Here is a 57,045-nt window from a genome sequence, read left to right as displayed (position 1 = left end):
CCGCCGTGCTGGACCGCGGTCCCCCAGGTCCCCACCCACGAGGCCGGCGCGGCCGACGGGACCGGAGCCGCTGACGGCGGCTCCGGCATGGGCACGGGCGGCGCCGAACACCCCGCGGCGAGACTCAGCGCGAACGCCACCGCGCACCGCCGCATCGACTTGTTGATCACCGGCACACATTCTGCCGGTCGACGGTCACCGATGGCGCGAGGGGCGGGGAGGACCGGACCGCTCAGCGGGGCAGGTCGTGCCGCCGGTGGACGATCTTCTCGACGACGCCGCCGGGCAGCAACCGCCGCAGCGCGAAGACGAACGGCGCGTTGCTGCCCACCGCGTACCGGGCCTTCGGCCGCTCCGCCTCGATCGCCGTGAGGATCGTGGCGGCGACCCGCTCGGCGGTGATCCCGGCCCGCTCGTTGCGGTCCAGCGCGGCCAGCATCCGCTCGAAGTCGGCCCGGTACGGCGACCCGTCGCCGATGTACTTCGTCCGCCGCTCGCTGATGCCGGTCGCGATGGATCCGGGCTCCACCGTGGTCAGCCACACCCCGAACGGCGACAGCTCGTGCCGCGCCCCGTTGCTGAACCCCTTGATCGCGGCTTTCGAGGCGACGTAGGACGAGCGGTACGCCAGCGGGAACGACGCCAGCATCGACCCGACCATCACCACCCGGCCGTGGCCGCGGTCCCGCATCCCGGGCAGCGCGAGCTGGGTGAGCCGGACCGGGCCGAGCACGTTCACCTGAAAGATCCGCCGCAGCGCCTCGGCCGGCAGCTCCTCGATCGGTCCCGACTGGCTCTCGCCCGCGTTGTTGACCAGCACGTCCACACCGCTCAGCGTCCCGGCGAGGCTCTCGATCGAGGCGTCGTCGGCGAGGTCGAGCGCGACGTACTCGACGCCGGGCGCCTTCTGGTCCGGCTGCAGCGAGGACGGGTCACGGCTGGTGCCCAGCACGCGATATCCGCGGGCGGCGAGTGCCGCCGCGGTCGCCTTCCCGATACCGGACGAGGCGCCGGTGACCAACGCGGTGCGATTCACGTGAGCAACTTAGCCGCACTTGACCGGCCGGTCACGCCGGGAGATCGTCACGCCCATGATCTCCGACGTGTGGCTGTCCGATTTCACGCCCGGAGCGGAGTTGTTCCGCAGCGAACGGGAGTTCCGCTTCCACGGCTACGGCATCACCCACAGCCCGCTGATGTTCGCCTCCTTCCCCGGTCCGGGCGGCCACGCCCACGAGACCGCGATCCAGCTCCAGTTCCGCCCGGTCGACGTGCTGCGCATCCAGCGGGTCTACCCGGGTCTCGTGGTGCGCTGCGCCACCGCCGGGGAGGCCGCCGAGATCACCGCGACGCTGACCCGTCCGATGGACGACGGCGCCCACGTCCTGCTGCTGGAGTCCGGCCCGGCCCGCGACTTCGTCGTGTGCCGGGGTTTCGGCTGGCGGGAGGGTGTGCTGCCGCGCATGCAGGCGGGCTTCTACAACGCGCCGTCCCGGCACGACCCGATGTGGCCCACCGGTCCCTTCTCCGGAACCGTCGACGACCTCGACGTCGCCTCCCCCGCCGAGGTGGCCGCCACCGTGGCCGAGGGCTTGCCCGACCGGACGTCGCGCCGGGACCGCCGCGGCTGGGCCTGGGTGCTGAGCGCCCGCGACGGTTCGTCCCGGACCACGGTGGGTGTGTTCCTCTCCGAGGCCGACGCCCTCGAGGCCGCCGACCTGCTCCGGCCCACGGTCGGCTCCTGCCGGATAGATCAGGTCCCGGTCGCGTTCTGACCCGGTCGCGCCGGTGTGGTTGCCGGGGTGGCGCCGCCGCCCCGCATAGGGTGGAGCCGCTATGACTGTGCAGGATTCCGAAGCCGAGACCCGTCCCTGCGCCCACTGCGGGCGCCCCGTGCCGCAGCGCGCCTCCGCCGGGCGCCCGTTCCGCTACTGCCGCGACAACGACGGCGAGTGCCAGCGGGCTTCGCGGAACGTGCGGATGCGGCACCGTTCGTCGCCGGGGCTGGCCGGGCAGGTGGCGCGCACCTGGGAGGTCGTCGACCGGCTCGATCAACTGGTCGGCACGCTGACCGAGGCGCTGCACTCGGAAATGTCCCCGGCCGGGGTGGAGCGGCAGCTCGCCGAGGTGCGGGCGGAGACGTCCGGGCAGGTGGCGGCGGCGCACGCGGAACGCGACGACGCCCGCCGTGACGCCGAGCAGGCGGCCGACGCGGCGATCGCGGCACAGCAGATCGCGGCGGCGGCCACCGCCGAACGGGACGAGGCCCGGCGTCGGGCCGATGACGCGCGGCGCGCCGCCGAGGAGGCCGGGAAGCGGGCGCAGGAGGCGGTCACGGCCCGCGACGAGGCGGTCCGGGCGGCGACGGCGGCCGCCGCGCTGCGCGAGCGGGCCGAGGCCGAGCGGGACGCCGCGGCCGAGGAGCTGGGCACGGCCAAACAGGACCTCCAAGGGGTACGCGCGCAGCGTGACGCCGCGGAACGGGACCTGAAGGCCGCGCTTCAGGACGCCAGGGAGTTCCGCGACCGGGCCGAGGAGGAGCAGCGCCGCTCCCAGGAACGGCTCACCACGGTGCGGTCGGAGGCGGACCGCTTCCTGGCCGAGGCGGAGCAGGCCCGGCAGGCGGCGGCCACCGCCGAACGGGACCGGGACGACGCGGCCGCCCGGGCACGGCAGGCCCACGCCGAGGCCGCGGCGACGCGGGACGAGCTGGCGGCGGCCGTCGCGGAACGGGACGGCCTCCGGCGTACCGGGGAGGATCTCGAACGTGCCGCCGAGCGCGCCGCGCGGGAACGCGCCGATCTGGAACGCCGACTCGCGTCCGCCCGCGCCGACGCCGACGCCGCTCACGAGCGGGTGGCCCAGTTGACCTCGCAGGTGAGCGACCTGGCGTCCGCGCTGGCCGCCCTGGGCGCCGCCCGCCCGGTCCCGCCGCCCCAGCCCAAGCCGTCCGGCACCAGTTGATCCGCGTGCCGAGTGTTTCGCCGGATTTTCCTGCTCCGGCCGTAAACTGGTGAAGTTTCTCACGTCCCACCGGCCTGTAAGCGGTGGAGCGGGAGCCGATCACTACCGTGGGCGAGCCGGGGGATGACCTACGGTTCCGTGATCGACGAGTGAATTCCACCGAGTGACCGACATCGCACCACCCGCAGATCTCTCAAACCGCCACAAGGTGGACCAAGGTCCACTCGGCCATGGGTTCGGTTTGCCGGGTGGGGTGAGTGGCCGGTTACGCTCATAGCGTTAACACCGCCGATACAGGCGGCCGATAGGGACTTTGGCGGTGCCGGAATTCCGGTGGAGGAATCCGGCGGCCGCTCCTTTCGTTACACCAACGAGAGCAGCACCACTAAGCGAGGGGAAAGCCGATCATGGGCGAACGCATGCTGCGCGGCAGCCGTCTTGGCGCGGTCAGCTACGAGTCCGACCGTAACACCGAGCTGGCGCCCCGGCAGTCCCGCGAGTACCTGTGCGTCAAGGGTCACCAGTTCGAGGTGCCGTTCGCCGTCGACGCCGAGGTGCCCACCACCTGGGAGTGCAAGTTCGACGGCAGCGTCGCCCGCTTGGTGGACGGCACCGAGCCGGAGCAGAAGAAGGCGAAGCCGCCGCGCACCCACTGGGACATGCTGCTCGAGCGGCGGTCGATCGCCGAGCTGGAGGACATCCTCAACGAGCGGCTGCAGGAGGTTCGCACCCGCCGCGGTCGCTGAGGTCAGCAAACGAGAAGGCCGCCCCCTCCGTCGGGAGGGGGCGGCCTTTCCGTGTGTCCATGGGCCTAGCGGACGATCTCGCCCTCGATGGCGGCGGCCGGCGGGCGCGGCTGGTCGTCGTCGACGACCACGACGGTGACCGGGTCGCTCTGGTGCACCCGGACGCGGCGCGGCCCGAACAGGTCGCCGGTGGCGGCGCCGCCGAGGTTGCGCTGGGCGAACCGCTCCACCCCGCGGCGGGCCAGGATCCGGCCCGGTGGCAGCAGCAGGAGCAGACCGGCGGCGCTGCTGAGGAAGCCGGGCACGGCCAGCAGCAGTGCCCCGAGAAGGCCGATCAGGGAATTGCTGACCTCCCCGCCGGGCGGGCGCCCCGCCCGGACCGCCTCCTGGAAGGCACGGAAGCCGCGGATGCCCTCGCGGCGCAGCAGCGCGACGCCGACGACGCAGGACGCGGCGAGCAGCAGAACCGCCCAGCCCGCGCCGATGGCCTGCGCCACCGCCAGGAAGACCACGATCTCCGCCACCGCCAGCAGCGGGAACGCGATCGGTAGGTAGGCCAGCCTGCTACGCCGCATGTCGAACTCCACTCACCGATGGGTGCCGCGGGCCCGGTCTCACGACCGGCCCCATCCAGCATGACACCTCACGGCCAGGTGGTGCTCTGCCGTTGCTTGCGGTTGAGGAGGTTGAGCAGGTCCTCCTTGCGGGCCTGCGCGCCCCACAGGGTGACCCTCAGCAGCTGTTCCTTGAAGATGTTGCCGCTCATCTTGCTGACGCCGTGTTCGCGTTCGGTGAACGTGATCGGCACCTCGATCATCCGGAATCCCTGCCGGTACGCCCGCCAGGCCATCTCCACCTGGAACGAATACCCGGTGGAGGCGATGGTGCTGACCTCGATCTTGTCGAGGACCGACAGACGGTACGCCCGGTAGCCGCCGGTCGCGTCCTTGAACGGCATGCCCAGCGCCATCCGGATGTAGATGTTGCCGCACCGCGACAGCAGCAGGCGCCGCAGCGGCCAGTTGTGCACGCTGCCGCCCGGGATGTAGCGGGTGCCGAGGACCGCGTCGTGGTCGCCCAGCGCGTCGAGGAGGCTGGGCAGCTCCTCCGGGGCGTGCGAGCCGTCCGCGTCCAGCTCGACGACCGCGTCGTACCCCTTGTCCTTGGCCCACTGGAAGCCGGCCTTGTAGGCGGCGCCCAGGCCCTCCTTGCCGGCCCGGTGCAGGACGAAGATGTGATCGTCGGCCTCGGCCAGCTCGTCGGCGATGGCGCCGGTCCCGTCCGGCGAGTTGTCGTCCGCGATCAGGATGTCGACGGCCGGGACCGCTTTACGGACCCGATCGGTGATCACCCGGACGTTGTCCGCCTCGTTGTAGGTGGGGATGATCACGAGGACCCGTCCCACTCCCGGGTAACCTTCCGCCTCGCTCACCGTTCCTCCGAAACCTGTACGCCGTCACTTGTGATAGTCCCCCGTCGGCGGCGCAACGGCAGCACACCCACGAGGGCGACGACCGTACCAAAGACGAGGACCGCCTCCGGCCGAGCGCCCGAACGAGTCGCCAGCGTACGCGGTCCGTCCAGATTCATGTCACGCACCACCACCGCAGCCGTGTTGAACCCGGTCGAATCGTGCACATCACCCGTCGCGTCAACGAATCCGGACACTCCCACGGTGGACACCATGAGGGCCTCCCGGCCGTGCTCGACGGCCCGCAGGCGCACCATGGCCAGTTGCTGACGGGCCTCGGCCTCGTTGAAGGTGGCGTTGTTGGTCTGCACCGCGAGGATCTGGGCGCCGCCGGTCACCACGTCGCGCACGATCCCGTCGTAGGCGACCTCGAAGCAGATGACGTCACCGAGGACCGCGGCGCCGGTGTCGACGACCCCGGGCTCGTCGCCGCCGAGCATGTTGCGAACCAGGTCTACCTTGTCGCTGACCAGGCGGGCGATCGAGCGCAGCGGCATGTACTCGGCGAACGGCACCGGGTGCCGCTTCTCATACTGCTGGGCGTGGTCGGGGCCGCTGCCGGGCCGCCACAGGATGCCCACGTTGTAGATGTCGCCGGGCACCTCGGTGCGCTGGAGGGTGCCGACCAGGATGGGCGCCTTGATCGCGTCGGCGGCGGACTGGATGAGGGCGGCCGCGTCGGCGTTCTGGAGCGGGTCGATGTCGCTGGAGTTCTCCGGCCACACCACCAGGCCGGGCTGCTTCTGCCGGCCGGCGGCGACCTCGGCGGCCAGCGCGCGGGTGGCGTTGACGTGGTTGTCGAGCACGGCGCGCCGCTGGGCGTTGAAGTCGAGCCCGAGCCGTGGCACGTTGCCCTGCACGATCGCGACCGTGGTGGCGTCGCCGCCCGGCACGGTCAGCGGCAGGGCGGCCGGGGCGGCCAGCAGCAGCCCGGTCACGGCCGCGAACCCGGCGGCGGGCAGCAGGGCGCGGGGACTCCACCGGCGCCAGGCCAGCGCCACGAGTGCGCCGCCGGCGGCCGCCACGGCGAAGGTGACCAGGGGGGCGCCGCCGTACGCCGCCAGCCGCAGCGTCGGCGCGTCACCCTGGCTGAACGCGAGCCGCCCCCAGGGGAAACCGCCGAACGGGGTGCGGTCGCGCAGGAACTCGCTCGTGGTCCAGATCAGCCCGGCCAGCAGCGGCCACAGCGCCCGCCAGCGGTCCACCAGCGGGGACAGCCAGGATCCGGCCAGCCCGGCGAAGCCGACATACAGCGCCTGGAGGCCGGCCAGCAGCGTCCAGGGCAGCCAGCCGGCGGCGATCCGCGTCCACTCCAGCATGGGGAAGAACAGCACCACCCCGGCCAGCACGCCGAGACCGAAGCCGGCCCGCAGGCGGCGCCGGTGCACGGCCGCGGCCAGCAGCGCCACGCCGACCGGGGAGAGCCACCACAGGTCGTACGGGGGCAGGGCCAGCAGCAGGGCCGCGCCCGCGGCGACCGCCAGGGCCACCGCCACCGGCAGGCGCAGCGGGCGCGCCGCGGGCTCCGAGCCGGCGCTCGGGCCGACGAGCGCCCGCGGGGGGAGAGTCATTTCCACGCGTGGCAGGCTACCCGCCCGCGACCTGCGACGACGGAGGGGCGCGGTCACGGTTCGACCACGCCCCTCGGGTGCTCCTGTCCTCTCCACGGCCGGTGAAATCCGCGGGATCTCGCCGTGACCTTCGGACCGACCCGCCGCGTACCGGCTGCCCGCGTCGTGCCGTTGTCTACTGGCCATGGACCGATCCCCGGAAGAGCCACCTGAACGCGGCCCGGTCCGCACCGCTCCGCGCGCCCCCGCCCCCTGGACCTGGCTGTACGCGCGACCCCTGCGAGGACTGCGGCCAGTGGGTGGAGGAGCGGAGCGGATCATGACCGCTCGCCGTGGAACAGGACCAGGAGACGGTACGTCGTCCACCCGCCGCTCTGTCAACCGGGGCCCCCGCGTCGCGGCGTGTCGTATTCACCGGCGTGTCACATCTCGTACCTGATCGAGTTACCCAGGAGTTCGCCGGCGACCGCCGGATGGTCCCCGGACAGCAGACCGGCCGCGGCCAACACGTACTGCTCGTCGATCACGGCGCGGGCCCGGTCCGGCACCGCCCAGCCACCGGCCACATCGGACAGCACGGCGCCGAGGACCCGTTCTCCCCCACCGTGACGGAGCACACCACCGGAGCCGACCACGAGACGTACGTCACACATCCCCGGACGGCCGCGCGCGTGCCGGCGCAGGGCGACCACCGCCGCGGTCGCCGCCAGATCCCGGTCGCCGCCCGGTTCCGGCAGTTTCTCCGCCACGGCCGCGGCGCGGGTGCCGTCCGCACCGGCGGCCACCCCCAGATCGCCCTCGACGGTGCGCGCCCGCCACAGGGTGCCGGCCACGTCCCGCCGTGGCCCGGTCTCGCTCTCCGGGTCGGGAACGAGCGCCGAGTAGACGTCGGTGGTGGCGCCGCCCACGTCGACGACCAGGATGCCGAACCCGGTCCGGTCGGCCAGCACCTCGACCCCGGCGAGCACCGCGTCCGGGGTGGCGGCACGCACCAGCGAGGCGAACCGGCGGCCCCGGGAGAGACGTTTGCCACCGATCACGTGACGCAGGAAGACGTCCCGGATCGCGGCGCGGGCCGGCAGCGGGTCCAGCACGCCGATGCGCGGCAGCACGTTGGCGGCCGGGGTCACCGGCACACCGCGGGCGGTCAGCAGGGCCAGCGCCTCGTCGCGGACCTCCGCGTTGCCGGCCAGGACCACCGGGAGCCGGATCCGGGCCGCGGCCAGGCGGCGGGCGTTGTGCAGCAGCACCTCGCCGTCGCCGCCGTCGGTGCCGCCCACCAGCAGCAGCACGTCCGGGCGGGCGGCGCGCAGCCGGGTGAGATCGGGCCCGCTCATCGGCCCGGACGCCACGTGCACCACCTGCGCTCCGGCGGACAGGCCGACCCGGTGCCCGGCCTCGGCGGTGACCAGCGCCTCGTACCCGATCACGGCGAGCCGCAGCCCGCCGCCCGCGGAGGAGCAGACGCGCAGCTCGTCGCCGCCGCCCACGGCGGCGACGGCGGCGTCCAGGCCGTGCAGCACGTCGGTCGCGGCGGTGGTCGGCACCTCGGCGCGGCGGATCAGTCGCGCGCCGTCCAGATCGATCTTGGCGGCTTTGGTGTACGTGGACCCGACGTCCACGCAGACCACGGTCGTCACTTCGGTGGCACGACGACGGTGCCGGTCGCCGTGGTGGCGACGATCGGCTCGCCGAGCACCGCCGCGGCGGAGCCCTCGGTGCCGCGGCAGACCACCCGCACCTCGAAGTCGATCTTCCGGGAGCGGGTGCCCATCTTCACCACGGTCCCGCTGATCTCCAGCATGTCGCCGGCCCGCACCGGGGCCTTGAACTGCACGTCGTCGTAGGAGGCGAAGAGCCCCTCGTCGCCGTCCAGCCGGATGCAGATCTCGGTGGCCACGTCGCCGAACAGGCCGAGCGAGTAGGCGCCGTCGACCAGGTTCCCGGCGTAGTGGGCGTGGGCGTAGGGCACGTAGCGGCGGTGCGTCACGGTGATCATGCGGGGCTCCCGGCGAGGGCGTGGACGAGGTAGGAGGCGACCTCACGGGGTGTGGTGCCGCGGCTGAAGATCCGGTCGACGCCGAGCTCACCGGCCATCAGCTCGTCGAAGCGGGGCCCGCCGACGATCAGCAGCGGCCGTCGCCCGGCCGGCAGCGCCTCCCGGAAGGCGGCCGACATGGCCCGGGTGTTCTGGAGGTGGGCGTCGCGCTGGGTGACGACCTGGGAGACGAGCACGGCGTCGGCCTTCTTCTCCCGGGCGGTCTCCACCAGGTCGGGCACCGACACCTGGGCGCCCATGTTGGTGACCGACAGCTCGGAGTAGTACTCCAGGCCCTTCTCGCCGGCGATGCCCTTGAGGTTGAGGATGGCGTCGATGCCGACGGTGTGCGCGTCGGTGCCGATGCAGGCGCCGACCACGTTGAGCCGCCGCCGCAGCCGCCGTTTGATCGCGGCGTTGACCTCCTTGGCGCTCAGCAGCGGGAAGTCGCGCTCGACGACGTGGACCTTGTCGGTGTCGACGAGGTGGTTCACCTTGCCGTACACGACGAAGAAGGTGTAGCCGTCGCCCATCTGTTTGGCGTGCACCAGCATGGCCGGGTCCATGCCCATCTTGCCGGCCAGCTGGAGGGCGGCGCCCTCGGCGCGTTTGTCGTGCGGGATCGGCAGGGTGAAGGAGAGCTGCACCATGCCGTCGCCGGTGGTGTCCCCGTAGGGCCGGATGATCACAGGTCCTCCACGACCGGGTTGTAGTAGTCCTCGTCCTGCTTCTCGACGCCGTCCAGGCCCTTGCCCCGGTCCGCGGGGCGTTTCATGATGCCGAAGGTGCCGTCCGCGATGGCGTTGAGCATGCCGTCGTCGACGATGCGTTCGAGCAGGTCGATGGCCTCGCTCAGGACCTGGTTGGCGCGGCCCCGGATGAACGGGCCGGGCGTGAAGTCCTCGTGCAGATTGCCGGCGCCGTTGAGGACGTAGCGAACGTTCTGCAGGGCGATGTCGCGATCGGAGAGCCACGGGGTGACGACCGCCTCGGTCATCATGCCGACCAGCAGGATGCCCTGGCCGGTCAGCGCCCCGGCCAGGTTGAAGAAGCCGTCCAGCAGGTTGCCGCGGAAGACGTCCCCGGTCATGTGCTTGGTCGGTGGCATCCACTTCAGCGGAGCGTCGGGGAACAGCTCGCGGGCGAGCAGCGCGTGCGCCAGCTCCAGCCGGAACGAGTCCGGCAGGTCCGGGTTGATCTCGAAGGCGTGCCCCAGGCCGAGCTGCCAGTCCGCCAGCCCCGCCTCGTGCGCGAAGTACTCGTTCATCAGCTGCGACACCGTCACCGTGTGCGCGGCCTCGACCGCGTCCGCGGTGGTGAGGTAGTTGTCCTCGCCGGTGTTGATGACGATCCCGGCGCGGGCGTGGATCTGCCGGGAGAACCGCTGGTCGACGAAGGTGCGGATGGGGTTGATGTCGCGGAACAGGATGCCGTACATCGAGTCGTTGAGCATCATGTCCAGGCGCTCCAGCCCGGCCAGCGTGGCGATCTCCGGCATGCACAGGCCGGAGGCGTAGTTGGTCAGCCGCACGTACCGGCCGACCTCCTTCGACGTCTCGTCCAGGGCGGCCCGCATCAGCCGGAAGTTCTCCTGCGTGGCGTAGGTGCCGGCGAACCCCTCGCGGGTGGCCCCCTCCGGCACGTAGTCCAGCAGCGACTGGCCGGTGGACCGGATCACCGCGATCACGTCCGCGCCGGCCCGCGCCGCCGCCTGGGCCTGCGGGATGTCCTCGTAGATGTCGCCGGTGGCCACGATCAGGTAGATCCACGGGCGCTGTTTCGGGTCCCCGTGCCGTTTGATCAGCCGGTCCCGCTCGGCCCGCCGCCGGTCGATCCTCTTGAGGCCGGCCGCGGTGGCGCGCCTGGCCCGCTGCCGGGCCCTGCCGGGAGCGGCCGGCACGGTGAACCGCACCGACCCCGCCGCGGCCTTCTGCGCCAGGACCGTCACGTCCTCCACACCGGTCGTCTCCATCGCGTGGAACACCGGCACGGCCACCCCGTGACCGAGCCCGACGTCCGCACGCACCGCGTCGACCAGCCGGTTCACCCACGGGATGCCGTCCGGGTCGGCGCCGGTCACCCCGGCCAGCCGCAGCACGGCACGCTCCACCGACACGGTCGTGTGCGACCGTGCCAGGTCGACCACCGGCTGCCCCGCCCGCGCGGCGAGCGCCCTTGCCCGCGCGACCACGGTCGCATCCAGATCCAGCTTCCCGGCCAACGAAACGCCTCCTGTTACCTCTCGAAAATCGTGTCGCCGTGCAGCACCGTGCGACGGCATACCGGACGGGCCGGCTCGGCGCCGTCGACGTCCGGCAGCAGGGCCGGAAGGCCGTCGGCCAGCCCGGCCGGGGTGTCCCAGGCCGCGAACGTCGCCGTCGCGCCCGGCTTGAGCACGCCCGCGTTCTGCACACCGGCGGCCCGCCAGCCGCCCGCGCTGCTCGCCGCGAACGCCGACCGGACGCTCATCCGGAACCGCGGGTTGCGCGGGGCCGCGGCGGCCAGCACCACGGCCCACGGGTCGAGGGCCGTCACCGGCGAGTCCGAGCCGAACGCCAGCGCCACCCCGGTCGCGTGCATCGCCCCGATCGGGTTGCTGGCCAGCGCCCGGTCGGTGCCGAGGCGCTGCGCGTACATCCGGTCCGGGCCGCCCCACAGCGCGTCGAAGACCGGCTGGACCGAGGCGATCACGCCGAACTCGACCATCCGGGCGATCATCGCCTTGTCGATCAGTTCGACGTGCTCGATCCGGTGGTGCCCCTCGCGGACCTTGTCGACGCCGACGCTCTTCGCGGCGATCGCGAAACCCTCCAGGACCGTCTCGATGGCGGCGTCGCCGATCGCGTGGAACCCGCCCTGGAAACCGATCCGGATGCAGTCCAGCAGGTGGTCGGCGGCCTGCTCGGCGGTCAGGAACGCCTCGCCGCAGCCGTGGTCGCCGTCGTGGTAGGGCGAGCGCACCGACGCCGTCCGGGAACCGAGCGCGCCGTCCGCGTACAGGTCGCCGGCCGCGCCGTGCGCGCCCAGGTCCCGTGCCCGCTCGGCGCCGCCCAGCTCGCCCCAGTAGCCGAACACCCGCGGCAGGCCCTGCCCGGATAGCGCGAGCACCGACGCGAAGTCCGCCTCGCTGGAGGTCCCCGGGCCGCCGCACTCGTGCACCACCGCGATGCCCATCGACGCGGCGCGGGCCAGCGCGGTGCGCTGCGCCGCCGCGCGCTGCTCCGGCGTCAGCGAGCCGAGCGCCACGGCACGCACCGCGTGGTGCGCGGCCTCCCGCACCCAGCCGGACTCGTGGTAGCCGTGCACCCCGGCCGCGACCGGCAACAGCGACGACGACGCGAGGGCCGAGTGCACCGACGCCTGCGACAGGTACACCTTGCGGCCGTCGGCGGCGCGGTCCAGCTGCTCCGCGGTCGGCGGCGTCTGGTCGGACCAGGTCGACTCGTCCCAGCCGTGCCCGTGCACCACCCCACCGGCCGGGCGGGTCGCCGCGAACGCCGCCACCTTCTCCAGCAGCTCGCCCGGCGACCGCACCGCCGACAGATCCAGGCCGTCGAACGCCAGACCGGTGTCGGTGGCGTGCAGGTGCGCGTCCACGAACGCCGGGGTGACCAGCGCGCCGTCGAGGTCGACGGTGACGTCGGCGGCCGGCGCGTCGCCGGAGTCGCCCAGCCAGGCGATCGTGCCGCCGCGGGTGACCATGGCGGTGGCCTTGGGATCCGCGGCCGAGTAGAAGCGGCCGTTGACGTAGCGAACCGAGGGTGTGTCAGTCATGCGCGTCAGTCTGCCGCGATCCGAGCCTCGAAGAGGGCGCGCACCGCGGGAACCTGGCGGAGCAGGTCCACCGCGAAATCGGCGTGACCCGGCACGTAACCGTTCCCGACCAGCATCGTCACGTCCGCGGCCAGGCCCTCGGCACCCAGCGCGGCGGCCGGGAAGCTGGTCGCCATGGAGAAGAAGATCACGGTCCCGCCGGCGGCGGTGGCCAGGATCGCGCCGTGCTCACAGCCGGGCACGTCCACGCAGACCACGGTGACGTCGGCGGGCTCCCCGACCGCCCGGCTCACCGCGACCGGGTCCCGAGCGTCGGCGATCGCGATCTCGTCGGCGAGTCCGGCTTCGGCCAGCGCGTCCCGCTCGGCCTCGTTCACCACCACGGCTTTGGTACGGGCGCCCGCGCGCCGGGCGGCGGCGAGAGTGAGGGAACCGCTCTTGCCGGCGCCGCCGAGAACCGCCACGGTGGCCGCCCGGTTCGCCCGGACGACACGGTCGGTCAGCGCCGGGGCGCCGCAGACGTCGTAGACGGCGAGGGCCAGCTCCGGCGCCAGGTCGTCGGGCAGCACCCCGACCACCGAACGGCCGAACAGAATGGCCGTGCCCTCGGCCGGGACCTGCTCGCTCAGCCCGTCCCACCCGGTCAGCCCGTCGGTGATCCGCAGCGGGGTCAGGGTCAGCGACACCAGCGTGGCGACCCGGTCACCCGGCTTGACCGACAGCGGCGACTCCGGGCCGACCTCCTCGACCACGCCGATCAGCATGCCGCCCGAGCCGGTCACCGGGTTGTGCATCTTGCCACGCGTCTCGACGATCTCCAGCACCTCGGCGCGGATGGCGGCGCCGTCGCCCGCGTGCTTCTCCGCGAGCTGCCGGTAGCTGGCGGCGTCCAGGTTGAGCCGCTGGACCCGGATGCGCACCTCGTCCGGCGCGATCCGCGGGTCCGCGTCCAGCTTCCACGCGGCCTGCGGCAGCACGCCGGCCGGCTCGATCACTCGCGGCAACCCGATGCTCATGCTTCCCACGCCTCTCTCACGTCAAAAACACTGTCATATCGCGGCCCCACCGTAAATCCTTCGCGCACCCGCTTTCTAGACCGGAGATTCTCCAGTACGTTGATCAGCAGTCCAAATATCGGGAGGGATCGGCGTGGCAGAGACCGTGGCGGGACAGCCGTACGAGTACCAGCGGCGCGAGCTGGTCGAGCCGGACTGGACCCGGTTCCCCGGCTGGCGCGACGTGACCGCGGCCCAGTGGCAGTCGGCCCAGTGGCAGCGGGTCAACTGTGTCAAGAACATCAAGCAGCTGCGGGCCGTGCTCGGCGATCTCGTCGACGAGTCGTTCTACGCCGACCTCGAGGACGACCATCAGCGGCTGGCGACCATGTCGATGCTGCTGCCGCCGCAGATGCTCAACACCATGGTCCCGGACCGGGCACCGGACACCGCGTCGTTCTACGCCGACCCGGTCCGGCGGTACATGCTGCCCGTCGCCACCGACCGGCACCTCGACTGGCCGTCACACCCGCACGCCACCCGTGACTCCCTGCACGAACACGACATGTGGGTCGCCGAGGGCCTCACCCACCGCTATCCGACCAAGGTGCTGGCCGAACTGCTGTCCACCTGCCCGCAGTACTGCGGCCACTGCACCCGGATGGACCTGGTCGGCAACAGCACCCCCACCGTCGACAAGCTGCGGCTCACGCTCAAGCCGGTCGACCGGTACACGCTGCACCTCGACTACCTCAAGGCCCACCCCGGGGTCCGCGACGTGGTGGTGTCCGGCGGCGACGTGGCCAACGTGCCGTGGAAGCAGCTCGAGGCGTACCTCATGGGCTTGCTGTCGGTGCCGACCGTGCGCGACATCCGGCTGGCCACCAAGGCGCTGATGGGGCTGCCGCAGCACTGGCTCCAGGACGACGTGGTCGAGGGCATGCACCGGGTCGCCGTGACGGCCGAGCGGCGCGGCGTCAACCTGGCCGTGCACACCCACGTCAACCACGTGAACTCGCTGACGCCGCTGGTCGCGCGCGCCGTGCGTACGCTGCTCGAAGTCGGCGTGCGTGACGTGCGCAACCAGGGTGTGCTGATGCGGGGTGTCAATGCCACCGTGGGTGACCTGCTCGACCTCTGCTTCGCGCTCCAGGGCGAGGCCGGGATCCTGCCCTACTACTTCTACATGTGCGACATGATCCCCAACGCGGAGCACTGGCGGGTGCCGGTGTGGCACGCCCAGCAGCTCCAGCACGACCTGATGGGCTACCTGCCGGGCTACGCCACCCCGCGGATCGTCTGCGACGTGCCGTTCGTGGGCAAGCGCTGGGTGCACATGGTCGCCGACTACGACCGGGAGCACGGCATCTCCTACTGGACGAAGAACTACCGCACCTCGATCGAGGCCGACGACAGCGAGGCCCTCTCCAAGCTGTACGCCTACTACGACCCGATCGACACGCTGCCCGAGTCGGGCCAGGACTGGTGGCGCAAGCAGCAGCAGGCATGAGAAAAGGGAGGCACCGCGGTGCCTCCCTTTTCTTTGTCGTGCGCCCTAGCTGAGGGCGTCCCGGACGTCGCGGCCGGCGTCCTTGACGTGCTCGCCGGCCTGCTTGGCCTGCGCGGCAGTCTCCTGCGCCTCGCCCTCGGCGTAGAGGCGCTCGTTGTCGGTCGCCTCGCCGATGCCCTGCTTGGCCTTGCCGACCATTTCCTCAGCCTTGTTCTTGGCCTTGTCGGCGATGCTCATCGTCAGCCTCCTTGATCGGTTGCCCTCTCCCGACCAATGCCCGACCGGCCCCCGCCCGAAACGCCCCGGTCCTCCCGCACCCGTCAGGGAACGTCTCCCTCCTCCCGCCGGGCCGTCTCCTCCAGCAGTTCCGCGATCCGGGCGGCACTCTGCGCGTCGCCGATCGCCCGAACCCGGCCGAGCGCCTCCCGGAGCACCTCACCGGCCGCTCGAAGGTGCCCGTCGGCGATCAGAGCGGCGCCCAGGACCGGCCCGGCGACCGCCACCCCATCGGCGCGTTCCAGCCGCACCAGCGACCAGAAGGCGACGGTCATGTGGTGGATCGCCAACGACCGCTCGCCCATCCCCAGCAGGATCTGCCCCAGTCCCCAATGGGTGGCGGCGATCCCGTCGGCGTCGCGGTTCCGCTCGCAGAGCGGCATCACGATGTCACGCCTGATCTCCAAGGCCCGCTCCTGGTCACCTGTCAGAAAGGCGATGTCGGACAACCGGCCCCAGACGGACGACATCTCGACGGTGTCGCCGATCCGTTCGAGAACGGGCAGCACCTCCACCCGCCAGATGCGTGTGGCCTCCCCGAACTCGGCTCTCCGGACCATGACATCGGCGATCTTCCCTCGGACGATCGCGGCCGCCTTGAGATCCCCGAGCCGCTCGAGCACCGGCAACGCCTCGTCGCGCCAGATGTGCACCGCCTCGTCGTACCGCTCGCGCCGGTACACGACATCGGCGATCTTGATCAGCGTGACCGCCGCCTCCCGCCACTCCCCCAGACGCTGGTAGATCGGCAGCACCTCATCGCGCCAGATGCCCTCCGCCTCGTCATGCTCGCCGCGCCGGAACAGCACGTCAGCGACACGACCCGACAGATTCGCCACCGCGGCGACGTTGTCGGCCCGCCTGAATCTCGGCAGCATGACCTCGCGCCAGATGCGCAGCGCCGCGGGGTACTCGCCGCGCCGGAAGTGGATCCGGGCGATGTCGTCCTCGATGACGAACGCCTCGTCGGCGCACCCGACCGCCTCCAGGGCGTCCTGCGCCTGCCGGAGGACATCGTGGGCGCGCTGGAGATCCCCGGTGATGATCAGGCGCCGCCCCTGCTCCACCATCACGCGCGCGCGATCGGCCCGGAGCGCCTCGGACTCCGCGCCGCCCTGCGTGGCCGCCACGGCGCGCTGCAGATAGCCGTCAGCGCGGCTGCCGTCACCGTGGATTCCGGCCGCGACCGCGGCGAATCGCAACAGGGTCACGGGGATCTCGACAGCATGACGGTCCAGGAGATCAATGGCTTCGCGAGCGACCCGGGCGGCCTCGTCGGCGGATCTCTGGCGCAGCAGATACACGGCCTGGGGCGCACTGTTCGCGACGACCGCCGGATTCCGGGCGCGCAGCGCGAGCCGAGTCAGTTCCACATCCAACAGCAGGTTCTGGGACAGGCTGGCCACGGACGGCCGGCCCCACGCCTGCTGCAACGGTTCCACGACGACGGCGGCGTACTCCTCCATCTCCGCCTCGGTGAGGGCGGAGAGGCGGCCGCCGGCCAGGACGTTGCAGGCGATCGCCGAACGGTCGGAGTCGAACGGATCCGCGAAGGCGTCAGTGAGGCCGAGGCCGCTGAGGCGCCCCGTCGACCCGCCGACCCGGTCGGCCAGCAACTCGGCGACCGGAAGCGGCACGGGCAGGTCGAAGAGGGTCAGCCCACGCAGCAGAGCGACGTTCGACCGACCGGCCAGGTCGATCAGCGAGTCCAGGGCCAGGGCCTCCAGGAAGCCGCGGACCTCCGCGTCGGACGGGAGGTCACCCTGGGACAGGTAGGACTCCATGCCGGCCACGACGGACTCGGCACGTGACTCGTCAACCTGGTCGCTGTAGACCAGGCGCAGGGCGATCAGGTCCTGGAGGCCCGGGTTGCCGTGACTCACCGCCACCGCGCGGCGGGCCAGATCCTTGCGCGAGGTGCGGAGATCCTCCGTGGTCAGGGCCTTCTGCCGGGTGGAGAGTTTGCGCTGGGAGGCCTCCGACAGGGGTTCCAGCTGGATCGGCTCCAGGCGGTTCTCCAGGCCGTTCAGGGCGAAACGGAAGCGGCTGGTGAAAAGCAGGCGGCTGTCGGTCTCGTCCGGGTCGAAGGCACGCAGGATCGCGGCGACGACCGGGGCGTGCGCGGCGGACACCCGGTGATCGCCGGCCGGGTCCGCCTCCAGGATCTGCTCCAGGTCGTCGACGATCAGCAGCAGCGGGCGCCGGCCCGGGCCGGACTGCGCGCACGGGCCGCTGACCAGGTCGATCAGCAGGGCCTCCAGGGTTTCGGGGCGGTCCCGGACCTCGGGCATGCGGCGTTCGACCAGCTCACGGGCCTCGCGGTTGGTGGTGACCGCGGCGGCGACCGCGTCGAGGACGCCCAGGGCCGTGTAGTCGCCGAAGACCACGGCCACGGCGCGGTCGTTGAAGCGGTCGGCGATGCGGGCGGCCAGGCTCGACTTGCCCAGGCGGCCCTGGCCGTGCAGCAGGACGCCGGCGCGGTCGGCGTTGCGCAGGGTCAGCAGGGAGCGCCGCAACTCACGGCGGCGGCCCACGAACATGCCCGGCGCGGCGACCGGGACGTGCTGGTTCTTCTTGTCCAGGAACGTCTTCGTGCCGTGAACCGCCGACACCAGGGTACGTTTGCGCTTCCCGGCGACGACCGGGCCACCGCCGGTGGGGCCCAGCCAGATGCGGGCCAGGTGCCAGTCCGCCCGTACCTCCGCATGGGTTTGGGCGAGAAGCGCGCGGCGCGCGTCGCCGACGGCGACCGCCAGATCGGCGCGGGCGCCCAGACGGCGGTAGAGCTCCTCGGCGAACCGGGTGGCGGCCACATCGGTCACCGAACCGTCCCAGCCGATCACCGCGGGAATGCCGGCGGTGACCAGACCGGTCGACATCGAATGGGCGATCACCGCGGTCGCGTCGTCCGGCTCGGGAACCAGATCACGGCGGCCCTGCCCGGCGGGCAGGTGGCCGCGGGCATCGGCGCCGGTCGCGGTGAGGCAGGCGGAGACGAAGACCAGGCGCGGCGGCGTCGAGAAGAGGCGGACCAGCTCCGGGGCCGAGGTGGGACGGCCGTCGCCGACCTCGTCCTCCATCATCAGCACCGGTACGCCGGGAGCGTCCACACTCGCACGCCAGTTGTTGACGCCGTGGCAGGAGAGGTGGACCACCGGCATGCCGCCCAGGTCGGCCAGCCGGTGACCCAGCTGCTCGGGATCGCCGGTGTCCTCGACGACCAGGTCGACGCGGGTGTCACCGACCGCGTCCAGGATGGCCGTCTCCTCGGCCTCGAAGTCCAGTTCGAACTGGCCGCGCGGCGACGACGCCATGAACATCAGGCCCAGACGGAGATCGTCCGAAGCGGGCGGGGTCTCGGCACGGCCCAGGCGGCGCACCACCTCGAAACGGAGCAGCGCGTCCTCGGCCAGGAAGCCGCCCTGCGGCCGGGCCAGCACCTCGAACGGCGCCCGCAACACCGCCCAGACCTGGTCGCCCGGGTCCTTCGGCGCGCGAACCTCGAAGGTGGCCGGCGCCCGCACCCGGGTGAGCAGATCGCTGAGCTGGGCCTGATCGCCGTCCAGCCACGCGTAGAGCTCACGGCCCAGCTCGACGAAGGTCGCGTCGCCGGCGTGCGCGTGGACCGCCTGCACGTAGCGGTCGGCGAGAGCACGCAGCAGCGCCCCGTCGTCAGCCGTGATCCTCCGGCGGGGGCCGATCCGCCGGCCTTCGGCCAGGATCTCGAAACCCGCGTCGTCCAGCACCAGCCCGGTGACCATCGCTCAGCCCTCCATCGACGCCGTTCACCGGGTCCTGACGGACAGGCTCAGGAACGCAGCGTCGCCTTCGCCGCGGTGAGCGCGCGATGCAGGCTGTCGCCGGACGGGTCGGTGTCCAGCAGTTCGGTGGTGATCTCGCGAAAGGTGGCGGTGTCCTCCCGGTCGGTGAGCAGGAAGTCGCTGGCCGGGGTCTCGATGAAGACCACGTCCAGGTCGTCGTCCTCGGTGAAGGTGAGCAGCTCGAACGTGCCGCCCAGGCCCGGATGGACGCCGAGCCGCAACGGCAGGACGACGATCCGGATGCCGGGCCGCTTCGCCATCTCCGCCAGATGGTCGAGCTGCGCGGTCATCACGTCACCGCCGCCGACCGGGCGCAGCAGGACGGCCTCGTCGATCACCTGGCTGAGGCTCGGCGGGAAGTCGCCGTCGAGCCGCTCGCGCAGCGACTCCTGCCGTTTGAGCCGGACGTCGACGATGGTGCGGACCTCGCGGTCGCGGGCCGGGCGGCGCAGCACCGAGGAGGTGACGGCCAGCGCGTACTCCGGGATCTGCAGCAGGGGCGGGATGAAGGTGGCCTGGTAGCCGTACAGATGAGAGGCGTCGTGCTCGAAGGCGATGAAATTGGTGAAGTCCTCGCCGAAGTGTTCGTCGCGCCACCACATCCGCTGCCGGGAGGCGACCGAGAGCCTCACCAGGCGCCGCAGCTCCCCGGCGCCGTCCACGCCGTAGTGCCGGGCCAGGGCCTCGACCTCCACCGGGCCGATGGTGACCTTGCCGTTCTCGATCCGGTTCAGCTTGGACAGTGACCAGTGCATGGCACGGGCGACATCGGCCGCGGGGCGGTCGTCACGCAGTGTGCGCAAGTCCTTGGACAGGAGGGCCCGGGCGATCGCCGGGCCGGGCGTCGGCCCACCCATGGCTCCTCCCCTCTGGACACCACATCCCACCTTAGACCAGGTGCAAAGTGCACGCAGAGTCAGAATTGTGGCAGTTTGCGCTATAAGCTGATCTTGGCGTGGGTAAAGGGGCCCACGCCCGGTCACGTTAGATGGGGTGGGTAGACCATGGACGGTCTTTCCGGGGCGCCACGCTGGCGCAAGAGCTCGTACAGCAGCAGTGGAGCCTGCGTCGAGGTCGCGCCGCTGCCCGAACGGATCCTGGTGCGGGACTCCAAGAATCCGGAGGGCACGGTGCTGAGCTTCGACCGGGAGTCGTTCGCCGCCTTCATCGCGGGCGTGGCAGGCGGGGAATTCGACCGCCCCCGCTGATCGGGCTCCGGCCGGATCGGCCCCTTCCGGGTGGTCGATCCGGTCACACGATCGGGGACGGTTTCCACCGCCCTCCCCACCGGATCCTCCTCCGCATTTGCCAGCCTTCCGATGCCCCTCGAGCGCCGTCCAGCACTTCCCGCGCCTTCCCTCTCCCGCACCGCCCCGCGCCGCCCCGCGCCTTCCCTTTCCCGCACCGCCCAGCGCCATCTCACGGGGCCCCGCGTCGTCCCGCGCCATCTCACTCGGCCCGCGCCATCCCGCGCCATCCGTGCCATCCCACGCCGCCTCGCGCGGTCCCACGCCGCCTCGCGCCATCTCGCGCCGCGCCACCTCACGCGGCCCCGCGCCACCTCACGCGGCCCCGCGCCACCTCACGCGGCCCCGCGCCATCCCGCGCCATCTCACGCAGCCTCGCGCAGCCTCACGCGGCCCGCCATCCCGCGCCGTCCGCTGCTGCATGACCCCGTTCAGCTCTGGACGGGCTCAGCCCTTCAGCGCGCGGCGGTCAGTTCAGAGCCGCGCGCAGCTTCCAGGACGATGGTCGGCGTGGACGGTCCGGCAGGTCCGTGCGGCCGGTGCACCACAGCAGCGCCTGAACCGGATCACCGGGCGGCGCCTCCGGGAAGAGGCGCGCGAGCACGCCGGAGCACATCGCCGGCGGCGGTGTCCAGTCGAGACCGAGGCCGCGGGCGATGTCCCAGGTGTGCACCAGCGTCTCGTTGACCCCGAGGGCCGCGAACCCGGTCGTATCAGTCGGCCCCCAATGCCAGCCGCGCGCGTCCGGCCCGGCGACGCGAAGCGCCGCACTGAGCATGGCGCCGCACGCGACCACCACGCTCAAGACCTCAGCGGCCCCGGCCTCCGGCCTGACGACCAGGTCGAACGGCAGGTAGGCCGCCGACTCCTGGCCGGAGATCTGACCCGCATAAGCCGTCAGGTCGTGAGCCACGTGCGCCGCCGTCTTGCGGCAGCTCCACTCCAGAGGGCCGGCCCGCACCTCCCAGTCACGCTCCTGAACCGGCCGCAGGACCCGCATCATCTCCGCAACCGCGTCGTCGACGTCCCCGTGATCCATGACCGTCACCATGCCCTTCGTTTTCCGTTGCGATCGTATCGCAAACCCGGGTAAGGTCAATGGCAATACAGTCGTATCGCATCGGGGGCTCGTCATGCTCGTCGTCCCGCTCACCCAGGTGTCCGCCGTCGACATCGCTCTCGCCGGAGGCAAGGCGGCCGGGCTCGGCGAGCTGATCCGGCTCGGCGAGCGGGTGCCCGATGGCTTCTGCGTCACCACCGAGGCTCACCGGCGCGGCATGGTTCCCGAGACCGAGGTGCGCGCCGCCTACGATGCGCTCGGCGGCGGTCCGGTGGCGGTCCGGTCCAGCGCGACGGCCGAGGATCTGGCCGGCGCGAGCTTCGCCGGCCAGCATCTCACCGTCCTCGACGTCACCGGGCCCGAGGCGGTGCTGGCCGCCATCGCCCAGTGCTGGGAGTCGCTGCACGGCGAGCGGGCGAGGGCCTACCGCGACGCCCGGGGCATGGGGCACGACACCGTGCGGATGGCGGTCGTGGTGCAACGGATGGTTCAGGCGCAGGCGGCCGGCGTCCTCTTCACGGCGAATCCGGTCACCGGCCGCCGCACCGAGATGATGGTGGAGTCCGCCGCCGGCCCAGGCACGTCGGTGGTCGATGGGTGCGGCCCGGTGAGCCGCCGGATCCTGGGCGACGGCACCGCGATGCCCGAGCTGTGGGCCCTCGGCGAGCGACTGCAGCGACACCGGGGTTCCCCACAGGACGTGGAATGGGCGATCGATCCCGCCGGCTCCCTGTGGGTGCTCCAGTCCCGGCCGATCACGGCCCTCTTCCCCGCACCGCCGGTGAGTGATGATCCGCGCGTCTATGTGGAGTTCGGTCACGTGCAGGGGATGTTGCGGCCGGTCACCCCGATGGGGATGGCGACGCTGAAGGACGTGATCAGCGCGATGCTCGCGTCGCTCGGCGTCCGGGCGGAGATCGTGGACATCGGCGGCCGCCTCTACGGCGATCTCACCGACCTGGCCCGCCACCCGGCAGCCCGCAAGCGCCTGGTCAAGCTCATGGCGGTGGACTTCGGCCCACGAGCCCAGGCAGCCATGGAACACGTGCTGGCCGATCCCCGGTTCGCACCCACCAAGGGCGGGTCGACCAGGCCCGCCGGCTCCCCGGCCACCGCATTCCGGGCGCTCACCGGCATCATCCGCGCGCTCGCCCGCCCTGCCGCGGCCCGTGCCCGCGTGGAGGACGCCGTGGCCCGCCTCGCCGGTGCGGGCGGCCCGCCCGAGGACGAGGGCCGCCTCAAACCTGCCGCAGCGAGCATCGACGAAACGGCGAAATCCGAGACGCCGACTTCATCCCATTCGCCGACGACTTCAACCACGTCCCCTTCATCAGGCTCATCGGCATCACCAACGCCTTCAACCTGGCCACCTGCATCGAGGCCATCAATGACGCCTTCAAGCCCGATGCCTCCATCAAGCCCGTCGGTAACTCCTTCAAGCCCGACACCTCCACCAAACCCGCTGGCAACGCCTTCAAGCCCGACACCTCCACCAAACCCGCTGGCAACGCCTTCGACCTCGGCGTCTCCATCGAGCCCATCGGCGTCACCACCGCCTTCGAGTTCGGCGCCTGCACGGAATTCGTCAGCATCATCGGCGTCAGCTGGGTTATCAGAGGTCTCCCGGGCGTCGGATTCCGATGATCTGACGTGGCCGATCGTCGCCGGGATGCTGGCGTCCGCGCTGCCTGGACGGTTGCTCGACGGCCTCGTCACCGAGGATGAGATCCATACGGTGCTCGGCGGGCTGCCGCACAACGTGACCATCGAGATGGACCTGGCGTTGTGGCGGCTCGCCGATGCCGCCCGCGATCACGCTGATCTCCTGCTCGGCACCCCGCCTGCCGACCTCGCCGCGCTCTACCTGAGCGGCGGGCTGCCAGACATCGGGTTGGGAGCCTTCCTTAACCGTTACGGTCATCGGGCCGCCGCGGAGGCTGATCTCGGTGTTCCACGCTGGTCCGAGGATCCGGCTCCGGTGTTCGCCGCGATCGCCAACTACCTGCGCCTCACTGACCTCGATCAGGCACCCGATCGCCGTTTCGCGCGCGCTGCCGAGCGCGCCGAGACCGCGCTGGCCGACCTGGCCGCCCGCACTCGGCGACGGCGCCCGGTCCGCGGATCGCTCGCGGTGTTCCTGCTGCGGCGGGCACGTCAGTTGGCCGGTCTGCGGGAGTCCGGCAAGTTCGCCGGCCTGTACCGTCTTGCCGCCGACCGCCGCCGCCTCCTGGAGACCGGAGCGCGACTCGTCGCGGCGGGCCGCCTCGCCGAACCCGACGACATCATGTTCCTGACGCCCGGCGAAGCGGCGGCCGCAGAGTCGGCCGCAGCCGGTTCGGTGCCGGATCCAGCGGGCCGACGCACCGGTTCCCCACCCGGTCTTCGGGGTGAACCGAGCCTGACAAGCGACGCCGGCCTCGCGGACCTCCGGGCGGTCGTCGCCGCGCGGAAAGCCTGGTACCAAGCCGAGTGCCTGCGGCGGCACGTGCCACCGGTTCTGCTGTCCGACGGCACGGATGTCGAGGCAGCGCTCGCCGCAAATCAGCACATTCCAGACAGCGATCCACGGTCCGAGCAGGAGCACGATACCGACAAAACCATGCCAACCAGGCTGAAAGGTGACTCGATCGGGGGCACGCTGACCAGGCTGGAAGGCGACACGGATGGAAGCAGGCTGCCCAGGCTGGAAGGCGACACGAACGGAGGCACGCCAACCAGGCTGGAAAGCGGCACGGACGGAGGCACGCCAACCAGGCTGGAAAGCGACACGGACAGAGGCACGCCGACCAGGCTGGAACACGGATCGGATCGGGAGGTGCCGTTTGGGCGGGGATACGGATCGGGTGGAGTTGGGGCTTTGGGCGTACTCCGTGGGGTTGGGGCCTCGGCAGGGAGGGTGACCGGCCGCGCCCGGATCGTCCATGATCCTGGGCAGGCGCGGGTCGAGCCTGGGGAGATCCTGGTGGTGGCCACCACCGATCCCGGGTGGACGCCACTGTTCCTGACCGCGGCCGCCCTGGTCACCGAAACGGGGGCGATCATGGCGCATGGGCCCACCGTCGCCCGGGAGTACGGGTTGCCGGCTGTCATCAGCGTTCCCGGTGCGACCCGGCTGATCACGGATGGCCAGTTGGTCACCGTGGACGGTGCGGCCGGGACCGTGACCACGGCATTGTGACAGCATCGACGCCATGCCCAAGAAGGTCGACCGTCAGAAGCGCCGTACCCAGATCGCCGACGCGCTCATGCGGGTCGCCGCCGAGCAGGGCCTCGAAGCGGTCAGCCTGCGTCATGTCGCGGCCGAGGCGGGTGTCTCCGCCGGGATGGTGCAGCACTACTTCCGCACCAAGGACGAGATGATGACCTTCGCGCTGGATGTGGTTCGGGAGCGTAACCAGATCCGGGTCACCGACGCTGTCACTCACCTGGGCGCCGCGCCGTCGCCGCGTGACCTGCTGCAAACGATCATCCGAACGCTGCTTCCCCTGGACGAGGTGACTCGCGCCGACGGGCGGGTCGCCTTGGCGTTCCTGGCGTACACGGCCGTGCGACCACCGGCGTCCGCGGCGCTACGGGAGGAGACCGAGCAGATGGTCGGGTTCATCGCCGGACTGCTGCCGTGCCCCGACCCCGAGAACGCGGCGGCCGGACTGCTCGCCCTCATGGAGGGCCTGGGCGTCTACCTGCTGGGCGGGCAGTACACGCCGGAGCAGGCGCGCCGCATCCTCGACTCCCACCTGGACCGCCTCTTCGCCGCGGCGCCCGACCGCAGCGGCGAGACCGTGACCATCCGACCAGCGTGACCGGGAGCCGGCCGGCGAGCCGCTCACCGGCGGCGGAGGGCGGGGCCACGGAGCAGGCCCGCCCGCACAACGAGTTCCGCGACCAGCGGCAGACGAGGCGAGAACGGCAAGGCCCGGCGCCGGTTACGTACTAATCTGCGGGACCGGCGGCAGACAGGGAAGATCGCGGCGACCGACCGGGCCCGCCCGCACAACGATCTCCCCGACCGGCGGCAAATGGGGCGGTGGCAACAGAGCCCGTCCCATTCGTGCGCCGATCTCCGCGACCGGCGGCAGAGGGGGTGGGGGCGATGTGGCCGGCCTGCCCGTGTGTCGATCTGCGCCCGGCGGGCGCGGCACAGGCTGGAGTGGGCAGCGGATCGCGTCGAGCGGACGGGACGGTCGTGATGCGGTGGGGACGATGTCACGCGTACCGGAAAAAAGGGGTGAAGCGGAACGCGTGGCTTGACCACGAATGGTCTTTGGTGGGCTGTGGGTAAGGTTCAGCCGACGACGTCGTCGGCGACGGACGTGAGGACGCCGCGGACCGCGGTGAGGACCTCGTCGTCGACGCCCAGGCCGGCCAGGATGCCGAGCAGGTAGGCGCCGACCAGGTCGTAGTCCGCCGGGGTGATGCCCAGGCCGAAGTGCGCGCCGCGCAGGTCGCGCCCGCTGTATTCCTGTGGGCCGCCGAGCACCTGGCTGAGCAGCGCGACCATGTGTTCCTTGAGGCGCGGCACGTCGGTCGCGGCGAAATAGCCGGACAGCCGGGTGTCGCCGAGAATCACCCGGTAGAGCGCGTCGACGGCGGCCGTGACCGCGGGCGCCTCACCGATCCGTGTGTAGAGGTCCACACCGAGAAGATAGAGCACCGGCGATGGAAAGTCCGCCCGTCGCTGGTTGGACCGCGACACCGCCACCGCCGGGTGGGAGAGTTACCTGGTGAAACAAGCGCAGAGGCTCAAGGCGGTCCGTTACGACATTCGCGGCCCGGTGCTGCGGAGAGCTCAGGAGCTGGAGGACGCCGGGCACCAGATCCTCAAGCTGAATCTGGGCAATCCGGCGCCGTGGGGGCTGGCCACGCCGGATCCGATCGTCGCCGACGTGGTGCACAATCTGGCCGCCGCGCAGGGGTACAGCGACGCCCGCGGCATCTATTCGGCGCGGGTCGCGGTGGCGCAGTACTACCAGACCCAGGGTGTCACCTCCGTGCAGCCGGAGGATGTGATGCTCGGCAACGGCGTCTCCGAGCTGATCGTGATGGCGTTGCAGGCGCTGCTGGACACCGGCGACGAGGTGCTGGTGCCGAGCCCCGACTACCCGCTGTGGACCGGGGCGGTCTCGCTGTGCGGGGGCCGGGCGGTGCACTACCGCTGTGACGAGAGCGCCGGCTGGCAGCCCGATCTGGAGCATCTGGCGTCGCGGATCACGCCCGCCACCCGGGCTCTGGTGATCATCAACCCGAACAACCCGACCGGTGCCGTCTACTCGCGTGAGGTCCTCGCGGGGATGCTCGACCTGGCCCGGCGGCACGGGCTGCTGGTGTTCACCGACGAGATCTACGACCGCATCGTGTACGACGGCGCGCTGCACCACACGGCCGCCGCGCTGGCCCCGGACGTGCCGATGATCAGCATGGGCGGGTTGTCGAAGACGTACCGGGCGGCCGGGTTCCGTTCCGGCTGGCTGGCGATCAGCGGTTTCAGCGGCCGGGACACCGATTACCTGGAGGGCCTGCAACTGCTGGCCAACATGCGGTTGTGCCCGAACGTGCCGGCGCAGCACGCGATCCAGACGGCGCTCGGCGGCTATCAGAGCATCAACGCGCTGATCCGTCCCGGCGGCCGCCTCTACGAGCAGCGCAACCACGCCTGGGAGCGGCTGGTGGCGATCCCCGGCGTCGAGTGTGTCAAGCCGGAGGGCGCGCTCTACCTGTTCGCCCGCCTCGACCCGGCGGTCCACAAGATCCACGACGACGAGCGGATGATCATCGACCTGCTGGAGGAGCGGCACCTGCTGCTCTCGCACGGCACCGGCTTCAACATCGACACGCCGGACCACCTGCGCGTGGTCTTCCTGGCCCCGGTCGACGTGCTGGACGACGCGATCAGCCGGCTCGGCGCGTTCCTGGCGGACTACCGGCAGTGAGCAAACCTCAGCTCTCGGGGGCGGCGATCCGGGGCGGCCGGTTCTCGTACGGCGTGGACAGCACCACCGTCGTACGGGTGGTGACGTTCGCCGCCGTGCGGATGTCCTGCAACAGCCGCTCCAGGTCGGCCGGGCTCTTCACCCGCACGAGCAGCAGGTAGAAGTCCTCGCCGGCGACCGAGTAGCAGGAGTCGATCTCGGCGAGGTGGGCGAGCCGGTCGGGGGCGTCGTCGGGCTGTGACGGGTCGAACGGGCGGATCGCGACGAACGCCGTGAGGGGCAGGTCGAGCGCCTCGTACGAGACACGGGCGGTGTATCCGTTGATGACGCCGCGCTGCTCGAGCCGGCGGACACGCTGGTGCACGGCGGACACGCTGAGGCCCACCCGCTCGGCCAGGTCGGTGTACGACAACCTGCCGTCCGCGGTCAGTGCCGACACGATCGCCTGGTCGATCTCTTCCACGGCGCCACACTACTGGTCGGTGAACCGTCGGTCAGCAGGTGTCCGTGATGTCCAACGGGTGGTCGGCCCGCGGGACCGCCCCCGGTTCCTCACTGGTGGCCGGTGCCGGCGCCAACGTGGCGGTGCCCGGCCGCAGCAGGCCCTTCTCGGAGGCGGCACAGTCCATCCACGCCATGGAGGACTCCGTTTCCCCGATCCACATGCCCGGGACGCGGAAACTCCCACTGGATCTCGTCGTGCGATGCGGCGATCGGGGTGTCCCCGCCGCCCTCGAACGTGTACACCCCGATGACGTTGGTGGTGATCCGCAGCGTACGCAGGCCGTCGATCTTCTCGGAGGAGTAGGTGACCCGGCCGCTGACCCGGCGCTGTTCCTTGCCGTCGAGCCGCACCGCCGGGTCGATCCAGGTGGCCACCGAGGCGGCCGATCCATAGGCGTGGATGCCATGCCTATGTTCAGCGGCCGGTCATCGACCGAGCGATCACCATCCGCTGAATCTGGTTGGTTCCCTCGACGATCTGGAGGACCTTCGCCTCCCGGAACCAGCGCTCGACCGGGTGGTCGGCGGAGTAGCCGTAGCCGCCGAGGATCTGGACGGCGTCGGTGGTGACGCGCATGGCCATGTCGGTGGCGAACAGTTTCGCCTTGGCCGCCTCGATCGAGAACGGACGGCCGGCGTCCTTGAGGCGGGCCGCGGACAGCAGCAGCGCCCGGGCCGCGGAGACCTGGGTGGCCATGTCGGCGAGCATGAAGCCGAGACCCTGGAACGAGGCGATCGGCTTGCCGAACTGCTCGCGCTCCTTCGCATACCCGGTCGCGTAGTCGACGGCGGCCTGGGCGAGCCCGACCGCGCAGGCGGCGATGCCGAGCCGGCCGGCGTCGAGCGCCTTCATGGCGATCGCGAAGCCCTCGTTCTCGGCGCCGACCAGGCGATCGCGCGGGATGCGGGCGCCCTCCAGCACGATCTGGGCGGGCGCCGACGAGCGCAGCCCCATCAGGCGTTCCTGCGCCTGCGGCAGCAGACCGGGGGTGGTGGCGTCGGCGAGCAGGCAGGAGATGCCGCGGGCGCCGGGGCCGCCGGTGCGGCAGAAGATGTTGTAGAAGTCGGCGCGGCCACCGTGGGTGATCCAGGCTTTCGTGCCGGTCACGACATAGTCGTCGCCTTCGGCGACCGCGCGGGTGGTCAGGGCCGCGGCGTCGCTTCCGCCTTGCGGTTCGGAGAGGGCGTACGCGCCGAGCAGTTCCCCGCCGAGCATGTCCGGCAGCATCTTGCGCTGGTCCGGGGTGCCGAAGGCGGCGACCGGGAAGCATGACAGGGTGTGCACACTGACCGCCTCGGCGATGCCCAGCCACGTGCCGGCCAGGATCTCGAGGACCTGCAGGTACACCTCGTACGGCTGGCCGGCCCCGCCGTCGGCCTCGGGATAGGGCAGGCCGAGCAGGCCGGATCGGCCGAGGGTGCGCAGCACGTCTCGGGGGAATTCGCCGCGCGCCTCGAAGTCGTCGACCTTGCCGGCGAGCTCGCGGGTGGCGAGTTCGGCGGTCAGGTCGAGCAGGTCGTGCGCTTCAGGGGTGGGAAGCATGCGATCCACGGTCATGGCCACAGCTTAACGAGCGTTCAACCGGATGGTGTGACGAGTCCGGTCTCATACGCCAGAACCACCGCCTGGGCGCGGTCGCGCAGCTCCAGTTTCGCGAAGATCCGGGCGACGTGGGTCTTCACGGTCGCCTCGCTGAGCGTCAGCGTCTCGGCCAGCTCGGTGTTGGACAGGCCCCGCCCCAGCAGGGTGAGCACCTCCCGCTCGCGCGGGGTGAGATGGGCCAGGTCACGGTGCACCGCCGGGGGCTGCTCCTCGCCCGCGAACCGCTCCACCAGCCGCCGGGTGATCGACGGGGCGAGCAGGGCGTCGCCGGTGCCGACCAGGCGCACCGCCGCCGCCAGGTGGTCGGCCGTCACGTCCTTGAGCAGGAAGCCGCTGGCTCCCGCCGCCAGGGCGGTGTAGACGTAACGGTCCAGGTCGAAGGTGGTCAGCATGAGAATGCGGCAGCGCGGGTTGCGGGCCAGGATGCGGCGGGTGGCCTCGATCCCGTCCACCCCGGGCATCCGGATGTCCATCAGGACGACGTCCGGCTGGAGGCGGCGCTCGGCGTCGACGGCGGCGGCCCCGTCGGCTGCCTCACCCACCACCTCGATGCCGCGGGCGGTGAGGATCAGCCGGAACCCGGTCCGGATCAGCTCCTGATCGTCGACGATCAGCACCCGGGGCACCCGCTCCCCGCCCGGTTCTTCCCCGATGTCGGTCATACGGCCCTCCACGGCCGGGTCGGTGCGGTGATCACCGGGCGTCCAGCGGCAGGCGCGCCCGGACCCGGTAACCGCCGCCGAGACGGCGCCGGGCGTCGAGGTCGCCGCCGTAGACGGCGACCCGCTCGCGGAGGCCGGCGAGACCACGGCCCGCGCCGTCGCCGTCGCGGGCCGGTGGTGGGCCGCCGGTCAGCACGCTCGGGCCGGTGGTGAGCACCTCGACCCGCAGGGCGTGCTCCGCGTAACGGATGGTGACCTCGGCCTTCCCGCCGGCGCCGTGCTTCAGGGCATTGGTCAGCGCCTCTTGAACGATCCGATACGCCGTCACGTCGATGCCGGTCGGCAGCGGGCGCGGCTCGCCGGAGACCCGGACGTCGACCGGCAGGCCGGCGAACGCGATCCGGTCCACCAGCGGGGTGAGCCGGGCCAGGCTGGGCTGCGGCGCGAGATCCTCCGGCTCGGTCTCGCCGGACCCGTCCGGCGCGGGCGCCAGCAGGCCCAGCAGGTGACGCAGCTCGGTCATCGTGTCGCGCCCGGCCCGCTCGACCGCGGCCAGCGCCGCCGCCGCCTCCTCCGGCATGCTCGCCAGCACCTCCCGCGCCGCGCCCGCCTGCACGATCATGACGCTGACGTTGTGGCTGACGATGTCGTGCAGCTCCCGCGCGATCCGCGCGCGCTCCGCACCGACCGCCGCCAGCGCCGCCGCCTCCCGCTCGCGCTCCAGCAGCCAGCCCCGCTCCCCCAGCGCCCGCTCGTGCCGCTGCCGGGCCCGGCGCAGCGCGAACCCGAGCGCCGCGACGGCCAGACAGGCCACCACGAGCGCCACGGCCAGCATCAGCGTCCTCACGCCGAACACCTTGGCATGCCCGCGCGGTCGGCACATCAACCCGTGGTCGGCCCCGCCTACATCCCCGGTATGACAGACCCTGGGTGGTTGCATCCGGAAGCCGATGACGCCACTCTCGGTCGTCCGTAGCGTTCCCGGCATGACGACAGAGACGGTGGTGCGGCTCGATGGAGTGCGCAAGGAGTTCGGCGAGACGGCCGCCCTGGACGGCGTCTCGCTGGAGATCCGCCGCGGCGAGGCGGTGGCCGTGATGGGCCCCTCCGGCTGTGGCAAGTCCACCCTGCTCAACATGGTCGCCGGCCTGGACCGGCCGACCGCGGGCGAGGTGACCGTGCACGGCGAGCGCCTGGACCGGATGAACGAGACGGGGCTGGCGCTGTTCCGCCGCCACCACCTCGGCATGATCTTCCAGTTCTTCAACCTGCTCGACGACCTGTCGGCGCTGGACAACGTGGCCCTGGCCGCCCAGTTGACCGGGTCCTCGGCGGCCGCCGCCCGGCGCCGCGCGCTGGAGCTCTTCGACGAGCTGGGGATCGCCGGCCGCCGCGACGTCTACCCGGCGGCGCTGTCCGGCGGCGAGCGGCAGCGGGTGGCGGTGGCCCGCGCGCTGATGAACCGGCCGGCGCTGCTGCTCGCCGACGAACCCACCGGCGCCCTCGACAGCCGGGCCGGTGAGCAGGTGATGGACCTGCTGATCGACCTCAACCAGATCGGTCAGACGCTGCTGATCGTCACCCACGACGAGCGGCTCGCGCACCGCTGCGCCAGCCGGCTGGTCGAGCTGGCCGACGGCCGGATCGCCCGCGAGTCCGCCCTGGACCGGGTGTGAGCGCCGTGTGGGCGGCCGCGAAGGCCGCGATTCGCCGCCGCCGGCTCCAGACCTTCGTGATCGGCCTGGTCGCGCTCTTCTGCACGGCCACCGTGGTCGTGTCGCTAGCCCTGCTGGACGCGATGTCGGCGCCGTTCGACCGGGCCCTGGCGCAGCAGCGCGGAGCCCATGCGGTCGCCGCGTTCGACCCGGCCAAGGTCACCGGCGCGCAGCTCACCGCCGCGCGTGACGGCGTGGAGGCGGCCGCCGGCCCGTTCGGGCAGGTGATGTTCGAGCCGGACGGCGGGTCCGGCCCGGTCCTGCGCGGCCCGGTGACGCTGGTCGGGCGGCCCGGCCCCGGTGGCGACGTGGACCGCCTCGACCTCTGGCGGGGGCGGTGGGCGTCGGCGCCGGGCGAGGTCGTGCTGAACGCGCCACCCGAGGACGAGACGAATTTCGCGATGGGCCCGTTCAGCCGGATCCCGTCGCTCACCGCGGACGGGACGACGCTGACCGTGGTCGGCTGGGCGTTCAGCGTCGGCGGCTCGGCGGACGGCTGGGTGACGCCGGAGCAGATGACGGCGCTGCGGCCCACCGGGACGCAGATGCTGTACCGGTTCTCCGGTGACGTGTCCACGAGGGAGGCGGTTCAGCAGCGGCTCACCGGGGTGACCACGGGGCTTCCCGGAGGCGCGCTGATCGCGGCCCAGCCGTACCAGGTCGTCAAGGAGGAGGCCGCCGAGGGGTCCGGGGTGTACCTGCCCTTCCTGGGCACCTTCGGCGTGCTCGGCCTGATCATCGCGGTGATCATCGTGGCGAATGTGGTGAGTGGAGCGGTCATCTCCGGGTTCCGGCACATCGGGATGCTGAAGGCGCTCGGCTTCACCCCACGCCAGGTGGTCGCGGTCTATCTGACCATGGTGACGGTCCCGGCGACGGTCGGCGCCATCCTCGGCACCGCGCTCGGCGATCTCGGCGCGCGGCCGCTGCTGGAGGACACCTTCCGCGGGATGGGGTTCGGGCAGGACACCGGCGTCCCGGCCTGGGTGTGGGCGGCCGGACTGGTCGGCATACCGATGCTGGTCCTGCTGACCGCGCTGGTGCCCGCCTCGCGTGCGCACCGGCTCTCCGCCGCCGAGGCGATCAGCGCGGGCAGCGCTCCACGGCGCGGTCACGGTCTGCGCGTGCAGAGAGCCCTCGGGGGTACGCGTCTGCCACGCTCGGTCAGCCTCGGGCTGGGACACCTGTTCGCCCGTCCGGCCCGGACCGCGCTGACCATGGCGTCGCTGTTGCTCGGCGTGACCACGGTGACGTTCGCGACCGGCCTCTCCGACACCCTGATCCGGTACTCGGCCCTCGACGCGGCGGCCGGCGGTGACGTCAGCATCCGCCCGGAGCCACCGGACGGGCCCACCGGGGTGACCAGCAGCCGCACCGACAAGGAGGTGGAGGCGCTGCTGCGCGGGCTTCCCGGCACCGAGCGGATCGGGATCGCGCTGAGCCGTCCGGTGTCGGTCCTCGGCCAGAGCGAGCCGGTCCACGTCAACTTCATCCGGGGTGACGTCGCCGCGATGGGGTATGAGGACCAGCTTCTCGAAGGCCGCTGGACGGCCGCGCCGGACGAGATGGTGGCGACCTCGGAGCTGCTCAACAAGCGGGGGCTGGAGGTCGGCGACACGATCACCATGGAGTTGCAGGGCGTCCGGACCACCGTGACCCTCGTCGGCGAGACGCTGCAGAACCTGCCCGGCCCCGGGGACGGCCTGTTCGCCCCGTGGCGGGAGTTCGACGACATGGAGCCGTCCGACTACTTCTACCAGGTCGATCTCGCCGAGGGCACCGACCTGGAGGCCTACATGCGGGCGATCCGCGCGGCCGATCCGGGGCTGTCTCCGTGGAGCCGTGGCGGCACCAGCGAACTCCAGGTGATCGTGACCGGCTTCTCCAGTGTGCTGGCGGTGCTGCTGGCCACGGTGGCGGCGCTGGGCGTGCTGAACACGGTGGCGCTCAACGTGCTGGACCGGCGCCGTGACCTGGGCATGCTGAAATCCATCGGGATGACGCCACGCCAGGTGATCACCATGCTGGTCACCTCGATGGCGGCGCTCGGCGTGGCCGGTGGCCTGCTCGGCATCCCGTTCGGCGTGGCCGCGCACCGGCTGGTGGTGCCGCTCTCCGCGGGCGCCGCGAAGGTGACGCTGCCGGATTCGGTCCTGCGGGTGTGGGACCCGGTGCAACTGGCCCTTCTGGTGCTCAGCGGTGTCCTGATCGCGGTGGTTGGCGCGCTGCTGCCGGCCCGTTCGGCGGCCCGCCTCACGATCGCCCGGGTCCTGCACAACGAGTGAACCCCGCGAGGGGCCGGGTCGCGCGCGAGGGGCCGGGTCGCGCGCGACGGGCCGGGTCACGCGCGACGGGCCGGGTCGCGCGCGAGGGGCCGGGTCGCGCGCGAGGGGCCGGGTCGCGCCCGACGGGGTGAGCGCTCGACGGGGCTGTGAGCCCTCACCACGCCCGACGGTCGCGGCACGGGCTGGGCGCCGGGTGAGCTCGCGGGGAAGCGGACGGGACGGGGCCGTTGCGGTTGGCGACGGCCCCGTCCCGTACGAGATGCGGCTTTAAGCGGCGGTGGGCAGCTCGGTCTCGAGCGACTCCTGCCAGATCGCCCAGCGGGTGTCGGGGCCGAGCGACTTCGCCCGGCGCATCGCCAGGCCGGCGCGGTGCACGAGTTCGTCGTGGGTGAGTTCGCCGGGCTCGGTGACCGCCACGCCGATGCTCGCCGCCAGGGTGATCAGGCGGCCGTCGACGGCGATCGTGCCCAGGGCCGCGGCGATCCGGCCGGCCACCTCGTAGGCGTCCTCGGGCCGGGCCACGTCCGGCAGCACCACCGCGAACTCGTCGCCGTCGAGGCGGACCGGCGGATTCGGGCGCGGGACGCAGCGGCGCAGCACGTCGGCGAACGCGACCAGCACCCGGTCGCCGGCCTCGTGGCCGAGGGTGTCGTTGATCTTCTGGAAGCCGTTGACGTCGATCATCAGGACGCCGGTCCGCCGGCCGTGGGCCCGGTACAGCGTCTGCCGGAACATGCCGCGGTCGCCGAGCCCGGTCAGGCCGTCGGTGAGCGAGCGCTCGCCGCTCGCCGTCCGCCGGTACAGCACGAACCCGCTCAGCACCGCCCCGGCGAGGGCGAGGCCACCCCACGGGAAGAACGCGTGATCGTTCCAGGCCCGCGCCAGCATCAGCATCTGGATCAGCGTCCCGGCGATGAACAGCCGCAGCGCGCCCGCGGTGAGCAGCCGCAACGGCCGCCCCGCGGTCTCGCCGGCGTCGCGCGGCCGGATCCGGGCCCCACTGAGCGATGGCCGCGCTCGTCGACTCCGCGTCTGCATTACCCCTCCTCCGTCCCGGCTGGACGCCGTGGTGATCGGTCCCGCGCGAGCCGACTTGAGGAGGCGGACCCATAGGATCTGCTGATGGTCGTACCCCAGACACACGATGAGGCGATCACCGCCGCTCACCGGCTCGCCGCGGTCCTGGAACCCGGCGCGATCCAGCGCGACCGCGACGGCGCGGAGGTCGTGCCGCACGAGGCCCTGGCCGCCCTGGACGCCTCCGGGCTGCTCGGCATCACCGTCCCGGTGGCCGACGGCGGCCCGGGGCTGGGCCCGCGGACCCTGGGCGAGGTGGCGCGGATCGTCGCGGCCGCCGACCCGGCGATCGCCCAGGTCCCGCAGAGCCACTTCCTGCTGGTGGACGTGCTCGCGGTGCACGCCGGACCGGAGGCCCGCAAACGCGCCTTCGGTGACGTGCTGGCCGGCCGGCGGCTGGGGAACGCGTTCGCCGAGCGCGGCGGGCAGCACGCCCAGGATCTGCGCACCCGGATCACCGACGGCCTGCTGGACGGGGTGAAGTACTACACCACCGGGGCGCTGACCAGCGCGTGGATCGCGGTGAGCGCCCTCGACGAGTCGGGGCGGCTGGTGCTGGCCCTGGTGCCGCGGGCCGCCGAGGGGGTGTCGGTCGACACCGACTGGGACATGCTGGGGCAGCGGGCGACGATCAGTGGGACGGCCACGTTCCGGCGGGTGCCGGTGGAGGCCGGGCTGCGTGTCGACTACGCGGGCGCGTACGAGGTTCCGCAGCAGATCGGGGCCCGGGCGCAGCTGGTGCACGCGGCCATCGAGGTGGGCATCGCGGGCGCGGCTCTGCGCGACGCCCGGTCCTACCTGCGGGAGAAGGCGCGGCCGTCGACCGAGGCGGTGCGGGCGGGTGCGGCGGCGGCCGTCGACGACCCGCACGTGCGGCACCGTTACGGACGGCTGGCGACCAGGGTACGAGCGGCGGAGGCGCTGCTGGACTCGGCTGCCCGTACCCTCGAGGAGGTGGGGTTGGTCCCCGCGGACGCCGAGGCCGCGGCACGTGGCTCGCTCGCCGTCGCGGCCGCGAAGGCGTTCGGCAGCGAGGTGGCGCTGGAGGCCGGCTCCGAGCTGTTCACCCTGTGCGGGACGAGTTCGGCGGCGGCGAAGTACGACCTGGACCGGCACTGGCGCAACGCGCGCACGCACAGCGTCCACGACCCGATGGACTGGAAGTACGCGCACATCGCGGCCTTCGAGCTGGCGGACCGGCTTCCGCCGAATCACGGCCAGCTCTGAGGCGGCTTCCGGCTAGAGGACCGGTCCGGTGTACCGGTACGAGGTGAACACCACGTCGGCGCTGTGTGTGAACCCGAGGCGGCCGTAGAGCCGGATCGCGTTCTCGTTGTCGTGGACCGCGTGCAGGAACGGCAGCTCGCCGCGGGCGAGGATGCCGGCCGCCACGGCGAGGGTGAGCCGTGCGCCGAGGCCCTTGCCGCGGTACGCGGGGTCGGTGCAGACCGCGCTCACCTCGGTCCAGCCGGGCATCCGGAACCGCTCGCCGGCCATCGCGACGAGGCGGCCGCCGGAGTCCCGGATGCCGAGGTAGCGGCCCAGGTCGACGGTGCGTTTGAGGAACGGGCCGGGTTCGGCGCGGGCGACCAGCTCGAGCATCTCGGGGACGTCCTTCTCGGTGAGCAGGACGGCCTCCGGATCCTCGACGCCGGACATGCTCTGGCCGATCATCTGCACTCCCGGGGTCACCTCGACCTGTTCCCACCCCGCGCGTGGGGTGAGGGACGGGCCGGTGAGGAGTGCGTAGTCGGTGATCGTCGCCAGATCACGCCAGGCGGCCGGGTCGGCTGGGTCGCTCAGCGCGGCGAACGGGGCGATCTCGGGCAGGTATCGGGCGGCGTTGCCCGCGGCCTCGGCGAAACACGCCTGCGGCCCGGTGAGGGCGGCCCACACGGGGTTGTTCAGCACACCCCCGACCCTGCCCCTTACCGGCGGCTCGCGCCAGTAGATATCCGTCTAACCACCCGCACGCTCATCTGTCGGGTTCCGTCATACGGTTGCCTCCTGGCGCGCGGACGGCGCCACGGCGAGCGCCGGGATGTCGGCCGGCCAGAGCGGCTTGGCGAAGTGGTAGCCCTGGCCGTACCGGCAGCCCATGGCGTCCAGGGCGGCCCGCTGACCGACCTCCTCGATGCCTTCGGCGACGACCGCGAGGTCGAGGTTGTGCGACAGGGTGACGATGGCGTCGACTAGCGCGTGCTGCTGCCGGCTCGTCAGAATGTCGTCGATGAACGATTTGTCCAGCTTTAGCACGTCCACCGGCATCTGCCGAAGGTAGCTGAGCGACGAGTAGCCGGTGCCGAAGTCGTCGATCGCGATCCGTACGCCCATGGCCCGCAACGCCTTGAGATCCGCCAGCACCTTCTCGGCGTCCCGCAGCACCAGGCTCTCGGTGATCTCCAGGAGCAGCCACTGCGGCCGGGCCCCGCTCTCGTCCAGCGCCCGGCGTATCTGGTCGACGAAGTCCACGGTCCGGAACTGCCGCGCCGACACGTTGACGCTCACGTAGCGCAGCGTGGTCTGCGGGTTCCCCACCCGCCACCGCGCGAACTGCCGCAGCGCCTCACGGATGACCCACGAGCCGATCCCGACGATCGCGCCGCTCTCCTCGGCCGCCTCCACGAAGAAGAACGGGCTGAGCAGGCCACGGGACGGGTGCTGCCACCGGACCAGCGCCTCGACGCCGGTGACCCGCTGGTCGGCGAGCTCGACGATGGGCTGGTACTGCAGGACGAACTGCTCCCGCTCGATCGCCTCGTGCAGGGCGGTACGCATCTCCAGCCGCTGCACCATGGCGGTGTGCAGGTCGCTCTGGTAACGCCGCCAGCCGCTCTTGCCGCTGCCCTTGGCCAGGTAGAGCGCCAGGTCGGCGTGGCGCAGCAGCTCGGTGGCCGATCCGGCCTCCCGGTTCGTGGCCACGCCGATGCTGGCCGCGCCGCTGACCACGTGCGTGCCGCCGTCGGCGTCGAACACCTCGATCGGCGCCTCCAGGGCCTCCACCAGCCGCGCCGCCACCGTCTCCGCGGCGTCCACGGTGTCGCTCTGCTCGACCAGTACGGCGAACTCGTCGCCACCCATCCGGGCCGCCGTGCTGCCGGCCCCGATGATCGCCGAGATCCGCCGTGCCACGGCGAGCAGCAGCTGGTCGCCGACCGCGTGCCCGAGGGTGTCGTTGACCTCCTTGAAGTCGTCCAGGTCGACGAAGAGCACGCCGAGGGTGGCGCCGTCCCGCTCGGCCACGCAGAACGCCTGTTCCAGCCGGTCCTTGAACAGCACCCGGTTGGCCAGCCCGGTCAGCGCGTCGTGGAACGCCTGGTGGGTGAGGTCGCTCTCCAGCCCGCGCCGCGCGGTCACGTCCCGCAGCGTCACCACGAGCCCGCCCACGGTCGGGTCGTCGCGCAGGTCCCGCAGGTCGCACTCGATCTCGATGGCGCGACCACCGGCGCCCACCGCGGTCAGTTCGATGTCGTCCAGGTCGCCCGAGCCCACCCGGTCGAGGATCTCCCGCAGCGACTCCGGCGACGCGATCAGCCCGGCGATGGGGGTGCCGGTCGGGTCGGCGCCGAGCAGGGTCTCCGCGGACGGGGTGGCGTAGCGGACGACGCCGTCGGAGTCCAGGATCAGGATGACGTCGGAGGCGCTCTGGATCAGGGTGCGGAACCGGGCCTCACCCTCCCGGCGGCTCGCCTCGGCGGTCAGCGCGATCCGCTGGAGCACCACGGTGATCTGGACGCCGAGCGTCTCGAGCGCCGGGCGGATCAGGTGCAGGACCGGGTCCGGCGCGCCGATCACCACGGTCCCGACCCGGTCGCCGGGAAGGCACCGGGCGGCGTAGAGCGCGTTCGCGAAGCCGCCCGCGTCCAGCCCGTCCGGCAGGTCGGCGGCGGGCACCAGGCTCAACCTGGCCACGGCGACGCCCGGTCCGGGCATCGGGAATTCGAGGTGGTACGGCTGGCCCGCGGGCATCAGCCGGGTCACCGCGGCGCGGATCGCGTCGACCAGGCCCTCTTCGGAGGCGGCCGCGTTGAACAGCGCCGCGGCCTCGCGCAGCGCCCGCTCCCGGAGGCCGGCCGCCCGCTGGGCCCGGGCCAGGTCCGCGACCCGGCCCAGCACCAGCAGGAACATCACCGCCGCGGCGGCCGCGATGACCGGCGCGTCGACGACGCCTTCCCGGCTCCCGTACTCGGCGGCCAGCACGGCCGGCGCGACGAGCGCGGCCGCGGTCAGCCAGAGCAGCCGGTGGCGGCTCATCTCCGGGACGGTCGGCTCGCAGTTGACCGACAGCGACCGCATCGCCGGCGACAGCGCCACGAAGGCCGTCGCCGCGTAGAAGACGATCCAGCCGAGGTCGATCGGGCCCTCCGCCCACGCGCTGTTCAGCTGCGACTGGCCGTAGAACACGTCGGCGACCAACTGGCCCACCAGGGCGGCACCGAGGACGGCGACCGGGCCCGACCGGCGGCCGGCGCCGGTGAACATCCGCAGGATCATCGCGAGCGCCAGCACGTCGCCGAGCGGGTAGCCGATCGACACCACCTTCGCCAGCACCGACAGGTCGTCGGCGCGGGTGAACGGCGCGATCCAGTACACCCAGGCCAGCAGGCCCAGCCCGACCGTCGGCACGAGCGCGTCCAGCAGCGCCGCGCGGTTGGCGCCGCCGCCGCGGGCGCGTACGAAGAGCAGCAGCCCGGCCGTCAGCGGAAGATAGGCCACCAGGTAGAAGAAGTCCGACAGCCCCGGGTAGCCGGGGTCGCGGCCGAGCGCGAGCATCACGTAGTACCAGGTGTCGCCGAAGGCGAAGAGGACCAGCGTGACACTGATCAGGTACCACGGCAGCCGCCGCTGCGGGCGGTGCGCCCGGACACCGAGCAGCACCATCGCGGCGCTGGAGCAGCCCAGGGCCGCCCAGGTGTAGTGGCGGATGTCAGGAACGGCGTAGTAGACACCGGCGAGAGCCAGGATCCAGACACCGAAGCACGCGCGAACGGCTCGCGTCGACAAGGCGTACTCCGATCGTGAGGCGGCGGGATGGCCGACTCGCCGTATCGGGTGCGCGGACGCCGACATGAGCCGCCCGGAGCGGCCGCAACCGTCCGGCAACCGGCCTCAGCCGGCCATCGCGTCCACCAGGCGCCGGGCCGATCCGGCCAGGTTCCACCGCTCGGCGAGCGCCAGCAGCGCGTCCGGGTGGCGCGGGGCGGTCGGCAGCACCGGGTCGAAGACGGGCAGCGGCACGTCGGTGGCCACCTTGCAGACCGGCAGGGCGCGGCCCAGGTATTCCCGGGAGGCCAGCAGCTTCGTGCGCACGCCGGGGGCGAAACCGGCGTCCGGGTCGTCGAGGGCGGCCAGGATCCGCTCGACCCCGCCGTACCGCTCGATCAGGCGCGCCGCGGTCTTCTCGCCGACGCCGGGCACGCCCGGCAGCCCGTCGCTGGGGTCGCCACGCATGGCGGCGAAGTCCGCGTACCACCGCGCCTCGACCCCGTACTTCGCCTGGACCAGCGCCTCGTCGGCGTCCTCCAGCTTGGCCACGCCGCGGCCGCAGTAGAGCAGCCGGGTGCCGCGGGCGTCGTCGACCAGCTGGAACAGGTCACGGTCGCCGGAGACCACCTCGACCGGCGCGGGCTGCCCGTGCGCCAGCGTGCCGAGCACGTCGTCGGCTTCGTACCCCTTCACGCCGAACGCCGGGATGCCGATCGCCTCGAGGGTCTCCAGCAGCACCGGGACCTGCCGCTCCAGCGACGCCGGCACCTCCTCGACGTCACCGTGGGCGACCCGGTGCTTCTTGTACGACGGCACCAGCTCCACCCGCCAGGCCGGGCGCCAGTCGGCGTCCAGCGCGCACACCAGCCGGTCCGGGCGGCGGGTGCGGATCAGCTGGGCGAGCATGTCGAGGAAGCCGCGGATCGCGTTCACCGGCTCACCGGCCGCGGTCCGGGCGGCTTTCTCCGGAATGCCGTGGAACGCGCGGAAGTAGAGGCTCGGGGCGTCGACGGCCAGCAGAGGTCTCACGCGCCCACCCTAGCGGCTCGGCCGACCCCGGCAGATCAACCCCGTTTCCGGTACGGGCGGAGCGCGCCCGCCGTCTGGTGACGGGATGTTTCCGGCACAGTTTTGATCTTTTTTGTTCGGTCATCAGAAATTCACGCTTGTCATCATCCGGTGACGTTTGGCTCCCGTAGTTATGCGGTGTCCGAATCGGACGACACCAAGGAGCCGATACATGCGCCCATCCCCCCGTCCCCTCATCGCCGGCCTCACCGCCGGCCTGATCACTCTCGGTCTGCTGGCCTCCCCCGCCCAGGCCGCGCCGACCGGCATCCCGTCCAAGGCGACCGCACAGACCTACCTGAACGCCCTGACCGTGGCCGCCGAGGCGAACGCGAGCACCTACGACCGCGACCTGTTCCCGCACTGGATCACCATCTCCGGCACCTGCAACACCCGGGAGACGGTGCTGAAGCGGGACGGCACCAACGTCGTCACCAGCTCGGCGTGCGCCGCCACCTCCGGAACGTGGTACTCCCCGTACGACGGGGCCACCTGGACCGCCGCCTCCGACCTCGACATCGACCACGTGGTCCCGCTGGCCGAGGCGTGGCGTTCCGGCGCCAGCGCCTGGACCACCAGCAAGCGGCAGAGCTTCGCCAACGACCTGACCCGCCCGCAGCTGATCGCCGTCACCGACAACGTCAACCAGTCGAAGGGCGACCAGGACCCGTCGACGTGGCAGCCGTCGGTCAGCTCCTACCGCTGCACCTACGCCAGGATGTGGATCGCGGTGAAGTACCACTGGGCGCTGAAACTCCAGTCGTCCGAGAAGACCGCGCTCCAGACCATGCTCAACACCTGCTCCTGACGTCTCGTCCGCGCGACTCCGGCCGGCTCCCCGGCCGGCCGGTTTCGGCGAGACGATGCCGCAGGTAGGCGCGGCACCGCGGCCACTCCTCGGCATCACGGCTTGACCGGCACGTATGCGCCGGACCAGGTCCTCACCCGGGGCACCCCGCCCGCGAGCAGGGGGTTGCCGGCCAGCGAGCCGGGGCTTCGCGCTGGCGCTCATGACCTGTCCCGACCCTAGGGAATACTTGCCGGGTGCTCAACACGGTTTCCGATCTGGTGATGGCCTGGGGGCGCGGCTGGGCCGCGTCGCGGGGCGTGCCGGCCCCGGTCGGCGTTCCCGGCGGGTGGCGCGCCGAGGTGGGCCTGCCCGGCCACCGGCTCCGGCACGTCCTGCACACCTGGGACACCGGCCGCCTCACCACCCTGGACCGGCAGGCCGACCGCCCCGGCGCCTGGGTGAAGGTGGTCGGCGACCGGGCCGCCCTGCGGGCCGCGCTGCCGTCGCGCTGGGCCATGGCCGAGGACGGCTTCCTGATGACCGCCGGCTTCCGCCCCCGCGCCGAACCGGCCCCTGCCGGCTACCAGATCACCGTGACGACGGAGGACACGCTGCTCACCGCCGTGGCCCGGGACTCGGGTGGCAACCGGGCGGCGGCCGCCCACCTGGGCCGGGCCGGATCCTTCGGCGTCCCCGACCGCGTGGAGACCGAACCCGGTCACCGGCGCCGCGGCCTCGGCACGGTCCTGATGACCACGCTGGGCGAGCACGCCGTGCGCCTGGGCATGACCACCGGTGTCCTGGTCGCCACCGACGCCGGGCAGCACCTCTACCGGACCCTCGGTTGGGAGACGGTGGCCCCCATCGCCGCCGCCTTCCTCCCGGAGGACTGACCGCCCGGCGGGCCGGTGCTCTCGGCGAGGGCCACGGCCACCCGGTCGAGGGTGGGGCCCGCGCCGGCCAGGGCGCCGTTGATCAGAGCGGCGAAGGTCAGGAGGCGGCCGTCGCGGGTGGTCACGTAGCCGGAGAGGGCGTTCACGCCGGTCAGCGTGCCGGTCTTGGCGCGGACGTGGCCGGCCGCGGCGGTGCCCCGCATGCGGTGGCTCAGGGTGCCGCCGACCAGGGGGTCCGCTGCGCCGGCCACCGGCAGGGCCGCCCGGAAGGCCGGGAACCAGGGGCGCCGCCGGGCCGCCGTGAGCAGCGTGGTCAGCTGCCGGGCGGTGACCCAGTTGCGGCGGCTCAGGCCGGACCCGTCACCCATGGTGAGCAGGCGGGTGTCGACGCCGAGCCGGCCGAGGGCGGCGGTCGCCGCGGCCAGCCCGGTCGGCCAGCTCCCCGGTCGCGCGGGCGTGGCGGCCCGGCCCATCGCCTTGACCAGGATCTCGGCGATGCCGTTGTGGGAGAACTTCAGGAACGGGCGCAGGATCTCGCGCAGCGGGGCGGACACCCGGGTGGCGAGGGCCCGGGCCGTACCCGGTGACGGCCCCCGGACGGTACGCCCGGCGACCGTCACCCCGTGCCGCCGCAGCGCCGCCCGGAACACCCCGGCCGCGGTGACGGCCGGATCCGGCACCGACACCAGCGTGGTCCCGGAGCGCCCGGGCGCGACGGATCCGGTGACCGTCACCGTCCGGCCGCCGTGGGCCCGCACCGCGCTCACGCTGTCGCCCCGCCCGGTGACCGCCCGGTTGACCACCCGCACGCTGCGGGTCGGCGGCCACACCGTGACCGACGGCCGCCGCCCGGCGGCGCCCCGGTAGCGGATCTCGACGGCGCCGGTGTCGAACCGGTCGTTGGCCGCGAAGGTGAGCGCCGAGACCGCGGCGGTGTAGCCGAACGACTCGTCCTCCCACGACCAGTCCAGCCCGAGTGGCACCCGGTCGAACCAGGTGTCGTCGACGACCAGCCGCCCGCTGAAAAGCTTCCGGCGCTGGGCGACGGCCGCGGCCAGCCGGTCGAACCGCGCGACCGTCAGGGTGGGGTCGCCCTCCCCGCGCAGATGGAGGTCGCCGCCACAGGCCCGGACCGTGGTGCGGAACCGGTGCCCGGGGCCGAGCACCTCGAGCGCGGCGGCCGCGGTGAGCAGTTTCTGGTTGGAGGCGGGCAGCACCCGCAGACCGGGGTTCCGCTGGTAGACGACGGCCCCGGCGGCGTCACGCACGTCGACGGCGATGGTGGCGCCGGCCAGTTCGGGGCGGGCGAGGATCCGGTCGAGAGCGCCGGTGAGGGTCCGGCCGGGACCGCCGGACGCGGCCACCGGGGCGGGGACGCCGAGCAGGACGGCGACGACCGCCGCGACCAGGACGTGGGCACGTCGCATGAAGGGGCCACCTCGGCGTCGGGGAACGGGACCGCCGCGATCGTCACACGGCGCCACCGCGCCCGAGGGTGGAATCGCCTATGGTGCGCCGAGAAGCGCGACAGTCCGCTGATCGGGCCCGTCGTAGTAGCGGTCGAGCACCCGCTCGAAGGGGGCCGGGTCGTCGGCGGCGCGGGCGAAGAGCGTCATCGACGAGCGCAGTTTCAGGTCGTCGGGGTAGCCGAGGATCTCCTCGGCGGTGCGCCCGTGGTGCTCCAGCATCGCCTCGGCGCACTGGAGCAGCCGCGGGCCCAGGAGGGGATGGCCGAGATAGTCACGGGCTTCGCCGAGGTCCCGGATGGCGTAGGTCCGCGCCGTCGGGCTGGAGCCCAGGCCGGCCAGCTGAGGGAAGACGAACCACATCCAGTGGGTGCGTTTCCGGCCCGCCCTCAGCTCGGCGAGCGCCTGCTCGAAGACGCCGTCCTGTGCCCGTACGAATCGGATCAGATCATCCACGCGCGCGTCGCGTCTCCCTGGTGTTGGCCTTCTGGATCGCGTCGACCAGCTCCGCCTTGGTCATCCTGGACCGGCCGGAGATGTCCAGCTTACGGGCCACCCCGAGCAGGTGTTCCTTGCTCGCGTTGGCGTCCACGCCACCGGCGGTCTCGGCTTTCGTGTCGCGCCCGCCGGCGGCCTTGGCGTCGCTCGGGCCCTTCTTCTCCTTCGGCTCCCAGTGGTCGCCGACCTTCTCGAAGGAGTGCTTGACCGCGGAGAAGGCGGTGCGGTGGGCGCGCTCGCCCTCGCCGTACTGGTCGACGGCGGAGTCATGGGTCTTGACGAAGGTGTCCTGCGCCTTCTTCGGGGACCGCTTGAGGGTTTCGGGTAGTTCGTCGCGTCCAGGCATACCGCAGTGGTTGCCCGTGGCGGGGCCCGGCAAACGCCGGGCCGTCACTCGCGGGGGGCCGTGCCGAACCGTCCGAACCGGACGCCGGGCGTGGTGGGGCCGGTGCGCCGGGCCACCCCGAGGCCGCTGACACCCTCGACGGTGACCTCGACGATGTCGGCGTCGGCGAACAGCACCGTCTCCCCGCCGGCGGGCATGGTGAGGATCAGCTCGCCGTGGTCGCGGACCTCCCCGCCGGCCGCGGTGAGCCCGGTGGCGCCGCTGATCAGGTACGGGTCGAGGTTGGGGTGCGGGGTGGCGATCAGCCGGTCGTCGCGTACCGAGAGAACCCAGGGAAGGCTGAGCGAGCCCGCCCAGACCGACCCGGGACTGGCCCCGGCGTCACCGAGGCGGGCGAGCACGCAGCGCCGCCCGGCCGCGTCGACGAAGGTGGCCGTGGGGCCGAGGCGGCCCCTGCCGAAGTCACCCCAGGCGCGCGGCGTGAAGTGCAGGCCGTCGTAGCCGCCGACGGCGTAGGCAACCTCGTCGCCGCTGGAGACGAGCAGCACCCAGGCGTCGTCCAGCGGGAAGAGCCGGGGGCAGCTCCAGCCGGCCTGCTCGCGGGAGACGATCACGCCGTCGTAGGCCCAGTGCAGCAGGTCGGCGGAGTGGTACTGGAGGACGGCGGCGGCCCCACCGTGGATCGTGGCGCCGAGCAGCATCCGCCAGCCGCTGCCGGCCCACCAGACGTACGGATCGCGCATCTCGCCGACGCCGGAGGGTGGCGTGGCTATCAGCGGGCCGGCCGGATCCTGGCGCCAGCCGGTGAAGCCGGGGACCGCGACCGCGCGGGCCACCTCGCCGCTGTCGCGGGTGTGGAACAGCACCGGCCCGTCCGGGCCGGCCACCACCGCGCCGCAGCGGGCCGATCCGGGGCCGGCGGGCGGCGCGGCCACCGCCTGCTCGGTCCACAGGACGAGATCGTCGGAGACCGCGTAGCCCCAGGCCGGCTCCTGGCCGGAGAGGTGCTCGTAGAAGAGTTGGTAGCGGCCGTCGGCCGCGAGGACGCCGAAGAGGTCGCCGACCTGGCCGGCGCGAGGGGTGAAGTGCAGTCGGGGCCGCGCTACGCGTTCCATGCCTCTGCCTAGCATCGCGGCGATGTCCGGCACCAGTGGGGGCGGCTGCCAATGCGGTGAAGCGGTTAATCTCAGGCGTGCCTTACACACCTGGGGAGACCGCCGAGCGGCTCGGCGTCAGCATCGACACGATCCGCTACTACGAGAAGATCGGGCTGCTGCACGGCATCCAGCGCAACTCCAGCGGCCGCCGGATCTTCTCCGACGACGACCTGTCCCGGCTCGGGCTGCTGCGCTGCCTGCGCGACTCGGGCATGCCGATCTCCCGGCTGCGGCGCTTCGCCGAGCTGTTGCAGACCGGTGACGAGGGCGCCGAGCAGCGGACGGCGCTGTTGCGCGAGCACGATCGGGAGATCGACGCGAAGATCGAGCAGCTGCGCCGGGAACAGCGCCGGGTCCGGGAGAAGATCGCGTGGTACACGTCCCGGGCCTGACCCGCTAGTAACGGCAGCGCAGCACGACCAGGCTGTGCCGGGTCACGGTGAACTGCCCGCCGGCCCGCGCGGTCTTGCGCTTGGCGGCCAGCAGCGGGTCGGCGGTGTTCGCCGCGACCTCCCACGTCCGGCCGTAGTCGCGATCCGGCAGCGTGAACGCCACGTCCTCGTCGAGCGGGTTGAACAGCAGCAGGAACGAGTCGTCCCGGATCTCCTCGCCGAGCGCGTCGCGTTCCGGGATGCCGTGCCCGTTGAGGAAGACGGTCATGGTCATGCCGCTGCGGGTGTTCCAGTCCGACTCGGTCATGACCTGGCCGTCGCGGCGCAGCCAGGCGATGTCGGGCAGTTTCGAGTCGCCGGCCGGGTCGCCGGTGAAGAACCGCCGGCGCCGGAAGATCGGATGGTCGGCGCGCAGTTTGAGCAGCCGCCGGGCGAACCCGGTGAGCACGTCCTCGTTGCGCGCCTCCACCCAGTCCACCCAGGAGATCTCGTTGTCCTGGCAGTAGACGTTGTTGTTGCCGCGCTGGGTGCGGCCCAGCTCGTCGCCGTGCGCGATCATCGGGACGCCCTGGCTGAGGAGCAGGGTGGCCAGGAAGTTCCGTTTCTGCCGTTCGCGCAGCACGATGATGCCGGCGTCCTCGGTCTCGCCCTCGACGCCGCAGTTCCAGGACCGGTTGTGGCTCTCGCCGTCCCGGTTGCCCTCGCCGTTGGCGTCGTTGTGCTTCTCGTTGTACGACACCAGGTCGTGCAGGGTGAACCCGTCGTGCGCGGTGACGAAGTTGATCGAGGCGATCGGGCGGCGGCCGTCGTCCTGGTAGAGGTCGGCGCTGCCGGTGAACCGGGACGCGAACTCGCCGAGGCTGGACGGCTCGCCCCGCCAGAAGTCGCGGACCGAGTCGCGGTACTTGCCGTTCCACTCGGTCCAGTTGGGCGGGAAGCCGCCGACCTGGTAGCCGCCGTCGCCGACGTCCCACGGTTCGGCGATCAGCTTCACCTGCGACACCACCGGATCCTGGTTGACCAGGTCGAAGAACGCGGCCAGCCGGTCCACCTCGTGGAACTCCCGGGCCAGGGCGGCGGCCAGGTCGAACCGGAAGCCGTCGACGTGCATCTCGGTCACCCAGTAGCGCAGGCTGTCCATGATCAGCCGCAGCGACTCGTGATGCCGGACGTTGAGGCTGTTCCCGGTGCCGGTGGTGTCGTAGTAGTACTGCCGGTCCCGGTCGACGAGCCGGTAGTAGGCGGGGTTGTCGATGCCCCGGAAGGACAGCGTGGGTCCCAGATGGTTGCCCTCGGCCGTGTGGTTGTAGACGACGTCCAGGATCACCTCGATGCCGGCCTGGTGCAGCGCCTTGACCATGGCCTTGAACTCCTGCACCTGCCCGCCCCCGCCGGCGAACGACGAGTAGCCGTTGTGCGGCGCGAAGAAGCCGATGGTGTTGTAGCCCCAGTAGTTGGTCAGGCCCCGCTCGATCAGCCCGCTGTCGTGGACGAACTGGTGCACCGGCATGAGCTCGACGGCGGTGACGCCGAGGCTCTTCAAATACTTGATCATTACCGGGTGCGCCAGGCCGGAGTAGGTGCCGCGCACGTCGTCCGGGATGTTCGGATGCCGGATCGTCATGCCCTTGACGTGCGCCTCGTAGATCACCGTCTCCCACATCGGGATCTTGAGCGGCCGGTCGTTGCCCCAGTCGAAATACGGGTTGATCACCACGGAGCGCGGGGCGAAGGGCGCCGAATCCAGATCATTATAAGAATGGATATCACCGAAATCGTACGAGAAAAGCGCCCGATCCCAGCGATAATCCCCGTCGATCGCCTTGGCGTACGGATCCAGAAGCAGTTTGCCGGGATTGCACCGCAGCCCCCGGGACGGATCGTAGGGTCCGTGCACCCGGTAGCCGTACCGCTGCCCCGGCACCACCCGCGGCAGGTATCCGTGCCAGACCAGCGCCTCCCGTTCCGGCAGGTCGACCCGGGTCTCCCGGCCGTCGTCGTCGAACAGGCACAGTTCGACCCGGGTGGCCGCCTCGGAGAAGAGCGCGAAATTCGTTCCGCCGCCGTCGTAGGTGGCTCCCAGCGGGTACGGATTGCCCGGCCAGATATGCATGCGCCAACCTTGCCCAACACCGCCCTTCCAGGAAACTGTGAGCAATGTCCCCGGGGACGAGTTTCCGGTGAGGGGCACAACCGACAGGGTGCCCCGCCGACCGCACCGTCACGGTCCCGCCGGATCGGCGGCCACCAGCCGTCACGGTCGGCCGGGATCGGACCTCACCACGGCGAGCGGCTCCCAGGCCAGCGCCGCCCGTTCGGTGTCCGACACGATCCACCCCCGTGACCCGAACGGTCCCGGGTCCACCACGGCCACGAGCCCGGCGCCCGCCGCGGGAACCGGCTCCCGGCCCTCCTCCGGCCCGCCGACCGAAGCCCGTGACCGGCTCGGTTCCGGCCCGGCGACCGGAACCCGCGACTCGGGGCGGGCCGGTTCGGCGACCGGGGCCCGCGACCCGGGCCGGGCCGGCTCGGCGGCCGGAGGGCGCCAGGCGGAGGGAGCCGGGTCCGGCGGTGGCGCGGCGGGTGCGGCCCTCCGGAGGCGGCGGGTGAGCAGGAGCAGGGCCACGGTGACGAGCGAGACGGCCAGCCCGATGGTCAGGAGAGAGGGCACGCGGGTTCCGATCCGGGTGTCGCTGGACTGCGGTGACGGCGCCGAGTCAACGGCATTCCGGCGGGACCGGACATCCCTGGCCGCCCGTTCGTGGCGGTAGTGCACGCGCCAGAGCGAATCGATTCACCCGGCCTGACGGACAATGGGGGTGTGAGTGACCTGTTGGACATCCAGCGCATCTACCTCGAACCGGCCGCCGCCGAGCTGCCCCGAGGCCGCGAGATCCTGGCCCGCTTCCCGGCGGCGACGATCGTCGAGGTGGAGAGCCACCAGCGGATCCCGGAGGTGCACGGCGACGAGGCGAACGTCCGGCGCTGGGTGCGGATCAAACGGGAGGCGCTGGTCCTGGGCGTGAAGAAGACACTCACCGCCCGCCCGAACGGCCGCTCCGCCGACTTCATCGCCCCGTCGACGGCGAACGGCTGCGCCATGGCGTGCGCCTACTGCTATGTCCCGCGACACAAGGGCTACAGCAATCCGATCACCGTTTTCGCCAACATCGAGCGCATTTCCGCGTACCTCCGAAGGCACGCGGCCCGGCAGGGCGGCAAGCCGCAGCCGAACGAATGCGACCCGGAGTCCTGGGTTTATGACATCGGTGAGAATTCGGACTGCTCGGTGGACGCGCGGATCAGCGACAACGTCCGGGATCTGGTCTCGCTGTTCCGGGAGATCCCGAACGCGAAGGCCAGTTTCGCCACCAAGCACGTCAACCGGGACCTGCTCGCATGGGATCCGCGAGGCCGGACGCGGATCCGGTTCTCGCTGATGCCGGCGGCCGATTCCCGGGTGCTCGACATCCGCACCAGCGGGATCGGGGAACGGATCGCGGCGATCGACGATTTCGTGGCGGCCGGGTACGAGGTGCACGTCAATCTGAGCCCGGTGGTGGTCCGCGACGGCTGGCTCGAGGATTGGGCCGAACTGCTGGATCAGCTCACCGCCGGAACGAACGCGGCGACGAAGAGCCAGCTGGCGGCGGAGATCATTTTCCTGACCCATAATCGCGGACTGCACGAGATCAACCTCGGCTGGCATCCACGCGCCGAGGAACTGATCTGGCGCCCCGACCTCCAGCAGGTGAAACGCTCGCAGAACGGTGATCTGAACGTCCGTTACCGCACCGGCGCGAAGGGCTCCTACGTGACGGCGCTCGTCGATCTGATCGGCGCGCGTGCGCCGTATCTGCGGGTTCGTTATGCATTCTGAGTCCTATGACGAAACCATATGACGTCTTCGATGCGGCCGCCGCGGAGTACGACAGCGTGGGGGTGGAGTTCGTCGGGCCGATGGGGTCGGCGCTGGTCGCCGCCGCCGGGATCCGCGCCGGTGAGCGCGTTCTGGACGTGGGCTGCGGGCGCGGCGCGGTGCTGTTCCCGGCGGCCGCGGCGGTCGGCCCGACCGGTTCGGTGACCGGAATCGACATGGCGCCGGCCATGGTGGCGCTGACCCGGGCCGCGGCCGCCGGGTTGCCGCAGGTCACCGTGACGGTCGGCGACGGGCAGGCGCCGGACTTCCCGGACGGCTCGTTCGACGTGGTGGCGCTCGGCCTGGTGTTGTTCTTCCTGCCGGATCCGGAGGCCGCGCTGCGGTCGTACCTTCGGCTGCTGCGGCCCGGCGGCCGGCTCGCGTTCAGCTGTTTCGCGGCCTTCGACGCCGGCTACCAGGAGGCGATGCGGGTGATCGGCACGCACACCGACGAGCCACCTCAGCAGCCGAAACTCCCGGCGATGTTCGACAACGAGGACACCCTGCGGTCCGCGGTCGGCGCCGCCGGCTTCGCCGACGTCACGATCGACGAGCTGACGGTACGCAGTGAATTCCGCGACCTGGAGCACTTCCTCGCCTGGGTGGACTCGCACGCGGGCCGGACCGTGCTGCGCCGGGTCCCCACCGGGCGCCGTCCCGGGCTGCTGGCCGCGCTCGCGCCGGTGCTGCCCGAGCCGCCGGTGATGAGCACCGGGGTGCGCCTGGTCGGGGCGGTGCGCCCGGCGGGCTGAGCCGCCGGGCGCGTCCGTTGTCGATCAGGCGAACCGGGCGGCGATCCAGTCCGCCACCAGGTCGGCGGACTCGATCACGGCGGTGTCGTGGGTGGCGCCCTCGATCGTCTCGAAGGTGAGCGAGACGCCGTACGCCTGGATCTGTCCGGCCAGCATCTCGGAGAGGAAGTAGGGGACGGCCTCGTCGTCGGTGCCGTGCACGAGCAGGATCGGCGAGCTCGGCGCGGTCTGGAGCGGGTTCTCGTAGGAGGCCATCTTGGTGATCACCGCGGCCGGCACGGTGCCGCCCTCGACCAGCTGTGCGGCGGTGAAGTTCTCGTAGGTGGCCAGGATCTCGTACAGGCAGCCGGTCTGGAGGACGCCGAGCTGGGCCTCGGCGGGGGCGGCGAGGACGTTGGCGGGCTTGAAGCTCGGATCGACGGCGGCCACGCCGAACAGGGCCATCACCAGGTAACCCTGGACCGGAGTGCCGGCAATGTACGGGATGATCTCCTGCGCGTTGGAGAGCGGGGCGATCGCGACGGCGCCCTTGAGGACCAGGTTGCCGTCGTAGGACGGGGCGAGCTGACTGGCGAACAGGGCACCGGAGCCGCCCTGCGAGTGGCCGTCGACGACGTACTGGGTGGAGAGCGCCGCGTCGAGGTTGCGGGCCGCCCGTACGTTGTCGATCATCGACCGGCCGGCGCTGGCTCCGATCAGGTAGGGGTGCTGCTGCACCGTCCCGAGCCCGGGATAGTCCGGCGCGGCCACCGTCCAGCCGCGTTCGAGCAGTTCGGCGACGGCGATCCGGGCCTCCTCCCAGAACACCGCCTGGTTGGTGGACGGCGCGCAGGTGTCGGCGAGCCCGGTGGTGCCGTGCCCCCACGCCACGACCCGGTTCTTCTTGTTGGTGCGCGGGGTGAGGACCAGACCGGTCGCGGGGACGACCCCACCGTTGATGGTGGTGGTGACGTACTGGATCCGCTTACCGGTGGCGAGAGCGGACAGACTCGGCGGCAGACTCGCGGTGGACGAGCTGAGCACGTATCCCGGCACTGTCGCGTACGCCGGTCCGGCGGTCGCGACGACCACCCCGCACGCGGCGATCAACGCGGCGAGGACGAGTCGGGAGATCTTCTTCATGGCACCCCGTTCCTGCTGTATCCGAAATGGATGATCGATGAAGGCCACAGCCTAAAACCGCGTTCCCCCACCGTGGATCAGCATTCACGGGCACATGTCCGTGCCCTTTCAGGTATCCGCACACGTCAACTGAATGATGTGCCACCGATATTCGAAAGATCCATTTAACCGGCGTTTCATGGTCTTAATCAGACACCACTGGGGTACGTCTCCGGCTCGTGCGCGTCCACCCGCAGAGTGTGCAGCGGCCGCAGCGCCCGCGTCTCCCCGAACCACAGAAACGCGTCGTAACGTTCACCCAGCACGGTCGGCACGTAATTGGCCCAGCGCTCCCGCTCCGCCCGGTAGACCACGCCGATCGCCCGGTGCGGCAACACCGTGGTGAGCAGATCCGGTCGCGGGCCCTCGGCGGGGAAGACGAACAGCCCGCACGGCGGAGCGGCCGCGTGTAAGACTTCCTCCAGCGAACCCGGCCGCGCCTCGGGCACACCCATGACCTCCATCGGCTGGCCCCAGCCCGGTCCGGCCACCACCGTTCCGCGGTAGGTGCCGAAACCGACCAGCAGCACCTGGGCGTCGCCGTACCGTTCCCGCGCCAGCTGACCGATGGTGACCTCGCCGTACTGGGACTGATCGGTGGCGCGGGCGTCGCCGACGTGCGTGTTGTGCGCCCACACCACCGCCTTCGACGTGGGCCCGTACCGGCGCAGCAGCCGGTCCAGAGTCTGGTCCATGTGCCGGTCGCGGACGTTCCACGCCTCCGGGCCGCCGCGGACCATGGCCCGGTAGTAGCTCTCCGCCCCGGCCACCACCTCGGCGTTCTGCCACAACCCGAAGTCCCGGTCGCGGACCGCCGCCAGCATCGTCACCACCCGGTCCTCGCAGGCGGCCGGCACCAACTGGGTGGCCCAGCCGTACGCGTTGGGATCCTCGTTGTACGGCTCGAAGCACCGGTACGCGTCCAGCGCGGCCGGCACCAGATCCGGGTCGTGCTCGCGCAACCAGGTGAGGATCTCGCGCATCGACTCCCACAGCGAGTAGACGTCCAGCCCGTGGAAGCCGACCCGGTCGTCCGGGGCCCGCCGCATGTTGCGGGCGTGCAGCCAGCGGGTGAAGTCGACGGTCTCCTCGTTCGCCCACATCCAGGTGGGCCAGCGGTCGTAGCGGACCAGCGCGTCCCGCGGGTCGGCCCGGTCGTCGCGGACCGCGGCGTTAACCCGCTCGCAGTCCGGCCAGTCCCCCTCCACCGCGACGAAGGAGTACCCGCACTCGGCGATCAGCCGTTTCGTGAGCTCGGCCCGCCACTCGTAGAACTCGTGCGTCCCATGGGTGGCCTCGCCGATCATCACGACCCGCGCGGCGGCCGCGCGATCCAGGAGGATCGCCAGGTCCCCCGGATCGCGCAACGGCCGGGCGATCGAGGCCACCTCGTCCCCGTACCGGATCATTACGGCCGGATACCCGGCACGAACCGCCCTATACGTCCGATCTATGCCACGGCCGGTCGGCCCGGGTCGCGGTCGCGGCGGCGGACACCCGGACCCCGTACGCCGGACGGTCGTGCCCGTCGACCGGTCCCAGGTACTCGTGGCCGGTCAGGTGACACCAGGCGGGCAGGTCGATGGGCGCGGCCGGATCGGTGGCGATCAGGTGGACGACCGCCCCGCCGGCCAGCGTGGTCGTCAGTTTCCGCAGCTCGATCAGCAGCAGCACACAACGGCGGTCTCCACCGTCCAGAACGACCGGGCTCATACCCCGATCATGCCTAACGGGGCCGGGCCGCCAGGATGCAGGTGTCGTCGTCCGGGTTGGCGCGGCGCAACCGGGCCAGCAGTTCGGCCAGCGGCTGCTCGGGGGCGGTCCGCACCGCGTCGTCGACCGAGGTGATCACCGCGTCCAGGCCCACGTCCAGGCTGCTGCGCCGGTGCTCGACCAGCCCGTCGGTGTAGAGCAGCAGCACGTCACCGGTGTGGAAACTGAGGACGGCGTCGCTGTACCGGGCGTCGTCGACCACACCCAGCATCGGGCCGGGCGGCCGGGACAGCGGGGCCGTGTGCCCGCCCCGGCTCAGCAGCGGCGGCGGGTGCCCGGCCTGCGCCCACACCAGCTCACCGCGCACCGGATCGAACCGGGCCACCACGGCGGTCGCCGACAGCTCCGGCGACTCCGCCTCCAGCTCGCACGTCAGCCGGTTCAGGTGCTCGAGCAGCGTACCGGGATCGCTGGTGACCACGGCGAGAGCGCGCAGCGCGTGCCGCAGCTGGGCCATCGTGGTGGCCGCGTGCGTGCCGTGCCCGGCGACGTCGCCGACGGCGAGCAGCACCGACCCGTCACGCAGCGCCGCCGCGTGGTACCAGTCCCCGCCGACCAGCGTCTCGTGCCCGGCCGGCAGATAGCGCACCGCTACCCGCAGCCCCGGCAGGTCGATCGGCTCGGCCGGGATCGGCAGAATGATCCGCTGGAGACGGGCGGCCAGCTCGTGCTCGGCCGCGAGGGTGCGCTCCACCTCGGCCAGCCGTTCCACGTTGGCCTGCTGCCCGGTGACGTCCTGGACGATCCCGCAGATCCGCAACGGCTGCCCGCCGCCGTCGCGGACCGCGTCGACGACCGTCCGCAGATGCTTGATCCGCCCACCGATCCGCACCCGGGTGGTCACGTCCACCCGCTCGGACCGCTCGAACGCCGACCGGGCGGCCGCCTGGAGCGGACGGTCGTCCTCCACCACGATCCCGTCCGCCTCGTCCCGGCCGAGCGGACCGAGCGCCGGATCCCGCTCGTAGATCCGGTACAGCTGCGGCGACCAGTAGATCTCCCCGCTGGCCAGATCCCACTCCCCCCAGCCGAGATTGCCGAGCTGCTCCATGCCGCCGAACCGGTGCAGCCGGTCCAGCCGCTCCCAGCTGACCAGCAGCCCCGGCCCGAGCCGCCGGGCCCGCACGGTGAACTCGCTGTCCCCGATCCGCACCGCGTCGAGATCGGCCGGCTCCCCGGTCTCCATCACCCGCTGGTAGACCTTCCACCGCTCCTCGGCCCTCACGTCCGGCGCGATCCGGGTCACCGGCACGCCGATCAGCTGCGACCCGAGCCGCCCGTCCGGAGTCACCGCCTCCGGGCTGGCCGCCGCCCACACCAGGTCGATGAGCCGCCCGTGCCCGTCGATCTCGGCGAGCAGATAGGCCGCCATCCCCGGCAGCGAATCGAGGACCCCGCGCACGGTCGCCAGCCACGGCGCCCCACTCTCATCGACCCGGACCCGCACATCGCTCACCACCCGCGCTCCCACAGCGACCTCCCCGCCCGCTCTGGGTTTCCTGCTTACGCCAGCGCACGGCACCACGGCATCCCCCGATCATCCGGGCGGGTAGCCCCGGCAGGCGCTCCGTCGCACACGTCACCCGGACGAGCGTCCGACGTTCGGCTCATCCATCCGCTTCGCGGTCCCACCCGCTCAAACCCTTCCCCGGTACGCACAAAGCGCCCCACTCCAGCACCCGCACGGCCCACCTATCCCGGCGACTGCCGTGTCCACAGTGCGCAACTCATCACCAAGAGACACATCACCGACAGTTTCGCCCCCGCACCCGCCGGCCGCCCGCCCCAATCCGGCGACTCTGCTCCGCCACCACCCCCTCAGCCCCACCAATCCGGTGGCTCCTCCTTGACCATCCCCTCAGCCGCACCAATCCGGCGACTCCGCTCCCTCACCACCCATCGGCCCCACCAGACCGGCCATTCCGCCTTTCACCACCCCTCAGCCGCACCCGACCGGCCATTCCACCTTTCACCACCCCTCAGCCGCACCCGACCGGCCGTCAGCCATCACCACCGTCCTCTTTCCAGCGCCACCGGCCCCAGCACCCGACCGTTCCGCCACCGACTTGCGCCCCCTATCCCTCACAGCCTCTCGACTCCGCCCCGTCTCCTCACGCATTCGCACGCCTCGGGCCCATCAAGCACTCTCACCTCCGCTGGCCCGGCGACATCAGACCCGAGCGGCCGACGCAGAAGGCCATCACTGCCCCAAGCCCCTCAATCCGCCAAGTCTCGACACCGGGCCAACCATCCCCACCCACGCCCCGGCCCAGTCACCACACCGGACCCCGGCGCATCATCGCGACCCACGGTTCCACCCAGTCACCACATCCGACCCCGGCCGACCATCCCCACAGCCCTCTGAGGTTCCACCGAACCCAATGGCGCGGGCGCAATGCTGGACGCAGCCGAGCCGAAGCCAATCCCCTCAAGCCTTCCGCCCGCGAGCACCAGCGAACGAAGCCGGCGGGCCTTACCCCCGGAACTTGGACACGGGGTTTATGCGGCTTGGGCGATCGTAGTTGATGTTGCGTGGATCCGCTCGTAGGTGATCGGTGACTGCTGTCCGAGCCGGGAGTGGCGGCGGATGGTGTT

The 57,045-nt window shown here is 71.9% G+C and carries 51 protein-coding genes and 1 riboswitch (1 of these 52 only partly in view); of the genes, 16 read left to right on the top strand and 35 right to left on the bottom strand.

The window, feature by feature from the left end; translation table 11 throughout:
- Both J5X75_RS46290 and J5X75_RS40010 read right to left on the bottom strand, forming a co-directional pair.
- Positions 1–170: the 5' end (the start) of an SGNH/GDSL hydrolase family protein gene (locus J5X75_RS46290; protein ID WP_208472935.1), read on the bottom strand. 1,045 nt of this gene lie to the left of the window's left edge; 170 of the gene's 1,215 nt are visible here — the first part of the coding sequence; its start codon is at positions 168–170; its stop codon lies off the left edge, out of view.
- Between the two features lie 62 nt (positions 171–232).
- The gene (locus J5X75_RS40010) at positions 233–1,036 is read right to left on the bottom strand and encodes an SDR family oxidoreductase (protein ID WP_208472934.1); all 804 of its coding nucleotides are present in this window, start codon (positions 1,034–1,036) and stop codon (positions 233–235) included.
- Positions 1,037–1,091: 55 nt separating this feature from the next.
- Between J5X75_RS40010 and J5X75_RS40005 the strand changes: the two genes are divergently transcribed.
- The 3 genes from J5X75_RS40005 (at position 1,092) to J5X75_RS39995 (ending at position 3,710) form a co-directional block, all read left to right on the top strand.
- Positions 1,092–1,775, top strand: coding sequence for a hypothetical protein (locus tag J5X75_RS40005; RefSeq protein ID WP_208472933.1), 684 nt, complete (start codon positions 1,092–1,094; stop codon positions 1,773–1,775).
- 61 nt (positions 1,776–1,836) lie between these two features.
- Positions 1,837–2,964, top strand: coding sequence for a serine/threonine protein kinase (locus J5X75_RS40000; RefSeq protein WP_208472932.1), 1,128 nt, complete (start codon positions 1,837–1,839; stop codon positions 2,962–2,964).
- A 407-nt stretch (positions 2,965–3,371) separates the two neighbouring features.
- Positions 3,372–3,710: an RNA polymerase-binding protein RbpA gene (locus J5X75_RS39995; RefSeq protein ID WP_208472931.1), complete on the top strand. Its 339-nt coding sequence runs from the start codon at positions 3,372–3,374 to the stop codon at positions 3,708–3,710.
- Positions 3,711–3,775: 65 nt separating this feature from the next.
- Here the strand turns inward: J5X75_RS39995 and J5X75_RS39990 are convergent, their stop codons facing one another.
- The 9 genes from J5X75_RS39990 to kdd form a co-directional block, all read right to left on the bottom strand.
- Positions 3,776–4,285 (bottom strand): FxsA family protein, encoded by a 510-nt coding sequence (locus J5X75_RS39990; RefSeq protein WP_208472930.1) that lies wholly within the window; start codon positions 4,283–4,285, stop codon positions 3,776–3,778.
- A gap of 68 nt (positions 4,286–4,353) precedes the next feature.
- Positions 4,354–5,142: a polyprenol monophosphomannose synthase gene (locus tag J5X75_RS39985; RefSeq protein ID WP_183218920.1), complete on the bottom strand. Its 789-nt coding sequence runs from the start codon at positions 5,140–5,142 to the stop codon at positions 4,354–4,356.
- On the bottom strand, positions 5,139–6,752 hold the full coding sequence (lnt, locus tag J5X75_RS39980) for an apolipoprotein N-acyltransferase (protein ID WP_208472944.1): 1,614 nt from the start codon (positions 6,750–6,752) through the stop codon (positions 5,139–5,141). The genes J5X75_RS39985 and lnt overlap by 4 nt, the downstream gene beginning before the upstream one ends.
- Before the next feature lie 422 nt (positions 6,753–7,174).
- Positions 7,175–8,392 (bottom strand): glutamate mutase L, encoded by a 1,218-nt coding sequence (locus tag J5X75_RS39975; protein ID WP_208472929.1) that lies wholly within the window; start codon positions 8,390–8,392, stop codon positions 7,175–7,177.
- Entirely contained in the window at positions 8,389–8,751 is a 363-nt protein-coding gene (gene kal / locus J5X75_RS39970; protein WP_208472928.1) for a 3-aminobutyryl-CoA ammonia lyase, read from the bottom strand. The genes J5X75_RS39975 and kal overlap by 4 nt, the downstream gene beginning before the upstream one ends.
- Positions 8,748–9,479: a lysine 5,6-aminomutase subunit beta gene (gene kamE, locus J5X75_RS39965; protein WP_208472927.1), complete on the bottom strand. Its 732-nt coding sequence runs from the start codon at positions 9,477–9,479 to the stop codon at positions 8,748–8,750. The genes kal and kamE overlap by 4 nt, the downstream gene beginning before the upstream one ends.
- Positions 9,476–11,011: a lysine 5,6-aminomutase subunit alpha gene (gene kamD, locus J5X75_RS39960; protein WP_208472926.1), complete on the bottom strand. Its 1,536-nt coding sequence runs from the start codon at positions 11,009–11,011 to the stop codon at positions 9,476–9,478. The genes kamE and kamD overlap by 4 nt, the downstream gene beginning before the upstream one ends.
- Before the next feature lie 14 nt (positions 11,012–11,025).
- Positions 11,026–12,564, bottom strand: coding sequence for an amidohydrolase (locus J5X75_RS39955; RefSeq protein ID WP_208472925.1), 1,539 nt, complete (start codon positions 12,562–12,564; stop codon positions 11,026–11,028).
- 5 nt (positions 12,565–12,569) lie between these two features.
- Entirely contained in the window at positions 12,570–13,580 is a 1,011-nt protein-coding gene (gene kdd / locus J5X75_RS39950; RefSeq protein ID WP_208472924.1) for an L-erythro-3,5-diaminohexanoate dehydrogenase, read from the bottom strand.
- A 127-nt stretch (positions 13,581–13,707) separates the two neighbouring features.
- Between kdd and J5X75_RS39945 the strand changes: the two genes are divergently transcribed.
- Positions 13,708–15,069, top strand: coding sequence for a KamA family radical SAM protein (locus tag J5X75_RS39945; protein WP_372451035.1), 1,362 nt, complete (start codon positions 13,708–13,710; stop codon positions 15,067–15,069).
- Positions 15,070–15,114: 45 nt separating this feature from the next.
- Here J5X75_RS39945 and J5X75_RS39940 read toward each other — a convergent pair whose 3' ends face one another.
- The 3 genes from J5X75_RS39940 to J5X75_RS39930 all read right to left on the bottom strand — a co-directional run bounded on the left by J5X75_RS39940 (position 15,115) and on the right by J5X75_RS39930 (position 20,023).
- Positions 15,115–15,306, bottom strand: coding sequence for a CsbD family protein (locus tag J5X75_RS39940; RefSeq protein ID WP_208472922.1), 192 nt, complete (start codon positions 15,304–15,306; stop codon positions 15,115–15,117).
- A gap of 83 nt (positions 15,307–15,389) precedes the next feature.
- A complete protein-coding gene (locus J5X75_RS39935) occupies positions 15,390–19,106 on the bottom strand; it encodes a CHAT domain-containing protein (RefSeq protein ID WP_208472921.1) in 3,717 nt (1,238 codons plus the stop codon).
- 47 nt (positions 19,107–19,153) lie between these two features.
- Entirely contained in the window at positions 19,154–20,023 is an 870-nt protein-coding gene (locus J5X75_RS39930; RefSeq protein ID WP_208472920.1) for a helix-turn-helix domain-containing protein, read from the bottom strand.
- Between the two features lie 147 nt (positions 20,024–20,170).
- On the opposite strand from J5X75_RS39930, the gene J5X75_RS39925 reads away from it, so the two are divergent.
- The gene (locus tag J5X75_RS39925) at positions 20,171–20,374 is read left to right on the top strand and encodes a DUF397 domain-containing protein (protein ID WP_208472919.1); all 204 of its coding nucleotides are present in this window, start codon (positions 20,171–20,173) and stop codon (positions 20,372–20,374) included.
- Positions 20,375–20,882: 508 nt separating this feature from the next.
- Here the strand turns inward: J5X75_RS39925 and J5X75_RS39920 are convergent.
- Entirely contained in the window at positions 20,883–21,452 is a 570-nt protein-coding gene (locus tag J5X75_RS39920) for a maleylpyruvate isomerase family mycothiol-dependent enzyme (protein WP_208472918.1), read from the bottom strand.
- Here J5X75_RS39920 and J5X75_RS45100 point away from each other — a divergent pair.
- Together J5X75_RS45100 and J5X75_RS39905 are read left to right on the top strand one after the other, a co-directional pair.
- Positions 21,451–24,651, top strand: a complete 3,201-nt coding sequence (locus tag J5X75_RS45100; RefSeq protein ID WP_372451032.1) for a PEP/pyruvate-binding domain-containing protein — start codon at positions 21,451–21,453, stop codon at positions 24,649–24,651. The genes J5X75_RS39920 and J5X75_RS45100 overlap by 2 nt on opposite strands.
- 13 nt (positions 24,652–24,664) lie before the next feature.
- Positions 24,665–25,276 (top strand): TetR/AcrR family transcriptional regulator, encoded by a 612-nt coding sequence (locus tag J5X75_RS39905; protein ID WP_208472917.1) that lies wholly within the window; start codon positions 24,665–24,667, stop codon positions 25,274–25,276.
- A 482-nt stretch (positions 25,277–25,758) separates the two neighbouring features.
- Here J5X75_RS39905 and J5X75_RS39900 read toward each other — a convergent pair whose 3' ends face one another.
- Positions 25,759–26,109: a group I truncated hemoglobin gene (locus tag J5X75_RS39900; protein ID WP_208472916.1), complete on the bottom strand. Its 351-nt coding sequence runs from the start codon at positions 26,107–26,109 to the stop codon at positions 25,759–25,761.
- Between the two features lie 88 nt (positions 26,110–26,197).
- Between J5X75_RS39900 and J5X75_RS39895 the strand changes: the two genes are divergently transcribed.
- The gene (locus tag J5X75_RS39895; RefSeq protein WP_208472915.1) at positions 26,198–27,403 is read left to right on the top strand and encodes a pyridoxal phosphate-dependent aminotransferase; all 1,206 of its coding nucleotides are present in this window, start codon (positions 26,198–26,200) and stop codon (positions 27,401–27,403) included.
- 7 nt (positions 27,404–27,410) lie between these two features.
- On the opposite strand, the gene J5X75_RS39890 is transcribed toward J5X75_RS39895, so the two are convergent.
- From J5X75_RS39890 to J5X75_RS39870, 5 genes are all read right to left on the bottom strand, one after another.
- A complete protein-coding gene (locus tag J5X75_RS39890) occupies positions 27,411–27,866 on the bottom strand; it encodes an Lrp/AsnC family transcriptional regulator (RefSeq protein ID WP_183218937.1) in 456 nt (151 codons plus the stop codon).
- Positions 27,867–27,955: 89 nt separating this feature from the next.
- Complete coding sequence (locus J5X75_RS39885) at positions 27,956–28,282, bottom strand: hypothetical protein (RefSeq protein WP_208472914.1); 327 nt, start codon at positions 28,280–28,282, stop codon at positions 27,956–27,958.
- 40 nt (positions 28,283–28,322) lie between these two features.
- Positions 28,323–29,465, bottom strand: coding sequence for an acyl-CoA dehydrogenase family protein (locus tag J5X75_RS39880; RefSeq protein WP_208472913.1), 1,143 nt, complete (start codon positions 29,463–29,465; stop codon positions 28,323–28,325).
- A gap of 20 nt (positions 29,466–29,485) precedes the next feature.
- Positions 29,486–30,172 (bottom strand): response regulator, encoded by a 687-nt coding sequence (locus J5X75_RS39875; RefSeq protein WP_208472912.1) that lies wholly within the window; start codon positions 30,170–30,172, stop codon positions 29,486–29,488.
- A 31-nt stretch (positions 30,173–30,203) separates the two neighbouring features.
- Positions 30,204–31,007, bottom strand: a complete 804-nt coding sequence (locus tag J5X75_RS39870; RefSeq protein WP_208472943.1) for a sensor histidine kinase — start codon at positions 31,005–31,007, stop codon at positions 30,204–30,206.
- A gap of 151 nt (positions 31,008–31,158) precedes the next feature.
- Between J5X75_RS39870 and J5X75_RS39865 the strand changes: the two genes are divergently transcribed.
- Complete coding sequence (locus tag J5X75_RS39865; RefSeq protein WP_208472911.1) at positions 31,159–31,848, top strand: ABC transporter ATP-binding protein; 690 nt, start codon at positions 31,159–31,161, stop codon at positions 31,846–31,848.
- The gene (locus tag J5X75_RS39860) at positions 31,845–34,172 is read left to right on the top strand and encodes an FtsX-like permease family protein (protein ID WP_307798570.1); all 2,328 of its coding nucleotides are present in this window, start codon (positions 31,845–31,847) and stop codon (positions 34,170–34,172) included. Before J5X75_RS39865 ends, J5X75_RS39860 begins: the two co-directional genes overlap by 4 nt.
- A gap of 267 nt (positions 34,173–34,439) precedes the next feature.
- Here J5X75_RS39860 and J5X75_RS39855 read toward each other — a convergent pair whose 3' ends face one another.
- Positions 34,440–35,210, bottom strand: coding sequence for a GGDEF domain-containing protein (locus J5X75_RS39855; protein ID WP_208472910.1), 771 nt, complete (start codon positions 35,208–35,210; stop codon positions 34,440–34,442).
- Between the two features lie 84 nt (positions 35,211–35,294).
- Here J5X75_RS39855 and J5X75_RS39850 point away from each other — a divergent pair, with 84 nt between their 5' ends.
- Entirely contained in the window at positions 35,295–36,476 is a 1,182-nt protein-coding gene (locus tag J5X75_RS39850) for an acyl-CoA dehydrogenase family protein (RefSeq protein ID WP_208472909.1), read from the top strand.
- 12 nt (positions 36,477–36,488) lie between these two features.
- Here the strand turns inward: J5X75_RS39850 and J5X75_RS39845 are convergent, their stop codons facing one another.
- From J5X75_RS39845 to J5X75_RS39835, 3 genes are all read right to left on the bottom strand, one after another.
- Positions 36,489–37,160 (bottom strand): GNAT family N-acetyltransferase, encoded by a 672-nt coding sequence (locus J5X75_RS39845; RefSeq protein ID WP_208472908.1) that lies wholly within the window; start codon positions 37,158–37,160, stop codon positions 36,489–36,491.
- An 81-nt stretch (positions 37,161–37,241) separates the two neighbouring features.
- Complete coding sequence (locus tag J5X75_RS39840; RefSeq protein ID WP_238490802.1) at positions 37,242–40,253, bottom strand: EAL domain-containing protein; 3,012 nt, start codon at positions 40,251–40,253, stop codon at positions 37,242–37,244.
- 105 nt (positions 40,254–40,358) lie between these two features.
- The gene (locus J5X75_RS39835; protein WP_208472906.1) at positions 40,359–41,264 is read right to left on the bottom strand and encodes a 5'-3' exonuclease; all 906 of its coding nucleotides are present in this window, start codon (positions 41,262–41,264) and stop codon (positions 40,359–40,361) included.
- A 211-nt stretch (positions 41,265–41,475) separates the two neighbouring features.
- Between J5X75_RS39835 and J5X75_RS39830 the strand changes: the two genes are divergently transcribed.
- Positions 41,476–42,111, top strand: a complete 636-nt coding sequence (locus tag J5X75_RS39830; protein WP_208472905.1) for an HNH endonuclease family protein — start codon at positions 41,476–41,478, stop codon at positions 42,109–42,111.
- 93 nt (positions 42,112–42,204) lie between these two features.
- Positions 42,205–42,319: riboswitch (SAM riboswitch) on the bottom strand.
- A gap of 28 nt (positions 42,320–42,347) precedes the next feature.
- The gene (locus tag J5X75_RS46285) at positions 42,348–42,986 is read left to right on the top strand and encodes a GNAT family N-acetyltransferase (RefSeq protein ID WP_208472904.1); all 639 of its coding nucleotides are present in this window, start codon (positions 42,348–42,350) and stop codon (positions 42,984–42,986) included.
- Here J5X75_RS46285 and dacB read toward each other — a convergent pair.
- From dacB to J5X75_RS39805, 4 genes are all read right to left on the bottom strand, one after another.
- Positions 42,923–44,413 carry a D-alanyl-D-alanine carboxypeptidase/D-alanyl-D-alanine endopeptidase gene (gene dacB, locus J5X75_RS39820; RefSeq protein WP_208472903.1) on the bottom strand — a complete coding sequence of 497 codons (1,491 nt, stop codon included), beginning with the start codon at positions 44,411–44,413 and terminating at the stop codon, positions 42,923–42,925. The two genes, J5X75_RS46285 and dacB, sit on opposite strands and share 64 nt — an antisense overlap.
- Positions 44,414–44,491: 78 nt before the next feature.
- On the bottom strand, positions 44,492–44,908 hold the full coding sequence (locus tag J5X75_RS39815) for a DUF1810 domain-containing protein (protein ID WP_208472902.1): 417 nt from the start codon (positions 44,906–44,908) through the stop codon (positions 44,492–44,494).
- On the bottom strand, positions 44,901–45,296 hold the full coding sequence (locus J5X75_RS39810; protein ID WP_208472901.1) for a ChaB family protein: 396 nt from the start codon (positions 45,294–45,296) through the stop codon (positions 44,901–44,903). Before J5X75_RS39810 ends, J5X75_RS39815 begins: the two co-directional genes overlap by 8 nt.
- A gap of 44 nt (positions 45,297–45,340) precedes the next feature.
- Complete coding sequence (locus tag J5X75_RS39805) at positions 45,341–46,411, bottom strand: glycoside hydrolase family 32 protein (RefSeq protein WP_208472900.1); 1,071 nt, start codon at positions 46,409–46,411, stop codon at positions 45,341–45,343.
- A 77-nt stretch (positions 46,412–46,488) separates the two neighbouring features.
- Here J5X75_RS39805 and J5X75_RS39800 point away from each other — a divergent pair, with 77 nt between their 5' ends.
- Positions 46,489–46,845 (top strand): MerR family transcriptional regulator, encoded by a 357-nt coding sequence (locus J5X75_RS39800; RefSeq protein ID WP_208472899.1) that lies wholly within the window; start codon positions 46,489–46,491, stop codon positions 46,843–46,845.
- Between the two features lie 4 nt (positions 46,846–46,849).
- Here the strand turns inward: J5X75_RS39800 and glgX are convergent, their stop codons facing one another.
- Both glgX and J5X75_RS39790 read right to left on the bottom strand, forming a co-directional pair.
- A complete protein-coding gene (gene glgX, locus J5X75_RS39795) occupies positions 46,850–48,958 on the bottom strand; it encodes a glycogen debranching protein GlgX (RefSeq protein ID WP_208472898.1) in 2,109 nt (702 codons plus the stop codon).
- 141 nt (positions 48,959–49,099) lie between these two features.
- The gene (locus tag J5X75_RS39790) at positions 49,100–49,516 is read right to left on the bottom strand and encodes a hypothetical protein (protein ID WP_208472897.1); all 417 of its coding nucleotides are present in this window, start codon (positions 49,514–49,516) and stop codon (positions 49,100–49,102) included.
- Positions 49,517–49,666: 150 nt separating this feature from the next.
- Between J5X75_RS39790 and J5X75_RS39785 the strand changes: the two genes are divergently transcribed.
- Both J5X75_RS39785 and J5X75_RS39780 read left to right on the top strand, forming a co-directional pair.
- A complete protein-coding gene (locus J5X75_RS39785) occupies positions 49,667–50,725 on the top strand; it encodes a spore photoproduct lyase family protein (RefSeq protein WP_208472896.1) in 1,059 nt (352 codons plus the stop codon).
- Positions 50,726–50,730: 5 nt separating this feature from the next.
- Positions 50,731–51,516 carry a class I SAM-dependent methyltransferase gene (locus J5X75_RS39780; protein WP_208472895.1) on the top strand — a complete coding sequence of 262 codons (786 nt, stop codon included), beginning with the start codon at positions 50,731–50,733 and terminating at the stop codon, positions 51,514–51,516.
- A gap of 24 nt (positions 51,517–51,540) precedes the next feature.
- Here the strand turns inward: J5X75_RS39780 and J5X75_RS39775 are convergent, their stop codons facing one another.
- From J5X75_RS39775 to J5X75_RS39760, 4 genes are all read right to left on the bottom strand, one after another.
- Positions 51,541–52,638 carry an alpha/beta fold hydrolase gene (locus J5X75_RS39775; protein WP_208472894.1) on the bottom strand — a complete coding sequence of 366 codons (1,098 nt, stop codon included), beginning with the start codon at positions 52,636–52,638 and terminating at the stop codon, positions 51,541–51,543.
- A gap of 188 nt (positions 52,639–52,826) precedes the next feature.
- On the bottom strand, positions 52,827–54,086 hold the full coding sequence (locus J5X75_RS39770) for an erythromycin esterase family protein (protein ID WP_208472893.1): 1,260 nt from the start codon (positions 54,084–54,086) through the stop codon (positions 52,827–52,829).
- A 28-nt stretch (positions 54,087–54,114) separates the two neighbouring features.
- Complete coding sequence (locus J5X75_RS39765) at positions 54,115–54,390, bottom strand: sulfurtransferase TusA family protein (RefSeq protein ID WP_208472892.1); 276 nt, start codon at positions 54,388–54,390, stop codon at positions 54,115–54,117.
- Between the two features lie 13 nt (positions 54,391–54,403).
- A complete protein-coding gene (locus J5X75_RS39760) occupies positions 54,404–55,906 on the bottom strand; it encodes a PP2C family protein-serine/threonine phosphatase (protein WP_307798569.1) in 1,503 nt (500 codons plus the stop codon).
- Positions 55,907–57,045: the final 1,139 nt, after the last annotated feature.

Origin of the sequence: Actinoplanes flavus (assembly GCF_017592555.1) — a bacterium.
Lineage (GTDB): Bacteria > Actinomycetota > Actinomycetes > Mycobacteriales > Micromonosporaceae > Actinoplanes > Actinoplanes flavus.
The sequence above is the reverse complement of the archived record's forward strand: the minus strand, read 5'-3'. Positions and strand labels throughout refer to the sequence as shown.

Bases quoted from the DNA above. Each gene is read 5' to 3' on its own strand.
- kal (WP_208472928.1), bottom strand. From the start codon at position 8,751: ATGATCACCGTGACGCACCGCCGCTACGTGCCCTACGCCCACGCCCAC.
- J5X75_RS39955 (WP_208472925.1), bottom strand. From the start codon at position 12,564: ATGACTGACACACCCTCGGTTCGCTACGTCAACGGCCGCTTCTACTCG.
- J5X75_RS40005 (WP_208472933.1), top strand. From the start codon at position 1,092: ATGATCTCCGACGTGTGGCTGTCCGATTTCACGCCCGGAGCGGAGTTG.
- J5X75_RS40000 (WP_208472932.1), top strand. From the start codon at position 1,837: ATGACTGTGCAGGATTCCGAAGCCGAGACCCGTCCCTGCGCCCACTGC.
- J5X75_RS39775 (WP_208472894.1), bottom strand. From the start codon at position 52,638: ATGAAGAAGATCTCCCGACTCGTCCTCGCCGCGTTGATCGCCGCGTGC.
- kdd (WP_208472924.1), bottom strand. From the start codon at position 13,580: ATGAGCATCGGGTTGCCGCGAGTGATCGAGCCGGCCGGCGTGCTGCCG.
- J5X75_RS39995 (WP_208472931.1), top strand. From the start codon at position 3,372: ATGGGCGAACGCATGCTGCGCGGCAGCCGTCTTGGCGCGGTCAGCTAC.
- J5X75_RS39805 (WP_208472900.1), bottom strand. From the start codon at position 46,411: ATGGAACGCGTAGCGCGGCCCCGACTGCACTTCACCCCTCGCGCCGGC.
- lnt (WP_208472944.1), bottom strand. From the start codon at position 6,752: ATGACTCTCCCCCCGCGGGCGCTCGTCGGCCCGAGCGCCGGCTCGGAG.
- glgX (WP_208472898.1), bottom strand. From the start codon at position 48,958: ATGCATATCTGGCCGGGCAATCCGTACCCGCTGGGAGCCACCTACGAC.
- J5X75_RS39870 (WP_208472943.1), bottom strand. From the start codon at position 31,007: ATGCTGGCCGTGGCGCTCGTGGTGGCCTGTCTGGCCGTCGCGGCGCTC.
- J5X75_RS39875 (WP_208472912.1), bottom strand. From the start codon at position 30,172: ATGACCGACATCGGGGAAGAACCGGGCGGGGAGCGGGTGCCCCGGGTG.
- J5X75_RS39850 (WP_208472909.1), top strand. From the start codon at position 35,295: ATGGTCGTACCCCAGACACACGATGAGGCGATCACCGCCGCTCACCGG.
- J5X75_RS39920 (WP_208472918.1), bottom strand. From the start codon at position 21,452: ATGGATCACGGGGACGTCGACGACGCGGTTGCGGAGATGATGCGGGTC.
- J5X75_RS39770 (WP_208472893.1), bottom strand. From the start codon at position 54,086: ATGATCCGGTACGGGGACGAGGTGGCCTCGATCGCCCGGCCGTTGCGC.
- J5X75_RS39935 (WP_208472921.1), bottom strand. From the start codon at position 19,106: ATGGTCACCGGGCTGGTGCTGGACGACGCGGGTTTCGAGATCCTGGCC.
- J5X75_RS39925 (WP_208472919.1), top strand. From the start codon at position 20,171: ATGGACGGTCTTTCCGGGGCGCCACGCTGGCGCAAGAGCTCGTACAGC.
- J5X75_RS39940 (WP_208472922.1), bottom strand. From the start codon at position 15,306: ATGAGCATCGCCGACAAGGCCAAGAACAAGGCTGAGGAAATGGTCGGC.
- dacB (WP_208472903.1), bottom strand. From the start codon at position 44,413: ATGCGACGTGCCCACGTCCTGGTCGCGGCGGTCGTCGCCGTCCTGCTC.
- J5X75_RS39855 (WP_208472910.1), bottom strand. From the start codon at position 35,210: ATGCAGACGCGGAGTCGACGAGCGCGGCCATCGCTCAGTGGGGCCCGG.
- J5X75_RS39765 (WP_208472892.1), bottom strand. From the start codon at position 54,390: ATGAGCCCGGTCGTTCTGGACGGTGGAGACCGCCGTTGTGTGCTGCTG.
- J5X75_RS39810 (WP_208472901.1), bottom strand. From the start codon at position 45,296: ATGCCTGGACGCGACGAACTACCCGAAACCCTCAAGCGGTCCCCGAAG.
- J5X75_RS39780 (WP_208472895.1), top strand. From the start codon at position 50,731: ATGACGAAACCATATGACGTCTTCGATGCGGCCGCCGCGGAGTACGAC.
- J5X75_RS39990 (WP_208472930.1), bottom strand. From the start codon at position 4,285: ATGCGGCGTAGCAGGCTGGCCTACCTACCGATCGCGTTCCCGCTGCTG.
- J5X75_RS39865 (WP_208472911.1), top strand. From the start codon at position 31,159: ATGACGACAGAGACGGTGGTGCGGCTCGATGGAGTGCGCAAGGAGTTC.
- J5X75_RS39830 (WP_208472905.1), top strand. From the start codon at position 41,476: ATGCGCCCATCCCCCCGTCCCCTCATCGCCGGCCTCACCGCCGGCCTG.
- J5X75_RS39905 (WP_208472917.1), top strand. From the start codon at position 24,665: ATGCCCAAGAAGGTCGACCGTCAGAAGCGCCGTACCCAGATCGCCGAC.
- J5X75_RS39880 (WP_208472913.1), bottom strand. From the start codon at position 29,465: ATGACCGTGGATCGCATGCTTCCCACCCCTGAAGCGCACGACCTGCTC.
- J5X75_RS45100 (WP_372451032.1), top strand. From the start codon at position 21,451: ATGACCGTCACCATGCCCTTCGTTTTCCGTTGCGATCGTATCGCAAAC.
- J5X75_RS39930 (WP_208472920.1), bottom strand. From the start codon at position 20,023: ATGGGTGGGCCGACGCCCGGCCCGGCGATCGCCCGGGCCCTCCTGTCC.